This window comes from Arthrobacter sp. FW306-1B-F12A (genome assembly GCF_058781865.1).
In genome coordinates this window covers 1-55,175 of sequence record NZ_JBYSXD010000027.1, presented here as the reverse complement: position 1 = coordinate 55,175, position 55,175 = coordinate 1, and the positions used below count along the sequence as shown (strand labels likewise).

56 protein-coding genes and 2 pseudogenes (1 of these 58 running past the window's edge) are annotated in these 55,175 nt (G+C 64.3%); 22 read left to right on the top strand and 36 right to left on the bottom strand.

The genetic code is table 11. The features are described 5' to 3' along the window. Positions 1–721, bottom strand: the 5' portion of a protein-coding gene (locus AC3WJU_RS14030; protein WP_441433207.1) for a sulfite exporter TauE/SafE family protein. The gene continues 77 nt to the left of window position 1, outside the view; only the first 721 of its 798 coding nucleotides appear in the window; its start codon is at positions 719–721; its stop codon lies beyond the left edge, outside the window. Then, positions 718–2,529 (bottom strand): proline--tRNA ligase, encoded by a 1,812-nt coding sequence (locus AC3WJU_RS14025; RefSeq protein ID WP_441433206.1) that lies wholly within the window; start codon positions 2,527–2,529, stop codon positions 718–720. Before AC3WJU_RS14025 ends, AC3WJU_RS14030 begins: the two co-directional genes overlap by 4 nt. Before the next feature lie 600 nt (positions 2,530–3,129). Here AC3WJU_RS14025 and AC3WJU_RS14020 point away from each other — a divergent pair. From AC3WJU_RS14020 to AC3WJU_RS14010, 3 genes are read left to right on the top strand one after another with little or no spacing between them, the layout of a single operon-like run. Beyond that, positions 3,130–3,891 (top strand): ABC transporter ATP-binding protein, encoded by a 762-nt coding sequence (locus tag AC3WJU_RS14020; RefSeq protein WP_492260126.1) that lies wholly within the window; start codon positions 3,130–3,132, stop codon positions 3,889–3,891. An 11-nt stretch (positions 3,892–3,902) separates the two neighbouring features. Further along, positions 3,903–4,646 carry an ABC transporter permease gene (locus tag AC3WJU_RS14015; RefSeq protein ID WP_307053541.1) on the top strand — a complete coding sequence of 248 codons (744 nt, stop codon included), beginning with the start codon at positions 3,903–3,905 and terminating at the stop codon, positions 4,644–4,646. Beyond that, positions 4,643–5,260: a TetR/AcrR family transcriptional regulator gene (locus AC3WJU_RS14010; protein ID WP_307053516.1), complete on the top strand. Its 618-nt coding sequence runs from the start codon at positions 4,643–4,645 to the stop codon at positions 5,258–5,260. The genes AC3WJU_RS14015 and AC3WJU_RS14010 overlap by 4 nt, the downstream gene beginning before the upstream one ends. A 66-nt stretch (positions 5,261–5,326) precedes the next feature. Here AC3WJU_RS14010 and AC3WJU_RS14005 read toward each other — a convergent pair whose 3' ends face one another. From AC3WJU_RS14005 to dxr, 5 genes are read right to left on the bottom strand one after another with little or no spacing between them, the layout of a single operon-like run. After that, a complete protein-coding gene (locus tag AC3WJU_RS14005; RefSeq protein ID WP_284989397.1) occupies positions 5,327–6,214 on the bottom strand; it encodes a GNAT family N-acetyltransferase in 888 nt (295 codons plus the stop codon). Beyond that, on the bottom strand, positions 6,177–7,343 hold the full coding sequence (gene ispG / locus AC3WJU_RS14000; protein WP_013600504.1) for a flavodoxin-dependent (E)-4-hydroxy-3-methylbut-2-enyl-diphosphate synthase: 1,167 nt from the start codon (positions 7,341–7,343) through the stop codon (positions 6,177–6,179). The genes AC3WJU_RS14005 and ispG overlap by 38 nt, the downstream gene beginning before the upstream one ends. Before the next feature lie 60 nt (positions 7,344–7,403). Further along, on the bottom strand, positions 7,404–7,697 hold the full coding sequence (locus AC3WJU_RS13995) for a YciI family protein (protein ID WP_284989364.1): 294 nt from the start codon (positions 7,695–7,697) through the stop codon (positions 7,404–7,406). 32 nt (positions 7,698–7,729) lie between these two features. Beyond that, positions 7,730–9,061 carry a M50 family metallopeptidase gene (locus tag AC3WJU_RS13990; RefSeq protein ID WP_059387828.1) on the bottom strand — a complete coding sequence of 444 codons (1,332 nt, stop codon included), beginning with the start codon at positions 9,059–9,061 and terminating at the stop codon, positions 7,730–7,732. Positions 9,062–9,078: 17 nt separating this feature from the next. Then, the gene (dxr, locus tag AC3WJU_RS13985) at positions 9,079–10,263 is read right to left on the bottom strand and encodes a 1-deoxy-D-xylulose-5-phosphate reductoisomerase (RefSeq protein WP_332603275.1); all 1,185 of its coding nucleotides are present in this window, start codon (positions 10,261–10,263) and stop codon (positions 9,079–9,081) included. Between the two features lie 38 nt (positions 10,264–10,301). On the opposite strand from dxr, the gene AC3WJU_RS13980 reads away from it, so the two are divergent. Then, positions 10,302–11,768, top strand: a complete 1,467-nt coding sequence (locus AC3WJU_RS13980) for a lipase maturation factor family protein (RefSeq protein ID WP_492260121.1) — start codon at positions 10,302–10,304, stop codon at positions 11,766–11,768. Positions 11,769–11,783: 15 nt separating this feature from the next. On the opposite strand, the gene AC3WJU_RS13975 is transcribed toward AC3WJU_RS13980, so the two are convergent. Genes AC3WJU_RS13975 through AC3WJU_RS13945 form a run of 7 tightly spaced genes read right to left on the bottom strand, consistent with a single transcriptional unit; the run spans position 11,784 to position 19,545 of the window. Then, positions 11,784–12,620, bottom strand: a complete 837-nt coding sequence (locus AC3WJU_RS13975; protein ID WP_284989368.1) for an HpcH/HpaI aldolase/citrate lyase family protein — start codon at positions 12,618–12,620, stop codon at positions 11,784–11,786. After that, complete coding sequence (locus AC3WJU_RS13970; RefSeq protein ID WP_059387831.1) at positions 12,617–13,135, bottom strand: MaoC family dehydratase; 519 nt, start codon at positions 13,133–13,135, stop codon at positions 12,617–12,619. Before AC3WJU_RS13970 ends, AC3WJU_RS13975 begins: the two co-directional genes overlap by 4 nt. Beyond that, positions 13,132–13,884, bottom strand: a complete 753-nt coding sequence (locus AC3WJU_RS13965) for a CoA transferase subunit B (protein ID WP_492260120.1) — start codon at positions 13,882–13,884, stop codon at positions 13,132–13,134. The genes AC3WJU_RS13970 and AC3WJU_RS13965 overlap by 4 nt, the downstream gene beginning before the upstream one ends. A 2-nt stretch (positions 13,885–13,886) precedes the next feature. Further along, positions 13,887–14,654 carry a CoA transferase subunit A gene (locus tag AC3WJU_RS13960; RefSeq protein WP_284989370.1) on the bottom strand — a complete coding sequence of 256 codons (768 nt, stop codon included), beginning with the start codon at positions 14,652–14,654 and terminating at the stop codon, positions 13,887–13,889. Positions 14,655–14,673: 19 nt separating this feature from the next. Then, positions 14,674–15,837 carry an acyl-CoA dehydrogenase family protein gene (locus AC3WJU_RS13955; RefSeq protein ID WP_234753077.1) on the bottom strand — a complete coding sequence of 388 codons (1,164 nt, stop codon included), beginning with the start codon at positions 15,835–15,837 and terminating at the stop codon, positions 14,674–14,676. A 2-nt stretch (positions 15,838–15,839) separates the two neighbouring features. Beyond that, positions 15,840–17,933: an acetyl/propionyl/methylcrotonyl-CoA carboxylase subunit alpha gene (locus AC3WJU_RS13950; protein WP_492260119.1), complete on the bottom strand. Its 2,094-nt coding sequence runs from the start codon at positions 17,931–17,933 to the stop codon at positions 15,840–15,842. Between the two features lie 4 nt (positions 17,934–17,937). Next, positions 17,938–19,545: a carboxyl transferase domain-containing protein gene (locus tag AC3WJU_RS13945; RefSeq protein ID WP_284989372.1), complete on the bottom strand. Its 1,608-nt coding sequence runs from the start codon at positions 19,543–19,545 to the stop codon at positions 17,938–17,940. A 150-nt stretch (positions 19,546–19,695) separates the two neighbouring features. On the opposite strand from AC3WJU_RS13945, the gene AC3WJU_RS13940 reads away from it, so the two are divergent. Continuing rightward, positions 19,696–20,325, top strand: coding sequence for an SACE_7040 family transcriptional regulator (locus tag AC3WJU_RS13940; protein ID WP_492260118.1), 630 nt, complete (start codon positions 19,696–19,698; stop codon positions 20,323–20,325). 168 nt (positions 20,326–20,493) lie between these two features. On the opposite strand, the gene AC3WJU_RS13935 is transcribed toward AC3WJU_RS13940, so the two are convergent. From AC3WJU_RS13935 to pdhA, 3 genes are read right to left on the bottom strand one after another with little or no spacing between them, the layout of a single operon-like run. Further along, complete coding sequence (locus AC3WJU_RS13935) at positions 20,494–21,903, bottom strand: dihydrolipoamide acetyltransferase family protein (protein WP_492260117.1); 1,410 nt, start codon at positions 21,901–21,903, stop codon at positions 20,494–20,496. Beyond that, positions 21,900–22,910 carry an alpha-ketoacid dehydrogenase subunit beta gene (locus tag AC3WJU_RS13930; RefSeq protein ID WP_059387835.1) on the bottom strand — a complete coding sequence of 337 codons (1,011 nt, stop codon included), beginning with the start codon at positions 22,908–22,910 and terminating at the stop codon, positions 21,900–21,902. Before AC3WJU_RS13930 ends, AC3WJU_RS13935 begins: the two co-directional genes overlap by 4 nt. Next, positions 22,910–24,076 carry a pyruvate dehydrogenase (acetyl-transferring) E1 component subunit alpha gene (gene pdhA / locus AC3WJU_RS13925; protein ID WP_370872189.1) on the bottom strand — a complete coding sequence of 389 codons (1,167 nt, stop codon included), beginning with the start codon at positions 24,074–24,076 and terminating at the stop codon, positions 22,910–22,912. Before pdhA ends, AC3WJU_RS13930 begins: the two co-directional genes overlap by 1 nt. A gap of 195 nt (positions 24,077–24,271) precedes the next feature. Between pdhA and AC3WJU_RS13920 the strand changes: the two genes are divergently transcribed. The 4 genes from AC3WJU_RS13920 to AC3WJU_RS13905 all read left to right on the top strand — a co-directional run bounded on the left by AC3WJU_RS13920 (position 24,272) and on the right by AC3WJU_RS13905 (position 26,667). After that, a complete protein-coding gene (locus AC3WJU_RS13920; protein ID WP_059387836.1) occupies positions 24,272–24,757 on the top strand; it encodes an Lrp/AsnC family transcriptional regulator in 486 nt (161 codons plus the stop codon). A 146-nt stretch (positions 24,758–24,903) separates the two neighbouring features. Beyond that, a complete protein-coding gene (locus tag AC3WJU_RS13915; RefSeq protein ID WP_284989375.1) occupies positions 24,904–25,533 on the top strand; it encodes a hypothetical protein in 630 nt (209 codons plus the stop codon). 127 nt (positions 25,534–25,660) lie between these two features. Further along, complete coding sequence (locus tag AC3WJU_RS13910; RefSeq protein WP_059387837.1) at positions 25,661–26,074, top strand: DUF4383 domain-containing protein; 414 nt, start codon at positions 25,661–25,663, stop codon at positions 26,072–26,074. A 29-nt stretch (positions 26,075–26,103) separates the two neighbouring features. After that, the gene (locus AC3WJU_RS13905) at positions 26,104–26,667 is read left to right on the top strand and encodes a hypothetical protein (RefSeq protein WP_492260116.1); all 564 of its coding nucleotides are present in this window, start codon (positions 26,104–26,106) and stop codon (positions 26,665–26,667) included. A 143-nt stretch (positions 26,668–26,810) separates the two neighbouring features. On the opposite strand, the gene AC3WJU_RS13900 is transcribed toward AC3WJU_RS13905, so the two are convergent. Next, positions 26,811–28,427, bottom strand: a complete 1,617-nt coding sequence (locus tag AC3WJU_RS13900; protein ID WP_492260115.1) for a monocarboxylic acid transporter — start codon at positions 28,425–28,427, stop codon at positions 26,811–26,813. After that, the gene (locus AC3WJU_RS13895) at positions 28,424–28,801 is read right to left on the bottom strand and encodes a DUF485 domain-containing protein (RefSeq protein ID WP_492260125.1); all 378 of its coding nucleotides are present in this window, start codon (positions 28,799–28,801) and stop codon (positions 28,424–28,426) included. The genes AC3WJU_RS13900 and AC3WJU_RS13895 overlap by 4 nt, the downstream gene beginning before the upstream one ends. Here AC3WJU_RS13895 and AC3WJU_RS13890 point away from each other — a divergent pair. Genes AC3WJU_RS13890 through AC3WJU_RS13870 form a run of 5 tightly spaced genes read left to right on the top strand, consistent with a single transcriptional unit; the run spans position 28,706 to position 32,695 of the window. Further along, positions 28,706–28,909, top strand: a complete 204-nt coding sequence (locus AC3WJU_RS13890; RefSeq protein WP_172465497.1) for a hypothetical protein — start codon at positions 28,706–28,708, stop codon at positions 28,907–28,909. The two genes, AC3WJU_RS13895 and AC3WJU_RS13890, sit on opposite strands and share 96 nt — an antisense overlap. Positions 28,910–28,965: 56 nt before the next feature. Beyond that, entirely contained in the window at positions 28,966–30,132 is a 1,167-nt protein-coding gene (locus tag AC3WJU_RS13885; RefSeq protein WP_492260114.1) for a histidine kinase, read from the top strand. 15 nt (positions 30,133–30,147) lie between these two features. Next, positions 30,148–30,867: a LytR/AlgR family response regulator transcription factor gene (locus AC3WJU_RS13880; protein WP_284989378.1), complete on the top strand. Its 720-nt coding sequence runs from the start codon at positions 30,148–30,150 to the stop codon at positions 30,865–30,867. Further along, a complete protein-coding gene (locus AC3WJU_RS13875; protein ID WP_059387842.1) occupies positions 30,864–31,226 on the top strand; it encodes a DUF485 domain-containing protein in 363 nt (120 codons plus the stop codon). The genes AC3WJU_RS13880 and AC3WJU_RS13875 overlap by 4 nt, the downstream gene beginning before the upstream one ends. Beyond that, positions 31,223–32,695 carry a sodium/solute symporter gene (locus tag AC3WJU_RS13870; RefSeq protein WP_492260113.1) on the top strand — a complete coding sequence of 491 codons (1,473 nt, stop codon included), beginning with the start codon at positions 31,223–31,225 and terminating at the stop codon, positions 32,693–32,695. The genes AC3WJU_RS13875 and AC3WJU_RS13870 overlap by 4 nt, the downstream gene beginning before the upstream one ends. On the opposite strand, the gene AC3WJU_RS13865 is transcribed toward AC3WJU_RS13870, so the two are convergent. The 6 genes from AC3WJU_RS13865 to rpsB form a co-directional block, all read right to left on the bottom strand. After that, complete coding sequence (locus AC3WJU_RS13865) at positions 32,692–33,276, bottom strand: DivIVA domain-containing protein (protein WP_059387844.1); 585 nt, start codon at positions 33,274–33,276, stop codon at positions 32,692–32,694. The genes AC3WJU_RS13870 and AC3WJU_RS13865 overlap by 4 nt on opposite strands. 21 nt (positions 33,277–33,297) lie before the next feature. Beyond that, a complete protein-coding gene (locus AC3WJU_RS13860; protein ID WP_307053528.1) occupies positions 33,298–34,221 on the bottom strand; it encodes a phosphatidate cytidylyltransferase in 924 nt (307 codons plus the stop codon). Beyond that, positions 34,221–34,778, bottom strand: a complete 558-nt coding sequence (frr, locus tag AC3WJU_RS13855) for a ribosome recycling factor (protein ID WP_078105729.1) — start codon at positions 34,776–34,778, stop codon at positions 34,221–34,223. The genes AC3WJU_RS13860 and frr overlap by 1 nt, the downstream gene beginning before the upstream one ends. Positions 34,779–34,880: 102 nt before the next feature. Then, positions 34,881–35,618: a UMP kinase gene (gene pyrH / locus AC3WJU_RS13850; RefSeq protein ID WP_059387847.1), complete on the bottom strand. Its 738-nt coding sequence runs from the start codon at positions 35,616–35,618 to the stop codon at positions 34,881–34,883. Between the two features lie 146 nt (positions 35,619–35,764). Next, on the bottom strand, positions 35,765–36,601 hold the full coding sequence (gene tsf, locus AC3WJU_RS13845) for a translation elongation factor Ts (RefSeq protein ID WP_184735951.1): 837 nt from the start codon (positions 36,599–36,601) through the stop codon (positions 35,765–35,767). A gap of 120 nt (positions 36,602–36,721) precedes the next feature. Then, positions 36,722–37,600, bottom strand: a complete 879-nt coding sequence (rpsB, locus tag AC3WJU_RS13840; protein WP_078105731.1) for a 30S ribosomal protein S2 — start codon at positions 37,598–37,600, stop codon at positions 36,722–36,724. 435 nt (positions 37,601–38,035) lie between these two features. Between rpsB and AC3WJU_RS13835 the strand changes: the two are divergent. Continuing rightward, a pseudogene (locus tag AC3WJU_RS13835) lies at positions 38,036–38,443 on the top strand (peptidoglycan DD-metalloendopeptidase family protein); the annotation flags it as partial. A gap of 138 nt (positions 38,444–38,581) precedes the next feature. Here the strand turns inward: AC3WJU_RS13835 and AC3WJU_RS13830 are convergent. Beyond that, positions 38,582–39,772, bottom strand: a complete 1,191-nt coding sequence (locus tag AC3WJU_RS13830; RefSeq protein ID WP_492260112.1) for an acyl-CoA dehydrogenase family protein — start codon at positions 39,770–39,772, stop codon at positions 38,582–38,584. Between the two features lie 138 nt (positions 39,773–39,910). Between AC3WJU_RS13830 and AC3WJU_RS13825 the strand changes: the two genes are divergently transcribed. The 3 genes from AC3WJU_RS13825 to AC3WJU_RS13815 all read left to right on the top strand — a co-directional run bounded on the left by AC3WJU_RS13825 (position 39,911) and on the right by AC3WJU_RS13815 (position 43,395). After that, positions 39,911–40,783: an SGNH/GDSL hydrolase family protein gene (locus tag AC3WJU_RS13825; RefSeq protein ID WP_059387851.1), complete on the top strand. Its 873-nt coding sequence runs from the start codon at positions 39,911–39,913 to the stop codon at positions 40,781–40,783. 104 nt (positions 40,784–40,887) lie between these two features. Beyond that, complete coding sequence (locus tag AC3WJU_RS13820; RefSeq protein WP_492260111.1) at positions 40,888–42,432, top strand: polysaccharide deacetylase family protein; 1,545 nt, start codon at positions 40,888–40,890, stop codon at positions 42,430–42,432. 114 nt (positions 42,433–42,546) lie between these two features. Further along, a complete protein-coding gene (locus AC3WJU_RS13815; protein ID WP_492260110.1) occupies positions 42,547–43,395 on the top strand; it encodes a DUF427 domain-containing protein in 849 nt (282 codons plus the stop codon). A gap of 93 nt (positions 43,396–43,488) precedes the next feature. Here AC3WJU_RS13815 and AC3WJU_RS13810 read toward each other — a convergent pair whose 3' ends face one another. The 3 genes from AC3WJU_RS13810 to AC3WJU_RS13800 are packed head-to-tail and all read right to left on the bottom strand — an operon-like array spanning position 43,489 to position 45,927. After that, positions 43,489–43,827, bottom strand: a complete 339-nt coding sequence (locus AC3WJU_RS13810; RefSeq protein WP_306962763.1) for a putative quinol monooxygenase — start codon at positions 43,825–43,827, stop codon at positions 43,489–43,491. Positions 43,828–43,864: 37 nt separating this feature from the next. Then, the gene (locus AC3WJU_RS13805) at positions 43,865–44,866 is read right to left on the bottom strand and encodes an aldo/keto reductase family protein (protein WP_492260109.1); all 1,002 of its coding nucleotides are present in this window, start codon (positions 44,864–44,866) and stop codon (positions 43,865–43,867) included. A 35-nt stretch (positions 44,867–44,901) separates the two neighbouring features. Beyond that, a complete protein-coding gene (locus AC3WJU_RS13800) occupies positions 44,902–45,927 on the bottom strand; it encodes a LacI family DNA-binding transcriptional regulator (protein WP_492260108.1) in 1,026 nt (341 codons plus the stop codon). Positions 45,928–46,066: 139 nt separating this feature from the next. Here AC3WJU_RS13800 and AC3WJU_RS13795 point away from each other — a divergent pair. Continuing rightward, a pseudogene (locus tag AC3WJU_RS13795) lies at positions 46,067–46,272 on the top strand (SDR family oxidoreductase); the annotation flags it as partial. 264 nt (positions 46,273–46,536) lie between these two features. Here AC3WJU_RS13795 and AC3WJU_RS13790 read toward each other — a convergent pair. Further along, the gene (locus tag AC3WJU_RS13790; protein ID WP_059387857.1) at positions 46,537–46,962 is read right to left on the bottom strand and encodes a YybH family protein; all 426 of its coding nucleotides are present in this window, start codon (positions 46,960–46,962) and stop codon (positions 46,537–46,539) included. A 514-nt stretch (positions 46,963–47,476) separates the two neighbouring features. Here AC3WJU_RS13790 and AC3WJU_RS13785 point away from each other — a divergent pair. After that, on the top strand, positions 47,477–47,692 hold the full coding sequence (locus AC3WJU_RS13785; RefSeq protein WP_284989387.1) for a helix-turn-helix domain-containing protein: 216 nt from the start codon (positions 47,477–47,479) through the stop codon (positions 47,690–47,692). Between the two features lie 143 nt (positions 47,693–47,835). Here the strand turns inward: AC3WJU_RS13785 and AC3WJU_RS13780 are convergent, their stop codons facing one another. The 4 genes from AC3WJU_RS13780 to AC3WJU_RS13765 are packed head-to-tail and all read right to left on the bottom strand — an operon-like array spanning position 47,836 to position 51,266. Next, positions 47,836–49,338: an aminotransferase class I/II-fold pyridoxal phosphate-dependent enzyme gene (locus tag AC3WJU_RS13780; protein WP_492260107.1), complete on the bottom strand. Its 1,503-nt coding sequence runs from the start codon at positions 49,336–49,338 to the stop codon at positions 47,836–47,838. Continuing rightward, positions 49,280–49,600: an aminotransferase class I/II-fold pyridoxal phosphate-dependent enzyme gene (locus tag AC3WJU_RS13775; RefSeq protein WP_306962753.1), complete on the bottom strand. Its 321-nt coding sequence runs from the start codon at positions 49,598–49,600 to the stop codon at positions 49,280–49,282. Before AC3WJU_RS13775 ends, AC3WJU_RS13780 begins: the two co-directional genes overlap by 59 nt. A 12-nt stretch (positions 49,601–49,612) precedes the next feature. Next, positions 49,613–50,524: an NAD(P)H-hydrate dehydratase gene (locus AC3WJU_RS13770; RefSeq protein WP_306962751.1), complete on the bottom strand. Its 912-nt coding sequence runs from the start codon at positions 50,522–50,524 to the stop codon at positions 49,613–49,615. Further along, positions 50,508–51,266 carry a histidine phosphatase family protein gene (locus AC3WJU_RS13765; protein ID WP_284989400.1) on the bottom strand — a complete coding sequence of 253 codons (759 nt, stop codon included), beginning with the start codon at positions 51,264–51,266 and terminating at the stop codon, positions 50,508–50,510. Before AC3WJU_RS13765 ends, AC3WJU_RS13770 begins: the two co-directional genes overlap by 17 nt. A 596-nt stretch (positions 51,267–51,862) precedes the next feature. Between AC3WJU_RS13765 and AC3WJU_RS13760 the strand changes: the two genes are divergently transcribed. Both AC3WJU_RS13760 and AC3WJU_RS13755 read left to right on the top strand, forming a co-directional pair. Further along, the gene (locus AC3WJU_RS13760) at positions 51,863–52,108 is read left to right on the top strand and encodes a DUF6480 family protein (RefSeq protein WP_492260106.1); all 246 of its coding nucleotides are present in this window, start codon (positions 51,863–51,865) and stop codon (positions 52,106–52,108) included. Between the two features lie 173 nt (positions 52,109–52,281). Further along, a complete protein-coding gene (locus tag AC3WJU_RS13755) occupies positions 52,282–52,494 on the top strand; it encodes a hypothetical protein (protein ID WP_284989390.1) in 213 nt (70 codons plus the stop codon). 121 nt (positions 52,495–52,615) lie between these two features. Here AC3WJU_RS13755 and AC3WJU_RS13750 read toward each other — a convergent pair whose 3' ends face one another. Next, a complete protein-coding gene (locus AC3WJU_RS13750) occupies positions 52,616–52,855 on the bottom strand; it encodes a hypothetical protein (RefSeq protein ID WP_306962748.1) in 240 nt (79 codons plus the stop codon). 401 nt (positions 52,856–53,256) lie between these two features. After that, positions 53,257–54,318 (bottom strand): glycosyltransferase family 4 protein, encoded by a 1,062-nt coding sequence (locus AC3WJU_RS13745; protein ID WP_492260105.1) that lies wholly within the window; start codon positions 54,316–54,318, stop codon positions 53,257–53,259. Positions 54,319–55,175 lie beyond the last annotated feature (857 nt).

The following is a 55,175-nucleotide window of genomic DNA, read 5'->3' as shown; positions in this document are numbered from 1 at the left end:
TCCGCACAAACCCGCTGCCCTGTTTCACGGCTGTCCGGGCGCCCAGGTAGCCGCCGGCCATGTTGGACAAGCCCAGCACGGCGCCGACGCCCCACAGCAGTGATCCGTGCGGCAGGAAGAACAACAGGGCACCGGCGTTCGTGGCCATATTGACGATCTTCGCCTTGGCGCTGGCCTCAAGGAAGGCATAGCCCATCGCGGAGACGAGGGCGATCACCAGGAAGGAGCCTGTACCAGGACCTATCAGGCCGTCGTAGAACCCGATCACGCCGCCTATGGCGCAGGCCACCACGTAGTGCGTGTGGCCGTCATGACGCAGCGCGGTCAGCTCGCCTGCATTGGGCCGCAGCGCAGTGAAGAGCGCGACGGCGATGAGGGCCACCACGATGATGGGTTTGAAGACGCTCGCGGGAAGGTTGGCCGCCAGGACGGCTCCGCCGAAACTGCCCGCGAGGGCAATCACCGCCATGGGTATGGCCGTCTTGAGGTCAGGGCCAACCCGGCGGTAGTAGGTGACAGCGCTAGTTGTCGTCCCGAAAATAGAGCCCATCTTGTTGGTGGCCAGCGCCTGGACCGGGGTGATCCCCGGAACCAGGAGCAAGGCGGGGAGCTGGATCAGTCCCCCGCCGCCCACCACGGCATCGATCCAACCGGCCGCGAATCCAGCCACCACGATCATGACGAGCGTGGTGAGCTGGACCGACTCGAAGCCGGAGATCACTTCTGGCGTACGGCGTTGACCACGTAGTCGGCAGCCTTCTCGACTGCCACGTTCTCTGCCTGGCCGGTGCGACGGTCCTTGATCTCCACAACGCCGTCCACCAAGCCACGGCCCACCGCCACGATGGTGGGGACGCCCACGAGCTCGGCGTCGCCGAACTTCACGCCGGGGGAAACCTTGGGGCGGTCGTCGTAGATCACGTCGAGGCCGGCGGCCTCGAGTTCGGCGGAGAGCTTCTCGGCCGCCGCGAAAATTTCCTCGCCACGTCCGACGGCGACCACGTGGACGTCCGCGGGGGCCACGGAGCGCGGCCAGATCAAGCCCCGGTCGTCGTTGTTGGCCTCGGCCAGGGCGGCCACGGCACGTGTCACGCCGACACCGTAGGAGCCCATGGTGACCACAACCTGCTTGCCGTTCTGGTCAAGGACCTTCAGGTCGAGGGCCTCGGCATATTTGCGGCCGAGCTGGAAGATGTGTCCCATTTCGATGCCGCGGGCAGTCTCCAAGGGGCCGGAGCCGTCCGGGGCTTCGTCTCCCGCGCGGACCTCGGTGCATTCGATGACGCCATCCCAGGCGAAGTCGCGCCCGGCTACGAGACCGAACACGTGCTTTCCGTCTTCGTTCGCCCCGGTAACCCAGCTGGTACCCGAGACAACCCGGGGGTCGACAAGGAAGAGCAACTTGGACGTTCCTTCGAGCCCGAGAACGGCCTCGCCGAGGACAAGTCCGGGGCCGATGTAGCCCTTGACGAGTTCAGGAATCTTCTTGAGGTCGTCCTCGTTCGCCGCTTCGAGCCCGATTTCGCCGGCAATGGGCAGGAATGAACCGATGTTGGCTTCGACGCGCTTGAGGTCCACGGCGCGGTCACCGGGAACGCCGATGACCACGATCTGGCGTTCGCCCGTGGGCAGCGTGACGGCGAGGACCACGTTCTTGAGGGTGTCGGCGGCAGTCCAGGCGCCGCCGTCGGAATCGCTGCGCGCGGCGAGCTGGTTGGCAGCCGTCACGAGGGTGTCGATCGTGGGCGTGTCCGGGGTGTCCAGGACGCGTGCGGGAGGCGCGTTGCTGAAGTCGATCTCGGCCGGGGCCACGGTGGTCACGGCTTCGACGTTGGCGGCATAGCCGCCCGCCGAGCGCACGAAGGTGTCCTCGCCGATCTCGGTGGGGTGCAGGAACTCCTCGCTCTTGGATCCACCCATGGCGCCTGCCGTGGCGGCAACGGGGATGACCTCAAGGCCAAGTCGCTCGAAGATTTTCAGGTACGCGGCACGGTGGGCCGCGTAGCTCGCGTCCAGGCCGGCGTCGTCGACGTCGAACGAGTAGGAATCCTTCATGATGAATTCGCGGCCGCGGAGGAGGCCTGCCCGGGGGCGTGCTTCGTCGCGGTACTTGTTCTGGATCTGGTACAGGCTCAGCGGCAGGTCCTTGTACGAGGAGTACAGGTCCTTGACCAGGAGGGTGAACATTTCCTCGTGCGTGGGGGCGAGGAGGTAATCGGCACCCTTGCGGTCCTGGAGGCGGAACAGCCCTTCGCCGTATTCGGTCCAGCGGTTGGTCGCCTCGTACGGTTCGCGGGGCAGCAGTGCCGGGAAGTGGACTTCCTGGGCGCCGATGGCGGCCATTTCCTCGCGGATGATCTGCTCGACCTTGCGCAGGACGCTCAATCCCAAAGGCAGCCACGTGTAGATGCCCGGTGCGGCACGGCGGATATAGCCCGCACGGACCAGGAGTCTGTGGCTTGCGACTTCGGCGTCGACGGGATCTTCACGCAAGGTGCGCAGGAACAGCTGGGAGAGGCGAAGGACCACGGGTCAGAATCCGTTTCTATGGCAAGAGCTGGCAAAAACTACTGTGTACCAATCTACCGGCTTGCGGCCGGGGAACCTGCCGGGGCCGTCCCCCCGGATTCCTTCCCCGGGTTCTTCGGAAAGCAAAGCCGCCCCGAACGAACATGAGCCACGCCATGGTGCGAGGAAGCCCCTGGCCGCCGGGCGGCTGGTCATCCTGCCATGGCGTGGCTCAGCGGCTGGTCGGCCGCGGGCGTTGTCCTGGAGGCTTAGTCGGACTCGTCGAATGCCTTCGAAAGATCAACGCCTACAGCCATTTGGTTTTGTGTTTCCTCTCTGAAACCGTCCGCGCCCCAGCGACACGGCTGGTTCTGAATTTATGTGATGGTGGACACTTTTTTCAAGGGCTTGGACTAATCAATTCTGGCAACGAACAACGCGGGGTCAGTTAGCGCCCATCCGGAGGTCCGACATGGGCCGTAAGTGACCCCGCGTTGCAGATCCGTCCCCGAAGCTCACAGTTGACGCGCTTGTGTATCGGATTTACCTTTTATTCATCACCTGATGAATAAATCGGAGGCCGCGATGTCCCACAGTCCAGCGGGAAGTCCTGCACCAGGCATGTCCCCTGCGTCCCCTGCGGTCACGGTGGAGGGCCTGCACGTCACGCGCGGCCGCAAGAAGATTCTCCGTGGCGTGGACTTCGCCATGGAACCCGGACGGATCACGGGCCTGCTTGGACCCTCGGGGAGCGGCAAGACAACCCTCATGCGCTGCATCGTCGGCGTCCAGCGGCTGACAGCCGGCAGCGTGGACGTATTGGGCCGTCCGGCAGGTACTCCGTCATTGCGGCACGACGTCGGATACGTCACCCAGGCACCGAGCGTCTACACGGACCTCAACGTCGAGGCGAACGTGAGGTATTTCGGAGCCATGCACGGCGTCTCGGCGGCCGACACCGCGGAGGCGATTGCCGCCGTCGGGCTCGAATCACTGGCACGGCGGAAGACGGCAGACCTTTCCGGCGGTGAATTCAGCCGGGTCTCGCTGGCCTGCGCGCTCGTCTCGCATCCGAAGCTGCTGGTCCTCGACGAACCGACGGTTGGCTTGGATCCGGTACTGCGTGCCGAGCTGTGGGAACGGTTCGCCGCCTTGGCCAAAGCGGGCACCACCTTGCTGGTGTCCAGCCATGTCATGGAGGAGGCCTCGCACTGTTCCTCGTTGCTCCTGCTCCGCGATGGATTGCTGCTGGCGCAGCTCAGTCCGGCGGAACTGAGCGAGCGGGGACACAGCAACGACCTGGAACAGGCCTTTCTGCACATCATCCAGGAAGCGGGCGCCGCTTCGAGCCACCGGAGTGCCAATGAAAGCCAGGTGGCGTGATGAATCCACGGATGATGTTTGCCACCACCAGGCGGGTCCTGGAACAACTGCGGCACGACCACCGGAGCGTCGCGCTCATCATGGTGGTTCCGGCCCTGCTGCTCACGGGCGTCTACTATCTGTTCGAGAACGAAACCCTGCCTCCCGGATTCCCCCGGACCTTTGACCGCGTGGGACTCATGATGCTGGCCATTTTCCCGTTTGTGGTGATGTTCCTGGTCACGTCGATCACTATGTTGCGCGAAAGGACGTCGGGGACGTTGGAACGGCTCCTGACGACGCCCATCCACAAAGCCGATCTCCTGTTCGGCTACGCGTTGGCGTTCTCTATCATGGCGGCCCTGCAGTCCCTTGTCGCAACCGCTGTGGCCTACTGGATCTTCAATCTGGATATCAAGGGCGGTCCCGGTTACGTCGTGATGATTGCCGTCATCAACGCAGTACTCGGTGTTGCGCTCGGCCTGTTGTGCTCGGCCTTTGCGAGGACCGAATTCCAGGCGGTGCAATTCATGCCGGTGGTGGTGATACCGCAGATCCTCTTGTGCGGACTCTTCGTGGCCAGGGACCACATGAACAGCCTCTTGGAGGGCATTTCCAATGTGCTGCCGTTGACGTTTTCGGTCGATGCGCTCCAGCAGATCGCCGACAACACCGAGGCGACGCAGGCCATGTGGCAGGATGCCGGGGTCATGGCGGCGATCGTTGTGGGGGTCTTGGTCCTGGCTTCGTTCACCCTCCGACGGCGGACCTCATGAGCGGCGGCGTGCCTCCACTGCGGCGGGGACGCCGCAGCGGCGGGAGCGACTCCCGCGAGCTGATCCTCGCTACAGCGCGCCGGCTCTTCGCCGAACACGGCTTCGACGGCACGAGCCTGCGGCAAGTGGCCCGCGAAGCAGAGATGGACCCGGCCATGGTCCACCACTTCTTCAAGGGCAAGGACGAACTCTTCGCCCAGAGCATCGAACTCCCGGCTGATCCCGACGAGGTCCTGGCCGGCGTCGAATCGTTGGCCCCGGCACAGCGCTCCGAAGCAATCGTCCGTGCCGTGTTGCGTCTGTGGGAAAGCCCGGCACAACACGGGCTTGTCGCGTTTGTCAGGGGAACGATCGGCTCCAAGGCCAAGACCGCCTTGCTGCGGGAGATGGTGGCGAGGACCATCCTGTCCAGGATTACAGCAGGTCTTCCCGGTTCCCCTGAGGAAGCGAAGATGCGCGGCACCCTCGTTGCCACGCAGGTGGTGGGGCTCATGCTGATGCGCTACGTGGTCAGGCTGGAGCCCCTGGCTTCGGCCTCCCAGGACGAGGTAGTGCGGCTCGTGGCCCCGAACGTCCAGCACTACCTCACCGGCGCGCTCACCCCTCCCAACTGACTCGCATTAGACGTCGTTATGAGCCCTCAAAACGACATCTATTGCGAGTTAGTTGGGTTGGGTTGATCAGTACAGCACCGTGGCGAAGGTTCCCAGGCGTTTGAACCCGACCCGCTCGTACGTGGCGCGCGCCCTGGTGTTGTACTCGTTGACGTAAAGGCTGGTGATCGGCGCGAACTGCTGGGCCAGGACAACCACTCCCGCCATGTACCCGGCACTGAGTCCTTGGCCGCGGAACTCGGGGTTCATCCAGACGCCCTGCACTTGGGTGGCCTGCGCGGTGACCGCCCCGAGTTCGGCTTTGAACTTCACTTTCCCGCCGGCGTCGATGTGCACCAGGGAATGGCCTTGCCGGATCAGTCCGGCCACCCGGCGGCTGTAGAAGTCCTCGCTCCCGAGGAAGGGAGAATACCCCACTTCCTCTTCGAACATGGCTGCGCACGCGGGCAGGATACGGTCGAAATCCGCGATGTTTCCGAAGCCGAGCTGCGGATTGGCTTCGATGGCGGGTGGCCCCGAGATGGCCAGAAGTGGCTGGTCGGCACGTACCTCGTGGGCGAAATGGCCCAGCTGCTCCAAGCGGGAATGCAGCGCCAGTACGGTCTCCGCCGGCCCGAAGATCGAGGCGTACCGGCGTCCTGCCCGGTGTGCAACCGCCGCAACGCGGGAAGCCAGCCCGGGGTCCAGCTGCACCGGAACCAGATTGGCGCCGGCCCAGCAGGCACCCACCAGGGCATCGCCGTCGAACACTCCAAAGACGCTCGCCCCACCGGACGTGGGTGCGGCGCTCCCCGACGAATCGAGATGCGCCAGAATGAAGACGTTCGCTACAGGGTCTTCCATCGCGAGCACGCGAAGGGCCCGGGTGTCGGCAGCGCCGAGCACCCGGACGGAAATCCCATCGGCGGCTGTCTCGCTACGAGACGCTAACCACGGGGCTACCCTTGACAGCATCTTCGCCATCGGCCTCCCCCATCTCTTCGGCGATACGCATGGCCTCTTCGATCAGTGTCTCAACAATCTGGCTCTCGGGGACAGTCTTAATGACTTCGCCCTTCACGAAGATCTGGCCCTTGCCGTTTCCGGAGGCCACACCGAGATCGGCTTCACGTGCCTCGCCCGGGCCGTTCACCACGCAACCCATGACGGCGACGCGCAACGGAATCTCCATTCCCTCAAGCCCGGCCGTGACCTGCTCAGCCAGCGTGTAGACGTCCACCTGGGCGCGTCCGCATGAAGGGCAGGAGACGATTTCGAGCTTGCGGGGGCGCAGGTTGAGGGACTGCAGGATCTGGTTGCCGACCTTGATTTCCTCGACAGGCGGGGCGGAGAGGGACACGCGGATGGTGTCGCCGATACCCCTGGACAGGAGCGCTCCGAAGGCCGTCGCGGACTTGATGGTGCCCTGGAAGGCGGGCCCGGCCTCTGTCACGCCGAGGTGCAGGGGCCAGTCGCCCTTTTCGGCAAGCATCTCGTAGGCCGCCACCATGATGACGGGATCGTTGTGCTTGACGGAGATCTTGAAATCGTGGAAGCCATGTTCCTCGAACAACGACGCTTCCCACACAGCGGACTCGACGAGGGCCTCCGGGGTGGCCTTGCCGTACTTCTTCAGGATGCCGGGCTCCAGGGACCCGGCGTTGACGCCGATCCGGATGGACGTACCGTGATCGCGAGCTGCCGCCGCGATTTCCTTCACTTGGTCATCGAACTTGCGGATGTTGCCCGGATTGACGCGCACCGCAGCGCAACCGGCCTCGATCGCGGCGAAGACATACTTCGGCTGGAAGTGGATGTCCGCGATCACGGGAATCTGGGACTTGCGGGCGATGATCGGCAGTGCCTCGGCGTCGTCCGCGGAGGGGCAAGCGACACGCACGATGTCGCAGCCGGACGCCGTCAGCTCGGCGATCTGCTGCAGGGTGGCGTTGATGTCCGTGGTGGGGGTGGTGGTCATCGATTGCACGCTGATGGGTGAATCGGAGCCGACGCCGACCGAACCCACCTTGATCTGGCGGGTCTTGCGGCGGGGCGCGAGAACGGGGGGCGGGGCTGACGGCATTCCCAGGCTGACCGAGGTCACGTGGACTCCTTGGGTTGAAATGGGTGGATCGTAGGGCCGGGAACCCGGCCGGTCATGCTGCTAGGAAGCGTGGGCGGAGAGCATTCCGATGACGGGGTTCCACTCCGACGTCCGGATGCCTGCAATCCCCCGGACGGCGGCGAACGGATCCTCCTTCAGCGTGGCGTTCAGCTCGGCCTCGTCGGCGGCCTCGAGCAGGAGTAGCGCACCCGCTCCGTCGGTGTAAGGGCCGCTCGCCAGCAGGGTTCCCTGCTCGGCGAGGCTGGCGAGCCAGGCGCGGTGGGCGGGGCGGTTCGCGTCGCGCACCTCGGCGGACTCGGCGTCGTAAACGTACTCAACAGCGAAAACAGTCATATGGATAGCCTATCCCCCCAGCCCAATCCGGATCAGCCGAAGAGGTTGACGGGCTTGACGATGTCCGCGTAGATCAGCAGCGCGCTCATGGCCATGAGGACGCTCGCCACGACGTAGGTGAGCGGCAGGAGCTTGGCGATGTCGAAAGCGCCGGGATCCGGTTTGCCGAACAGCTTGGCGATTCGACGCCGGGCTCCCTCGTAGAGCGCGCCCGCCACGTGTCCGCCGTCGAGCGGCAGGAGCGGAACCAGGTTGAAGACGGCGAGGGCGAAGTTCAGTCCGGCGAGGAGCCCCACGAGGGCGCTGACGCGCGATTGCAGCGGAACCTGATCCATTGCAGCCACTTCACCGGCCACCCGGCCGACGCCGACGACGCTGATGGGGCCATTGGGATCGCGCGGTTCGGAGCCGAAAGCCGCTTGTGCTACTCCGACTACCCTGGCGGGGAGGTTGAGGATGACTCCGGCGATCTGCTTGATGTTCTCTCCGGCCATCGGAAGAACGGTCGACGCCGGTTGGGGCACCATGGCGGTTTGCGCACCGATGCCGAGGAACCCGACCTCCTCGTACAGCGGCTTGCCGTCCGAGCCCTTGGCCTGCTGGCCGTTGTCGGCGATGACGGGGCGTGCGGACAGCACCGGGGTAACCTGCGTGGTGACGCTCTTGCCGCCACGGTCCACGGTGATTTGCACGGACTTGCCGGCGGATGCCCGGATCCAGCCGCTCATCTCGGCCCAGCTCGTCACAGGCTTGCCGTCAAAGCTGGTGACAACGTCGTTCGGCTGGAGCTTGGCCACCGCGGCCGGGGTCAGTTGGCAGTTCGGCGAGTTTGGATCGACGGTTTCGCCGGCCTTGACTTGGCACTTTGACACCTCGGCGATGGTGGTGGTGGCGGTGGACACTCCGAAGCCCATGAGCAGCACCGCTGTCAGCACCAGGCCGATGAGCAGGTTCATGGCCGGCCCACCCAGCATAATGATGACCTTTTTCCAGACCGGCAGCCTGTAGAAGACCCTGTTCTCGTCGCCGGGGCCCACTTCCTCGTGCGCCGCGGACCGGGCTTCGGTGGCGAGTGTCTGGAACATGCCGGTGCTGGACGGCCTGACGCTGCCATCCTCCTTGTTGGGCGGGTACATGCCGATCATGGCGACGTAGCCTCCCAGCGGGATCGCTTTGACGCCGTATTCGGTCTCGCCTCTCCGAGTGGACCACAGGGTAGGACCGAACCCGATCATGTACTTCGTGACGCGCACCTTGAAGAGCTTGGCGGGAAGCAAGTGCCCCACCTCGTGCAGCGCAATGGAGACGGCCACGCCGATCGCGACGAAGACGACTCCGAGAATGAACAGAATGACGGGATTCATGCCTTAAGTACTGCTTCCTAAAGGGTGCTGTTGGCTAAACGATCGTGGGTGCGCGTGCGTGCCCACCTCTCAGCATCCAACACCGAGTCCACCGTCAGCTCCAAGGATCCTGAATGTTCGCTGAGGACGGACTCCACCGTGTCCACGATGTCGGTGAAGCGGATCCTCCCGGCGTGGAAGGCTTCCACCGCTTCCTCGTTGGCCGCGTTGAAGACCGCTGGAAACGTGCTCCCCTGCTTCGCGGCGTCCTTGGCCAGTTCCACGGCCGGGAAAGCCACCGAGTCGAGGGGCTCGAACGTCCAACTGGTGGCCTTGGTCCAGTCGCAGGCCTTGGCGGCGCCGGGCACGCGGTCCGGCCACCCGAGGCCGAGGGCAATGGGCAGTCGCATGTCCGGCGGAGAGGCCTGGGCAATGATGGAGCCGTCCACGAACTCCACCATCGAGTGCACTACGGATTGCGGGTGCACCACAACGTCGATCCTGTCCAACGGGACGTCGAACAGCAGGTGCGCTTCGATGACCTCCAGGCCTTTGTTGACGAGGCTGGCCGAGTTGGTGGTGACCATGAGGCCCATGTCCCACGTGGGGTGCGCAAGGGCCTCGGCCGGGGTGACGTTGCGGAGTTGCTCCCGGCTGCGGCCCCGGAAAGGTCCGCCGGACGCCGTCAGGATGAGTTTCCCAACCTCTTTGTCGGTTCCTGCGCGGAGGCATTGGGCGATGGCCGAGTGCTCGGAATCCACGGGCACGATCTGGTCAACGGCGGCAGCGGCCTTCACCAGGGCACCGCCCACGATGAGGGATTCCTTGTTCGCCAAGGCCAGGATGGCGCCCGACTTGAGTGCTGCCAGCGTGGGCGCCAGCCCGATGGACCCCGTGATGCCGTTGAGTACGACGTCCGCTTCGATCGCGGCAATCTTGGTGGACGCATCCGGCCCCGTGATGATCGCCGGATCGTAGTTCCGGAGTCCGGCGGCGGAGGCGGCAGCGCCGATGAGTCTGTGGAGTTCGTGGGCGTCGCCGTAGGCGATGCCGACTGCCTGTGCCTTGGTGTGGACTGCCTGCTGCGCGATGAGTTCCAGGTTCCCGCCACCCGCGCTCAGCGCCACGACCTCAAACAGGTGGGGGGCGGCGTCGACGACGTCAATCGCTTGAGTGCCGATTGAACCAGTGGACCCGAGGAGGATGATCTTGCGCGGCTGCATTGCTTAAGTATCCCGCACCCCAGGCGTAGCGTTGGTTTGTGGACTGGGTCTCGTGGTTCGAGGCGCCGGACTATGAATTCGCCCGGCAGGTGCTCCAGCGCGGCACGGCCGCGCTCTATTTCATCGCGTTCCTGTCCAGCCTCAACCAGTTTCCCGCACTCCTTGGCGAACATGGGCTCCTGCCTGTCCCGAGGTATGTGGACGGCCACAGGGTCTTGCGCAGGCCCAGCCTGTTCCGCTGGAAGTACTCGGACACGTTGCTCCGCGCCGTGTGCGCCGCAGGACTTGCCGTGTCCCTGACACTCGTGGGCGGGCTGCCGCAGCTTGGCCCGCCGTGGCTTCCCTTGGCCGCGTTCCTGGCCTTGTGGTTGCTCTACATGTCGATCGTCAACGTCGGCCAGACCTTCTACGGCTTCGGTTGGGAGATGCTGCTGCTGGAAATGGGCTTCACCGTCGGCTTCCTCGGTTCGGACCAGGTCCCCCCGCCCAGGACCATCCTCGTCCTGCTCGTGTGGTTGCTCTTCAGGCTGGAATTCGGCGCCGGCATGATCAAGATCCATGGCGGAAGCGAGTGGCGTGATTTAACCGCCCTGTACTACCACCACGAAACCCAGCCCATGCCCGGACCGTTGAGCCGCCAGGCGCATCTCCTGCCCAAAGCGATGCACCGCATGGAGGTGCTCGGCAACCACTTCGCCCAGCTGGTGGTGCCGTTCTTCCTGTTCGCCCCGCAGCCGCTGGCCACCATCGCCGCAGGAATTGTGGTCTTCACGCAGCTTTGGCTGGTGGGGAGCGGAAACTTCGCGTGGCTCAATTGGTCCGCGATCGTGCTCGCCTTCGCTGCGGTGAGCGACCCGGTTGCCCACGCTGTGCTGCCTTTCATCCCGCAACGGACCAACCCGGCAGCGGCGGTTCCGCAGACCCCGGTGTGGTGGCTCGCCGTCGTGCTCGCGGTGACGGTGCTCCTCCTGGTGCTCAGCTATTGGCCCATCCGCAACCTGCTCTCGCGCGGGCAGCTCATGAACGCGAGCTTCAACCGATGGCAGTTGGTCAACACGTACGGGGCGTTCGGCACGGTGACGCGGCACCGCGTGGAAATCGTGGTGGAAGGCACCCAGGCAGACGTTCCCGTCGACGAGGCAGATTGGCGCGAATACGGCTTCAAGGGCAAGCCCGGCGACGTCCGCCGGCTCCCCCGGCAATGGGCGCCCTACCACTTGCGCCTCGACTGGCTGATGTGGTTCCTGCCCTTGCGCACTGTGCACGAGGAATGGTTCTACGCGTTCCTGGGCAAGCTGCTCGACGCCGATCCGCCCACCTTGCGCTTGTTGCGCCAGGACCCGTTCGACGGCGACCGGCCGCGTTGGGTGCGGGCCCGCAGCTTCCTGTACCGCTTCGCCACGAGGGCCGAGTTCCGGGAAACGGGTCAGCGCTGGATCCGGATGGAGCTCTACGAGGTCATCGCCCCGTTGTCGCTGCCGAAGCCACGACGGCGCGGTCAATAGACCCGAGGCGACCCATCAGGAAAGCCGGGCCCTGCGCAGCGTGGATTCGGCGTGTTTCAGGATGGGACCGTCCACCATTTTGCCCTTGTGCTGGAACACACCGGTTCCGGCCGCAGCCGCAGCGTCAAGCAGTTCCCTCGCCACTGCGACGGCTTCGGGCGACGGTGCATACGCTTCGCGGACAACGGCTACCTGGTTCGGGTGGATGCAGGCCTTGGCACCGAATCCGCTGGCCACGGCGTCGGCGGATTCCACGGCCAGCCCCGCAAGATCGGGAATGTCGACGTAGACCGAGTCGATGGCCTCCTTGCCTGCGGCTTTGGCCGCCAGCAGCACGGTGGACCGGGAGTGCGTTGCGACGGCTCGGTAGCCGCCATCGTCCTTGCGGCTGGAGGTGCCGCCCATCGAGGCGATCAAATCCTCGGCGCCCCACATGAGCCCGACGACGTTGGGAGCCTGGGCGATCTCAGCCGCGTTGACGATTCCCTTGGCCGTCTCGCACAGGGCGATGACGTGGTATCCGTCGAGTGCTTTCAACTGTTCGGCGGTCTCGGCCTTGGCCAGCATGATGGTGCGGTAAGGAGTATGCGCCAGGCAGTGCAGATCCTTCTCGAAGTCCGGGGTGCCCACCGGATTGACGCGCACAATCGTGCGGCTGGGGTCGAGTTCGGCGGTCTCGCCGCCTGAGCCGAGCTGGGCGAGGATCGCGCCCCGGGCCCGCTTCTTATCTGCAGGCGCGACAGCATCCTCGAGGTCCACGATGACGGCGTCGGAACGCTCAGCGGCCTTTTGGAACCGTTCCGGCCGGTCGGCGGGGCAGAAAAGCAAAGCGGGGCCCATGGTGAAGGTCATGTATTGATTGTCCCCTGTTGCGCCTCCAGATGCGCTGTCCGGCTCCACATGAGGCAGGCCCGCGTCGCCAGCGCCACCACAGTGCCGTCCTGGTTGCGGCCGGTATGTTTCATGGTCACCACGCCTTGCCCGGGACGCGACGACGACTCCCGTTTCCCGATGATGACCGTCTCCGTGTAGAGGGTGTCGCCGTGGTAGAGGGGGTGCGGGAATGAGACGTCCGTGAGGCCCAGTTGGGCAATGATGGTGCCCTGGGTCAGCTGGGTGACGGACTGTCCCACCATGGTGGACAGCGTGAACATCGAGTTCATGAGCCTCTGCCCGAAGGGCTGTTTGGCGCTCCACGCCGCGTCCAGGTGGAGGGCCTGGGTGTTCATGGTCAAAGTGGTGAACAGGACGTTGTCCGTTTCGGTGACGGTCCGCCCGGGCCGGTGGGCGTACACAACGCCTTCCTCGAGTTCGTCGAAGTACATCCCCCGCTGCTCGACCACGCGGGGTTCAGCGTCCGCCGTCATACAGTCAGCTCCTGGTCCTCTTCGAAGAGCTCGACGCCGGTCGCCGCGGCCACGTCCTCGGCCGAGACATTCGGTGCCAACTCGCGCAGGACGAGCCTCGATGCCCCGCCTTCGGAGACGACGTCGATCACGGCGAGGTCGGTGATGATCCGATCCACGCAGCCTTTCCCCGTAACGGGCAACGAGCAATCCTTGACGATCTTGGGCTTGCCGTTGCGGTCCACGTGCTCCATCATCACGATCACCCGCTTGGCGCCGAAGACCAGGTCCATGGCGCCGCCCATGCCCTTGACCATTTTGCCGGGAATCATCCAATTGGCCAGGTCCCCGTTGGCCGCGACCTCCATGGCTCCCAGCACGGCGACATCCACATGGCCCCCGCGGATCATGCCGAACGAGGTAGCCGAGTCAAAGAACGCGGCGCCCGCGTTGACTGTGACCGTTTCCTTGCCGGCGTTGATCAGGTCCGGGTCCACCGCGTCCTCGGCCGGGTAGGGGCCGACGCCCAGTATCCCGTTCTCGGAATGCAGGATCACCTCGACGCCCTCGGGGATGTAGTTGGGGATCAGGGTGGGCATGCCGATCCCGAGGTTGACGTATTGCCCGTTGGTGAGTTCACGGGCTACCCGGGCAGCGAGTTCGTTCCGCGTCCAGCCCTTGCCCTCGTGGTGCTCGGCGCCGGCGCGGCGGTACTCGTGCCTGACGGCCTCGGGACGCGGCGGCACATCCTGGGTGATGTTCGATTCCATGGCTACGCTCCTGCCTGCCGGGTCAACGCGACGGTCCGCTTTTCGATGCGTTTCTCCGTGTCCGGTGCAACCACGACCCGCTGGACGAAGATGCCCGGGGTGTGGATATGTTGCGGATCGAGTTCGCCGGGTTCCACAAGCTCTTCGACCTCGGCGATGGTGATCCGGGCCGCCATGGCACACAGTGGATTGAAGTTCATAGCCGTCGCGTGGAAGACGAGGTTCCCGTGACGGTCCCCCTTCCAGGCGTGGACCAGTCCGAAATCGGGTGTCAGGGATTCCTCCAGGACATAGTCCGCCCCGTTGAAGGTGCGCACTTCCTTAGGTGAGGATGCGATCGCCACGTTGCCGTCGGCGTCGTACTTTTGCGGCAGACCGCCTTCCGAAACCTGCGTCCCGACGCCGGCCGCCGTGAAGAACGCGGGGATTCCGGCCCCGCCGGCGCGCAGTTTCTCGGCGAGGGTACCTTGCGGGGTGAGGACCACCTCGAGTTCACCGGCGAGGTACTGCCGCGCGAACTCCTTGTTCTCACCAACATAGGAACTGATGGTCCGGCGGATCCGTCCGTCCTTCAGCAGGATGCCCAGGCCCCAGTCGTCCACGCCGCAGTTGTTGCTGACTGTTTCAAGGTCCTTGGTGCCTTGATGGTGGAGCGCATCGATCAGCGCCACCGGGATACCGCACAGGCCGAACCCACCGACGGCGAGAGAGGCACCGTCGTGGATGTCCTTCACCGCTTCCGCGGCGCTGGCAACAACTTTGTCGATCATCGTTTACCTTCCCTGACGGTTAAAGGCCCAGCTCGCGGGCGATGAGCATCAACTGGACCTCGGTGGTGCCTTCCCCGACTTCCAGGATCTTGGAGTCGCGGTAGTGCCGTGCCACCGTGAATTCGTTGATGAAGCCATAGCCACCGAACACCTGGGTGGCGTCCCGTGCGTTGTCCATGGCTGCCTCGCCTGCGACCATCTTAGCGATGGCCGCTTCGGTCTTGAACGGCTTGCCGGCCAGCATCCTCGCGGCCGCATCGTAGTAGGCCAGGCGGGCTGTGTGGGCCCGTGCCTGCATGCGGGCAATCTTGAACTGGATGGCCTGGTACTTGCCGATGTTCTGTCCGAAGGCCACGCGTTCCTTGGCATATTTCACGGACAAGTCGACGCAGCCCTGGGCCGCGCCGGTGGCAAGCGCGGCGATGGCGATGCGGCCTTCGTCCAGGATGGACAGGAAGTTGGCGTAGCCCCGTCCCCGGACACCGAGCAGGTTCTCTTCGGGAACCCGCACGTTGTTCAGTGTCAGCGGGTGGGTGTCGGAGGCGTTCCAGCCCACCTTGTTGTAGGCCTTTTCGGCGGTGAAACCGGGTGTGTCCGTGGGGACCAGGATGGTGGAGATTTCCTTCTTGATGCTCCCGTCCTTGCGTTCGTGCTGCCCGGTGACGGCGGTGACGGTGACGAGCCGGGTGATGTCGGTCCCGGAGTTGGTGATGAATTCCTTGTTGCCGTTGATGACCCAGCGGCCGTCCTCGAGGTGCGCATTCGTCTTGGTGCCACCGGCGTCCGAGCCGGCTTCCGGCTCGGTCAGACCGAAGCCTGCGAGCGCTTCGGCCGAGGTCAGCTGGGGCAGCCAGTGTTCCTTTTGCTCCTGGGTGCCGAAGCGGTACACGGGCATGGCGCCGAGCGAGACACCCGCCTCGAGGGTGATGGCCACGGACTGGTCCACCCGGCCCAGCTGTTCCAGCGCGAGCGCCAGGGCGAAGTAGTCCCCGCCCATTCCGCCGAACTCTTCAGGGAAGGGCAGGCCGAAAAGGCCCATCTCACCCATCTGCTTGACTACCTCGTACGGGAAGCTGTGTTCCTCGTCGTGCTTCGTGGACACCGGCGCCACTACCTCGTCGGCGAATTCCCGGACGGAGTCGCTCAGGTCCTGGTATTCCTCGGTGAGTTCAAAACTTGCCATGGCTAGACTTCCTCGTCTTTCTGGTTTTCTGCTGAGACTTCGGGCGCGGGTTCTGCCGCCACGTGGATGGTGGCGAGGACTTGGTCAGCCTTGACGAGGTCCCCGGTCTTGCTGCTGAGGTGCACGGTGCCGGACACAGAGGCCACGAGCTGGTGTTCCATCTTCATGGCCTCCACCGCGAGGAGGACGTCGCCCGCTTCCACGTGGTCGCCGTTGTGCACCGAAACGGAGACGACGGTTCCCGGCATGGGAGACCGGACTTCGGGATCCGCGGCGCCTTCTTCGCGCTGGATGCCCGCGAGGATTCGTTGGAGCCGGGCTTCGCGGTCCAGGATCTCCAGCCGGCAGGACCAGCCGTCGCTGCCCAGCCAGAGTTCGCGTGTCCCAAGCCCCGAAGATGGTGAGCCGTGCGCGAAAGGGTGCTCGACGCCGTCGAGCACCAGCACCGCATGTCCCGCGGATCCCGGCCGCAGGGAGGCAGAGTGCTCGGCGCCGCTGTCCACGCGCGCCGTGAAGCCCTGCCCGTCCACCGTCAGCCCCACGGTGGCCAGTCCGCCGTCGGGGCGTCCGACTGTGGTCTTCCACGGTGCGGGCGCGCCGACGCGCCAGCCGTCGGCGGTGTTCCAGGGTGCTGCCGTTCCGGCCGTTGCCAGTTCCGAGCGGTTCAGCATCGCGGCGGCAACCAACTCGACGTCGGACACTTGGCGGAATTCCATCCCGTCAAGTTTGCGCTCGATCAAGCCGGTGTCGAGGCGGCCGGCGCGGACGTCGTCGTCGTTGACCAGGAGCCGCAAGTACTCGACGTTCGTGTGCACGCCCAGCAGCGTGTAGTCCCCCAGCGCGTGGTCAAGGGTGTCCAGCGCCGCTTTGCGGTCCGGGCCCCAGGCTATGACCTTCGCGAGCATGGGGTCGTAGTCCCCGCTGACGGACAGGCCCGTCAGCATGGCCGAATCGACGCGGACGTGCGGATCGTTGCTTGCCCGTTCCCGGAGCATCATGATCTCGCCGATGGATGGCATGAACCCGCGTTCGGGTACCTCCGCGTAGACTCGCGCCTCTACCGCGTGGCCCTCAAGCACGACGTCGGACTGCGCCACCGTGAGGACCTCACCTGCGGCGATGCGCACTTGCCATTCGACAAGGTCGACGCCCGTCACCATTTCCGTGACAGGGTGCTCCACCTGGAGGCGGGTGTTCATCTCCATGAAGAAGAAGTGCTCCGGATCCTGGTCCGAGACGAGGAACTCCACCGTACCGGCACCGCTGTACCTGACGCTTCGGGCAGCCTGGCAGGCGGCCTCACCGATCCGCGCCCGGACCTCGGCCCCATTCGCGAGGGACTCCAGCAGGGGGGACGGTGCTTCCTCGATGACCTTCTGGTGGCGGCGCTGCAGGGAACATTCGCGCTCGCCGAGGTGGATCACGTTGCCGTGGTTGTCGGCGAGGACCTGGACTTCGATGTGCCGGGGCGACTGGATAAGACGTTCCAGGAACAGGGTGTCGTCGCCGAAGGCGCTCGCCGCCACCCGTCGGGCCGTGAGCAGCGTTGCCGCCATATCCTCGAGCCGCTCCACGATGTGCATGCCCTTGCCACCGCCACCAGCCGAGGGCTTGATGAGCAGGGGGAAGCCGACGCCGGGCGCCGCCTCGATGAGCGCCTCGTCGCTCAATCCCGGTTCGGCGATACCCGGGACGCAGGGGACGCCGTACGACATGACATGGTTCTTGGAGCGGATCTTGTCGCCCATGATCTCGATGGCGTCAATGCCGGGGCCGATGAACGCGATGCCTGCCGCGTCCAGGGCCTTGGCAAACTCAACGTTTTCGGCCAGGAATCCATACCCCGGGTGGACCGCCTGGGCACCGCTTTGCAGGCAGGCCTCGATGATGGCGTCGATCCGCAGGTAGCTGTCCGCCGCCGCGGCTGTGCCGATCCGGACGGCCGTGTCTGCTTCGTGCACGTGGCGGGCCCCGGCGTCGGCGTCTGAATAGACCGCAACGGAACGGATGCCCATGGCCTTGAGGGTGCGGATGACGCGGCAGGCGATCTCGCCGCGGTTGGCGACAAGGACGGTTTCGAAGGAGTTGATGGTCATGGGGTCACATCCGGAAGAGGCCGAAGGAGGTTTCCGGCAGGGGTTGGCGGGAGACGGTATCCAAGGCCATGCCCAGGACGCGCCGGGTGTCAGCGGGGTCGATGATGCCGTCGTCCCAGAGCCGGGCGGTGGAGTAGTAGGGACTGCCTTGGTCCTCGTATTGCTGCCTGATGGGGGCCTTGAAGGCTTCCTCGTCCTCGGCGGACCATTCCTCGCCGCGGGCCTCGTACTGGTCACGCTTGACGGTTGCCAGCACGCTCGAGGCCTGGTTCCCGCCCATCACCGAGATCCGGGACGCCGGCCACATCCAGAGGAAGCGCGGCGAGTAGGCGCGGCCGCACATCGAGTAGTTTCCGGCACCGAAGGAACCGCCGATCACCACCGTCAGCTTGGGCACGCGGGCGGTGGCGACGGCGGTGACCATCTTGGCGCCGTTCTTGGCGATGCCGCCCTGCTCGACGTCCTTGCCGACCATGAAGCCGGAGAGGTTCTGCAGGAAAACCAAGGGGATGCCGCGCTGGTCGCACAACTCGATGAAGTGCGCGCCCTTGAGGGAGGACTCGCTGAACAACACACCGTTGTTCGCCACGATGCCCACAGGGTGGCCGTGCAGCTTCGCGAACCCCGTCACCAAGGTGGTGCCGTAGTTCTTCTTGAACTCGTGGAACCTCGAGCCGTCCACGAGCCGGGCGATGACTTCCCGGACATCGTACTGGGCGTTGACGTCCGTTGGAACGGCACCATAGATCTCGCCCGGGTCCACCACGGGCTCGACGGCGGTGTCCACGTCCCAGGCAGGGGCCTCAGGCTTGGGCAGGGTGGAGACGATGTCGCGGACGATCTGCAGTGCGTGCTCGTCGTTTTCGGCGAGGTGGTCCGTCACACCGGAAATCCGCGAGTGCACGTCGCCGCCGCCGAGTTCCTCCGCGGTGACGATTTCACCGATGGCGGCCTTCACGAGGGGCGGTCCGCCCAGGAAAATGGTGCCCTGGTTGCGGACAATGACGGTTTCGTCGCTCATGGCGGGAACGTAAGCGCCACCGGCCGTGCAGGACCCCATGACCGAGGCGATCTGCGGGATCTTCGCCGCTGACATCCTCGCCTGGTTGAAGAAGATCCGGCCAAAGTGCTCCTTGTCCGGGAACACCTCGTCCTGCTTGGGCAGGAACGCTCCCCCGGAGTCCACGAGGTAGACGCACGGCAGCCTGTTCTCCAGCGCGATTTCCTGCGCCCGGAGATGCTTCTTCACCGTCATCGGGTAATACGTTCCGCCCTTGACCGTGGCGTCGTTGGACACCACCATCACCTGGCGGCCATGGACCAAGCCGATCCCCGCGATCACTCCGGCACCCGGGGAGTCGTCGTTGTACATCCCGTTGGCCGCCAGCGGGGCGATCTCAAGGAACGGGCTTCCCTCGTCCAGCAAGTAGTTGATGCGCTCGCGCGGCAACAGCTTGCCCCGGGAGATGTGCCGCTCGCGCGACTTCTCCGGGCCACCCAGGGCGGCCACGGCAAGGCGCTTCTTCAGCTCGTAAACCAGGGACAGCTGCGCTTCCGCGTTGGCCGCGAACTGATCGCTGCTGGTATCCAGCTGGCTGGCGAGTGTCTCCATCGACTGTGTCCCATCCCGGCCAATGGCCATCTCAGTTAGTACCGCATAACTGGAATTTAGGTTAGTCTCTATTAACTGTGTTGTCCATCACCCCGACACCGGGCCCGCCCGGTACCGGCGCTGAAGTGGACGCGTGCAAAAGGAGGAATTGTGGTCACCTTCCAGCGGAGCTCCCAGCAGGACGGCCCAGCACCGACCCAGCGGAGCCAAGCCAAGGAAACACGGCGCAAGGCCCTCCTGAGCGCCGCAGCCGGATTGTTCGCCGCCGACGGTTTCAACCGCGTGTCCCTTGAGGACCTGGGGGCCGCGGCAGGAGTCAGCGGACCTGCGGTGTACCGGCACTTCCCAGGAAAACAAGCCGTGCTCGCCGAGCTGCTGTTGAGTGTGAGCCGGAATCTTCTCGACGGCGGCCGCACCGTGGTGTCCGAAGCCGCCGACGCTGAAGCTGCGTTGCGCGGACTGGTGGAGTTCCACGTGGACTTCGCCCTCAGCAATCCCGATGTCATCCGGGTCCAGGACCGCGACTTCAGCAACCTCAGCGACGCCGACCAGGCCGAAGTCCGCACACTGCAGCGCAACTATGTGGAACTGTGGGTGGGGGTGCTCGGCGAATTGCATCCGGACACGGATCCCGCCGAGCTACGGGTCCGCGCGCACGCAGCCTTCGGCCTCATCAACTCGACGCCGCACTCGGTCCGGCACCATGGTCGACGCATGGCGGTCAAAAGCGCGCGGCCCATCCTCGAACGCATGGCACTCGCCGCCCTGACGGTGCGCTAGCCTTCTGCTAGCAAGGCCCAACTAACCCCCCACCGCCACCCTTGCCTCGCAAGCTCGGCCAGGGAACCCTGACGGCGTGGGCCCAGCAGTTGTTGTCGTTTTGAGCCTCCAAAGCGACAACAACTGCGAGCTAGTTGGGCCTGAACGCGCGGCTGGATGAACGCGCGGCTAGATCATGGTCATGACGGTTGCAGGATCGGACAGGATCGCGCCCAGGTCGGCCAGGAACTTCGAGCCCTGTTCGCCGTCCACCAGTCGATGGTCGAAGGACAGGCTCAACGACATCACCTGGCGCACCGCGAGTTCGTCGTTGTGCACCCAAGGAGCTTTGCGCACCGATCCCAGCGCCACGATGGCAGCCTCGCCCGGGTTCAGGATGGGGGTTCCGGCGTCGATCCCGAACACGCCGATGTTCGTGATCGAAATGGTCCCGCCCGTCAGATCTGCCGGGGAAGTCTTGCCTGAACGTGCCGTGTCCGTCAGCTCGGACAGCGCCGTGGACAGTTCCAGCAGCGTCATCTTGTCCGCGTCTTTGATGTTGGGAACAGTCAGACCCCGCGGAGTGGCGGCGGCGATACCCAGGTTCACGTAGTTGAACTGCACGATCTCCTGTGCGCCTTCGTCCCAGCGGGAGTTCAGCGTCGGGTTCCTGCGCAAGGCGATCAACACCGCCTTGGCCGCGATGGTCAACGGCGTGAGCTTGTACCCGGCAAATTCGCGACTCGCCTTGAGCCGCGTCAGCAGTTCCATGGTGGACGTGACGTCAACGGTCAGGAACTCGGTCACATGCGGCGCCGTGAACGCACTTTGCACCATGGCAGCGGCCGTGAACTTCCGGACTCCCTTGATAGGTGTGCGGGTCTCGCGTTCAGTGGAAACCCCGACGGCGGACGCGGCGGCCTCGGGAGCGATGAGCTGCGGCTGGGACCCGGCCGCGAAGTCCTGGACATCCGAACGGGTGATCAGGCCTCCCGGCCCGGTTCCCCTGACCAACTCGAGGTCGATTCCAAGATCCCTCGCCAACTTGCGGACCGGAGGCGTGGACCGCGGACGCTCTTGCTCCGCTGCTGGCCCGCTTGGCACGGCGAGCGGTGCGGGCTGTTCAACCACTGGAACGGGCTCGACGGCGGGAACGGCTTCCCGGGCGGCCTCGCGTTCGCCGGTGCTTCCGTCAAAGGACCGCTGGCGGCGGGCCGGCCGTCCGGACTTTTCGACGACGGCGCCGTAGCCTACGAGGTTCGGCTCGCGCTTCGCCGCGGTCTCCGCGGGGCCTTCCACCGATGGGCCCGCAGCGGAACCGGCAACAGCGGAAGGCGAGGCTCCGGCGTCGTCGACTTCGAAGGAGACGATCGGCTTGCCGACCTCCACAACCGAACCGGCCTGCTCGTGCAGGGCGGCCACGGTTCCGGCGAAGGGCGAAGGCAACTCGACCACGGCCTTGGCCGTCTCCACCTCGGCAATGACCTGGTTCAGGGTCACGGTGTCCCCCACCGCAACCTTCCAGCTGAGAATTTCCGACTCCGTGAGTCCCTCGCCGAGGTCGGGCAGCCTGAATTCCTTGATCATGGTGGCGCTCATCCTTCCAGCCCGCTCAGGGAGTTGCCGCGGCCGAGTGCGCGGTCCACGCCGTCAAGGATCCTGTCCAGATCCGGCAAGTGGTGCATCTCGAGCTTTGAATACGGGTACGGAATGTCGAATCCCGTGATCCGGACCGGCGCCGATTCAAGGTAGTTGAAGCAACGCTCGGTGATGCTGGCGGCGATTTCGGCGCCGAGCCCGCCGGACTGCGCAGCCTCGTGGGTGATGACGAGCCTGCCGGTCTTGCGGACGGACGCCTCCACTGCCGGGAAATCGATCGGAGCCAGCGAGCGCAGGTCGATAACCTCCACCGAGACCCCTTCGTCGGCGGCGGCCATGGCGGCGTCGTTCGCGGTTTTCACGAGCGGTCCGTACGTCACCAAAGTGACGTCGCTGCCCGCGGTGACCACCCTTGCCTTCTCCATGGACAGTGCCGTGGAGAGATCTGCGGTCTCGTCCACTTCGCCCTTGTCGTGGTAGCGGCGCTTGGGCTCGAAGTACAGCACCGGATCGTCCGAGGCGATGGCCTGCTGGATCATGGTGTAGGCATCCTGCGGGTTGGAGACGCTGATGACGCGGAGGCCCGAGGTGTGGGTGAAGTACGCCTCCGGGGACTCGGAGTGGTGCTCGGGTGACCCGATCCCTCCACCGAAGGGAACGCGGATGGTGATGGGCATCTTGACGCGGCCCTGGGTACGGTAATGCATCTTGGCTACCTGGCTGACGATCTGGTCGAATGCCGGGTAGATGAAGCCGTCGAATTGGATTTCGCAGACCGGGCGGTAGCCGCGGTAGGCCAGTCCGACGGCGGTGCCGATGATCGCGGATTCCGCCAAGGGGGTGTCAACCACCCGGTGTTTGCCGAAGTCTTTCTGGAGGCCGTCGGTGACCCGGAAAACGCCACCGAGCGCACCGATGTCCTCACCCATGAGGACAACTTTGGGATCGTTTTCGAGGGACTTGCGCAGGCCGGCGTTGATGGCGCGGGCGAAAGTCAACTTGCTCATCAGAGTGCACCTTCCTGGGTTGATCCGCTGAAGCTTTCCAGATAGCGGGAGTAGTGGTCCTTCTGGCGTTCGATCCAGGAGTTGGGCGTGCTGTAGACGTGCTTGAAGAGGTCAAGGGGCGCGGGATCCGGCATGTTGATGACGCCTGACCGCAGGCTCCTTGCCACCTCGTCTGCTTTGGCCTGGGTCCTGGCTTCGACCTCTTCCGTCAGGAGGCCCTTGGTGCGAAGCAGCGCCTTGAGGCGGGCAATCGGGTCCTTGGCCGCCCAGTCCTCAAGCTCGTTGGCGTCGCGGTAACGGGTGGGATCATCCGCCGTCGTGTGCGGGCCCATGCGATAGGTCACCGCTTCGATGAACGTCGGTCCGCCGCCCTTGCGGGCCCGGTCCAGCGCGATACGGGTGACGGCCAAAACAGCCAGGACGTCGTTCCCGTCGACGCGCATGCTGGGGATTCCGAAGCCCGAAGCACGGTCGGCGATCTGGATGTGGGACTGAATCCGGACGGGTTCGGAGATGGCCCAGTGGTTGTTCTGGCAGATGAAGACCACGGGTACCTGGAAGCTTGCCGCGAAGACCATTGCCTCGTTGACGTCGCCCTCGCTCGTGGCACCGTCTCCGAAGAGTGCGACCGCTACCGAGTCGGCGCCGTCGTGCTGGATACCCATGGCGTAGCCGGTTGCGTGCAGCGATTGCGAGCCGATGATGATCTGTTGGGTGGCAATGTTGTGCCGGTACGGGTCCCAGCCGGAGGAGGCATTGCCGCGCCAGGCACGGACCAAGTCCGTGGGCTCCACACCGCGGCAGTAGGCAACGCCGTTGTCCCGGTAGCTGGGGAAGACAAAGTCGTCGTCCCGCAGGGCCCGGCCGGAACCGATCTGCGATGCTTCCTGGCCCAGCAGGGGCGGCCACAAGGCCAGCTCTCCCTGACGCTGCAAGGCGGTGGCCTCGGCGTCGATGCGGCGGATGACCACCATGTCTTCGTACAGCGAGCACAGTTGCTCGTCCGTGACATCGCTGACCCAGAGATCGAACTCCGGGTGGCTGATGCGTTCCCCTTCCGGGGAAATCAGTTGGACCAGATCCCCGCCGGTCCGACGCGGGCTTGCTGCACTGATTCCGGGATTCGAAGCCTTGTAGGCGTCCTGGCCGGGTTCGTCCGTCAACACAGTTGATCGCACCTTTCAGCTCGTGCTCGCAGGCCTTAGGAGGGACTTGTGATCCACCCGCGGGCCAGCATCCGGGCGTCGTCGCCTGGATTAATTGTGACCCTACTCACAATGCTCATTGGGTACAACCACCGTTGGAAATTCTGCGCATTTTGCCCTATCTCGGGCAGGCGCACCGTGCTAACGTTGCGCATTATGCAAGCTTTAGATGGCACCGACACACGCCTGCTTTCGGCCATGGCGAAGGATCCACGCGGCACGGTTGTCGCCTTGGCGCAGAAGCTGGGACTATCGCGGAATACGGTCCAGGCACGCATGGCCCTACTGGAAAAGAAGCATGCGTTCCTCTCCTTCGAACGGCGCATCAACCCCGCCGCCCTTGGCTACCCCCTCATGGCGTTCATCTCGGTGCATGTGCAGCAGCAAAAGCTTGGACAGCTTGCCTTGGACCTCGCCGAAATCCCGGAAATCCTCGAGGGGTACGGCCTGACCGGTTCTGCAGACCTCCTGCTGCGGGTGGTGGCTCTCGACGCCGAGGATCTGTTCCGGATCAACGGCAAGATTCTTGCGTGCGACGGGGTGGAACGAACGGACACGGCCATGTCCATGGGGGAATTGATTCCCTTCCGGGTGCAGCCGCTTTTGAACCGGAATACCAAGAAGGCGCTCCGCACCGGCTGAGCGCGTTAAAGGGAGCCAGCCAAGCTCGATGATGCCCTTGCTCCGCGCCGGAATGTGCGATTTGATGCAGGTGGACGCTTTGGGGCCGGGTGGCGGCTTCCGTCCGGTTGGCGACGCAGGCCTGGCCGCCGGGAAGGGGAACCACCGTGAGCACCCCGCAGGTACCGCCGCAGCCGAACCAGGAACCGCAAGCCTTCCCGCCGGCGTGGGGCGGTGGAGCGCCACAGTACGGCAGCACCCCGCCTTACGGTCCACCCGGGCAATACCCTGGCCCCTATGCGCAGCCAAACCTCTACGGCCCGCCGGGCCAATACCCCGGCCCGTACGGAATGCCCGTCCCGCCGCCAGCGAAGAAGCGAAAGCTCCTCTGGATCCTCCTTGGAGCGGGCGGCGCGGTCCTGGTGCTGATCATTGTGGGGATCGTCGTGCTGGTCAATCTGTTGGGAAATGCAACGAACAGGGCCATGGCCGTCTCTGATGATTTCACCCGCCTGATCGTGAACGGCCAAAGCTCGCAAGCCTACGACCAGTACATGGACCCTGTCCTCACCCAAAGCTTGACGAAAGAGGAGTTCGTTTCCGGCGTCGCGGGCCTCGGTCTGGACAACAGCTGCAAGCCCCACTATGACTCGGTGAACGTCAGTTCGGTCAACGGAACCAATACGGCCAACCTTGCTGGAACCCTGCAGTGCCAGGGCAAAATCCTCAATTTCAGGTACAGCTTCGAAGGCAATGATTTGAAGATGGACGCCATCCGTCTCCAGCCACAAGGTTGACGTCGAAAAAATTCGTCCGATCCCACCCATCCATAGCGCCGGCTGGTCCGAATCTCTGGTTGAGAGCCCCGTCCGGGGTTTCGAACACAGGCCGGATACAAACCGGCCATACCGGAAGGTTTGGACCATGCGCACTTCGCCCAACCGCCTGATCGCCACCATCTTTGGAGCCGTCTACCTGCTCGTGGGTGTCGTTGGATTCTTCGTCACCTCGGGAATTGGATTCTTCGCTACCGAGGGTGCCAATCTGATCATCTTTGCGGTAAACCCCCTGCACAACATCATCCACCTCGCTATCGGCGCCGCCCTGCTCTACGCGGGCATGAACAGCACCGTGCTGTCCAAGACCATCAACACCACAGTCGGTGCGGTCTACTTGCTTGTCGGCATCCTCGGACTGTTCCTCGTGGGCTCCGCGCTGAACATCATTGCCCTTAACGGCGCAGACAACGTCCTGCACTTGGCCAGCGCTGTGGTCCTCCTCGGCATCGGCCTCTCGCAGGACAAGGTTCCGGCCACCACCGCCAGGGCCCACGTCTAGAAAACCCGGAAATCCGGAAGGAGCCGTCCGTGTCAGCTCAAGCAGCGACGTCCGTAGGACCCACCGCCGGGGCATCCCTCACCCTGTTTTCGTGTTTCGCGGGAATGGGGGCCGGCCTCGTGGAGCTTTCCATCGCATCCAGCTACATTTCGGGCCGGGGACCCCTTGTGTGGGCGGGCGGCATCTTCGCGGCCTGGGGCCTGGCGCTTCTCGCCAGCTCGATTGGCAGCCTCCAACGGGGGCGGCTCCGGTTCCGTAAACCAACAACCCTGGGCCTCCTCGCGGCCGTGCTGGTCCACGTCGGATTCCTGGTTGCCGGTCTGGCCCAAAGAGTGCTCGACGGCGGGCATCTGGCAGCTCTGTTCCTGGTCCTGATGGCACTGGGATCCTCTGCCTGGCTAGCCCGAAGGTTCCGCGACGACGTCGGCGGAGTAGCGCAGGCTCCCCCGCGGGCCGGCGCGCTTTTGGGCGCAGCCTTTGCCGCCGCCGTCGTGGTCGCAGCAATTACGACGCCGGGGCTCGCCGCCTCGGTAGCCGGAGCGCACGCCGTCCCCCACGGTGAGCACTCCCTGCCGGGCGGCCACAACCACTAAGCGGATGCCCGCTCACCTTTTGTTGAAAAATGTGAATCCCTCCTGCAGATCTTTCTGCAGGAGGGATCCGCCATTTGGCCTTGTTTGTGAGCGAGCGTCACTCCGAAGGGCCTTGTTTGTGAGCGAGCGTCGGACGGGTACTCCTAGTGGTTCACCGCTTTCTCGGCTCCGACGCCGGTCAGGGAGCGGACTTCCATCTCGGCATGTTTCGCCGTGTCTTCGCGCCGCTTGTCCACCATGGTTCCGAGCCAGCCGAGCAGGAAGGCGAGTGGGATGGACACGATTCCCGGGTTGCTCAGCGGGAAGACAGCGAAGTTGGCACCCGGGATCATGGACGTCTTGGCGCCGGAAACAACCGGCGACAAGGCAATCAGGATGATGGCCGCCGCAAGTCCGCCGTACATGCTCCAGGTGGCGCCCTGGGTGGTGAACTTCTTCCAGAACAGGGAGTAGAGGATGGTCGGCAAATTCGCGGACGCCGCCACTGCGAAAGCGAGGGCAACGAGGAACGCTACGTTCTGCCCATTGGCGAAAATACCGCCAATGATCGCAAGGACCCCGATGACCACCACAGTCCGCCGGGCCACTTTTACCTCGGTTCCGGCGCCGGCTTTGCCCTTGGAAATGACGTTCGCATAGATATCGTGGGCGAACGACGCCGCTGCCGTGATGGTCAAACCCGCCACCACCGCCAGGATCGTGGCGAACGCGACGGCCGAGATGAAGCCCAGCAGCAACGGCCCGCCCAGGTGGAACGCCAGGAGCGGCGCCGCGGAGTTCACCCCGCCCGGGGCCGATTTGATGGTGTCGGCTCCAACGAGGGCTGCCGCGCCGTAGCCGAGGACCAGGGTAAACAGGTAGAACAACCCGATCAGCCAGATGGACCAGACCACCGATTTGCGGGCTTCCTTGGCCGTTGGCACGGTGTAGAAGCGCATCAGCACGTGTGGCAGGGCGGCTGTGCCAAGGACGAGCGCCATCCCAAGGGACAGGAAATCGAGCTTGGAAGTGTCGGTCTTGCCGTACTGCAGGCCGGGGTTCAGCACGTTGGGGTTCTTGGCGGTATCCGCTGCGGCACCCAACAGGTTGGACAGGTTGAAGCCGTAGATGGACAGCACCCAGAGCGTCATGACTGCCGCACCGCAGATGAGCAGCACGGCCTTGATGATCTGGACCCAGGTGGTGCCCTTCATTCCGCCGATCAGCACGTACATGATCATGAGGGCGCCGACGACGACGATCACCAGGGCTTGCCCGCCCCAGTCGCCGATGCCCAGGAGCAAGGAAATGAGGCTTCCGGCGCCGGCCATCTGCGCCAGCAGGTAGAAAAAGCAGACGACCAAAGTCGTGAGGGCCGCGGCGATCCGCACCGGGCGCTGGCGCAGCCGGAAGGAAAGCACATCGGCCATGGTGAACTTACCCGTGTTGCGCATGAGTTCGGCGACAAGCAGCAACGCGACAAGCCATGCGACGAGGAACCCGATCGAATACAGGAAGCCGTCGTAGCCGTTGACGGCGATCGCCCCGGTGATCCCGAGGAAGGAGGCCGCGGAGAGGTAGTCGCCGGCGATGGCGGTGCCGTTCTGCGAACCGGTGAACGAGCGCCCGGCGGCATAGTAGTCGGCAGCCGTTTTGTTGTTCCGGCTGGCCCGGAAGACGATCACCATCGTGACCAGGACGAACAGGGCGAAGATGCCCATGTTCAACAGCGTGGTGTCCTTCAGAGCGGCAACGTTGACCATCGGGACCATGGCACTCATTTCGTTGCCCCCCTCACGGTGCTGCCCTTGTCGAACTCATGGCCCTCGATCTCATTCCGGATTTCCGTGGCTATCGGGTCCAGCTTCCGGTTGGAGTAGTGAACGTACCAGCCCGTAATTCCGAAAGTTGAGACGAACTGCAGCAGGCCCAAGACCAGGCCGACGTTGATGTTGCCCCACAGCTTGGTGGACATGAAGCCCACCGCGTAGTCAGCCAGCAGGACGTAAGCGAAGTACCAAAGCAGGAATGCGATGGCCATTGGAAAGACAAAACTGCGGTGGCGCTTGCGAAGCTCCTGAAACTGCCCCGTTTGCTGGACTTCCTGGAAATCAACGGACGCCGCTGCGTCCGGTGTCTGGGCCTCGTTACCCATGGCTTCCTCCTGGTTGTGGACGTCTACATCGACCACACACTCCTGGCCGATGTGACTGGAATCACTATCCGCCGGGCAACTGCGCCACTTCCAGATTTCCCGGCATAGGCGTCGCCCAGCGGACACGTTGCTGCGCCGAACGGCGGGTTCGCTAGTCTTGCTCCATGCCGGATTCCCCGCTCGTCACCGCCGCCGCCATTGCGGTCATTGTGCTCGCCGTGGCGATCGTCGTCGGGGTCGGCCTCAAGGTGATCCGTTCCTTCCGCGAGCTGGGAACAGACGCCGAGAGGGCCACCTACCAAACCCTGCACGCGGCGTCGCGCGCTGGACAGCACCTGCGCACCGGGCTCCACGCGGCGGGAGCTGCCAAGGCAAGCAAGCAATTGCGTTCCCTGCTTGGCTGCGACGCCCTGGCGATCACCGACACCGAGTCAGTCCTGGCGTGGGATGGCGCGGCGGAAGAACTCAAAGCCTCCCTGATGGAGCTCGCCTCCGGGGTTCTCTCCGACGGACGGACCGTGGTTGTCCCGGCGTCGCACGAGCTGAACGCCGTCGTGGCGCCGATCAGGGCCGGAAACCGCGTCGTGGGGGCGGTCGCCGCCTTCGCGCCGCAAACCGGTGCGGGGTTGGTCCGGGCGACAGGCGAGCTGGCCGACTGGGTGGCGGTGCAAGTGGAGTTAGCGGAACTCGACGCTTCCCGCACCTTGCTCATGGAGGCCGAAGTCCGGGCCTTGCGCGCACAAATCAGCCCCCACTTCATCTACAACTCGCTCAACGCCATTGCGTCGTTCATCAACACCGATCCCGCCAGGGCACGCGAGTTGGTGGTCGAGTTCGCGGATTTCACTCGGTACTCCTTCCGCCGCCACGGGGATTTCACCACCTTGGCGGAAGAACTCCGGAGCATCGACCGCTACTTGCTGTTGGAGAAGGCACGCTTCGGAGACCGGGTACAAGTGAGCCTCAGGATCGCGCCCGAAGTCCTGAGCACGGTGATTCCCTTCCTGAGCCTGCAACCGCTCGTGGAAAACGCCGTGCGCCATGGGCTTGAAGCGAAGGAAGGACCCGGGCACATCACCATCTGCGCCAACGACTCCGGCGCTTTCGCGGAGGTCACCATCGAGGACGACGGCGTGGGCATTGATCCGGAACACCTGCGCTCGGTCCTGGCGGGACACTCAGACGGCGACCATGTTGGACTGCGAAACGTCGATGCCCGCCTTCGGCAGGTCTACGGGGACGAACACGGCCTCGTCATCGAAACCGCACCGGGCGAGGGCACCTTGATCACCATCCGCGTGCCAAAGTCCCAGCCGAGCCATGATGCCTGAGGCTAATCTATAACCATGATCAACGTACTCGTCGCCGACGACGAGCTCCCGGCGGTTGAAGAGCTCGCCTTCCTGCTGGGCCGGGACGAGCGTATCGGCGCAATCCACCGCGCAATCTCGGGCGCCGAAGCCCTCAGCGCCCTCGAAACGGAATCCGTGGACGCGGTCTTCCTGGACATCCACATGCCCGCGCTTTCCGGTTTGGACATCGCCCGCGCCATCTCGCGCAGCCCCCGCCCTCCCGCCGTCGTCTTCGTGACCGCCGACGAAGACTGCGCGCTGGAGGCATTCGAACTGGCTGCCGTCGACTACCTGCTCAAGCCGGTACGTGCCGAACGCCTGGCGAGGTCCGTCAGCCGCATCAGCGAGCTCATCAAGGACGGCAGCAAGGTACCGGAGATGATCACGGTTGACCAAGGCGGAACAACCCGGATGATCCGGAGGGACGACGTCAGCTATGTCCAGGCCCAGGGAGACTACGCCCGGCTGCACACCGCGGAGGCAAGCTACCTGATCCGGGTACCCCTGAGCGACCTCGAACAGCAATGGGCGGAAGCCGGATTCATCCGCATCCACCGCTCATACCTGATGTCGCTGAACCACGTGGGGCACATGAAACTTGCCGCCGCACGCCCCAGCGTCACGGTGGCCGGAGCCGAACTGCCGATCAGCCGCAGGCACCTTCCGGCCGTGCGGGACAAACTCGAGGCCACCCGGATCCGGCCCCAAGGATGACGCGGGTGAGGGTTACGGCCCCGCAATCAGTTGCCAGGGTAGCCCCCAAGCGTCCGTACAATTCGCGCGAGGCCGCCGAAGACTCCGACGTCGGGCAGGTCTTCGTCCGGTCACTCATCCGTTCGCAGTTGCGCCTTGCCGTAGTTGTGGCTTCCGGATTCCTGCTGGTGCTGGCCGCCTACGGTGCCATGGTGGCGCTGGTCCCCCAGCTCGCGCAGATGCGGATTCTGGGCGTCCCGGTAAATTGGATCATCCTTGGAGTAGCGCTCTATCCGGTGATCGGCCTGAGCGCATGGCTCTACAACCGCTCCGCGGCACGGAACGAAGCCCGCTACCGCGATCTTGTGGAGGAGAAGTGAATCCCGCCGTCGGGCTCGCGGCTTTTCTGGGCGTGGCGCTTGCGACTGCGGGGATCGGCTTCTACGGCCTGCGCATTTCGCGCACCACGAGCGACTTCTACGTAGCATCCCGCACTGTCCGGCCGTGGTGGAATGCCTCGGCGATCGGCGGCGAGTACTTGTCGGCAGCGAGTTTCCTGGGCGTCGCGGGGCTGATCCTGTTGACGGGGACGGATGCTCTGTGGTTCCCCGTGGGCTACACGGCCGGCTACCTGATGCTCTTGCTGTTCGTGGCTGCCCCCTTGCGCCGATCGGGTGCCTACACGATTCCGGATTTCACGGAGGCCAGGCTCCAGTCGAAAGCCGTCCGCCGCGTCACGAGCCTTGTGGTTGTTGCTGTCGGATGGCTCTACATCGTGCCGCAGCTTCAGGGTGCCGGGCTCACCATCCGGATCAGCACGGGATTGCCTTCCTGGGTGGGCTCCATCGCCGTCGTCGCGGTGGTCTGCGTCACGGTAGTGGCCGGTGGCATGCGTTCCATCACCTTCGTACAGGCTTTCCAATATTGGCTCAAGCTCACAGCGTTGGCCGTTCCTGTGGTGTACCTGCTGCTGAACCAGTCGGGCGGCGGCTCACCGGTCCTGGCGGAAGCGTCGAGCAATCCCACGGGCCTTCCCGCGGCCGGGCTCTACCAAACTGTTTCGCTCCTGGTGGCGCTGCTTTTCGGAACGCTGGGACTCCCCCACGTCCTCGTCCGCTTCTACACCAACCCGGACGGCCAATCGGCGCGGCGGACCACCCTCATCGTATTGGGCCTGTTGTCGGTCTTCTATCTGTTCCCGACGGCGTCCGGCCTGCTTGGTCGGGTCTTCGCTCCTGAGCTTGCACGCAGCGGACGGCCCGACGCCTTGGTCCTGCTGCTGCCTGGAAAGCTGCTGGGTGGAGTGCCGGGCGATCTCCTGTCGGCATTGGTGGTTGCCGGCGCGTTTGCCGCATTCCTCTCGACGACGTCGGGATTGGTGGTTTCGCTGGCCGGCGTCATCAGCCAGGACCTTCTTGGCGGGAGCGTGCGCGGATTCCGGGTGGCCGCCCTCCTGGCCGCCCTCGTCCCCTTGGCCTTTGCATTCACGACGGATTCAATGGCCTTGGCCGGCAGCGTAGGGCTGGTGTTCGCCTTCACGGCGTCCACCATTTGTCCTGTCCTGCTGCTCGGCATTTGGTGGCGCGGCCTGAGCGACGCAGGCGCGATTGCCGGCATGCTGACGGGAGCCGTCCTCTGCGGGGGTGCGCTGGTATCGAGTACGGTCATCGGTTCCGCTGCGCCCGGATGGATCGCCCAGCCCGCGGCGTGGACGGTGCCTGCCGCGTTTGCCGTGATGGTGCTCGTCTCACGGGCCACGAAACACCGGGTCCCCGGGAGTGTCACCCGGCTGATGACCAGGCTTCACGTCCCGGAACGGCCGGTGGCCACGGAGCGCCAGCTCCGCTAGTCGATCGCCGCCATGAGCTCGACAACCCGGTCGAGGAAGGCATCAACCTGCGCCTCTTCGTAGCCGTCGCGCCCGCGGGCCTCGGAGAAAGCGGCTCGGCGGACGTTGTCGACGCTCAGCGGTTTGTCGTTTTCGAGGTAACCGATCAGGGAGACGCACAAGGCATCGACCTCGGCGATGTTGTAGCTGCGCGCACGCTTCTTGTCCGGCCGGCGGAAACGCTCGCCATCAGGCCGGTGCAAGCGGCCGCGCAACACTCCTGAGAGTTTGCCGATCTTCAGCAACCAGGCTTCCTCGCCTTCGGCCGCTATCAGCTCGTCGCGTTCACGCCGGGCGAAGGCATCTTCGAGGCGGTCCAACGCGGCGTCCACAGCGGTAGCGTCGTAGCCGCCCTTGACAGGATCAAACGAAACCGCCCGGACATCGCTGCTGACGATTTTCTCCGACGCCTCGGCCCGGTTTTCGAACGACAACCGGGCGCGCTGGAAAAACTGGTCAACTTGCTTTGCGTTGTAGCCATACTTGCTGTGCGCCACGCGCTCAAATGCTGCGGGGATCTGGCGACGAATGTCCACTGCCACTGCTTTCCTTCTGGGTGGTTATCAGGCGCCGCTCAACAGCGCGAAAAGAATATATGCTGCCGGGGCCGCGAAGACGATCGAGTCGAGGCGGTCCATGACCCCGCCGTGTCCGGGCAGGATACTGCTCATGTCTTTGACGCCAAGTTCCCGTTTGACCATGGATTCCGCGAGGTCACCGGCAGTAGCGGCGGCCACCATGCCCACGGCAAGCACCACCCCGACCCACCAGGGCCTGCCCAGGACGAAAACGCTGGCGAGGATCCCGATGACCATGGCACCTGCCACTGAGCCCGCGAACCCTTCCCAGGTCTTTTTGGGGCTGATCTTGGGGGCCATCGGGTGCTTCCCGAAGAGTGCCCCTACGAGGTACCCGAAAGTGTCGTTGGACACCACCAGCAGCAGCATCACGGCAATCTGCCAGGCACCCGCGGGAACCTGCCCGCCGGGCCAGGGACCCGCCGTCGTCGCTCCCCCGCCTGCATGGAGGGGCACAATGGCAAAGCTGATCAGGAAAGGCACCCAGGCAAGCGTGAAGATTCCGGAGAAGACGCTGCGTGGAGCTCCCGCGGCGCTTTCGAGGGAACGCCAGAGCAGGACCGCCGTGCTGCTCAGCACCATCGCGAAGAGCAGGCTTTCGGTGCCACCGAAGTAAGCCGCAAGCGGCATCGCCACGGTACCTGTCAACACGGGGATGATCGGCATCCTGGTGCCCTGGCCTTCGAGCGCACGGAAAATTTCCCACACGCCGAGGACCGCAAACGCAGTGGTCAGGAGAACGAACCCCAACGGCAGGAACAGCAGCCCGCCGAGGACGGCGAAGAGCATGGCGAGTCCGACGCCGATGGCGGCCGGAAGATTCCGGCCCGCCTTGGGCGTCGGGTTGCCTCGTTGGCGTCTGGCGCGTGTGGGAATCCCCTGCGCGGGCGCCGGCTCAGCCTCGCTCATCAGACCTCGAGCAGCTCGGCTTCCTTGCGCTTGAGGAGCTCGTCGATACCGTCGACGTGTGCCTTGGTGATAGCGTCGAGTTCCTTTTCACCGCGGGCACCCTCGTCTTCGCCGGCTTCGCCGTCCTTGACGAGCTTGTCCAGGGCGTCCTTGGCCTTGCGCCGGATGCTTCGGATGGAAACCTTTGCGTCCTCACCCTTGCCTTTGACGATCTTGACGTATTCCTTGCGGCGTTCCTGGGTGAGCTCCGGGATGGTGATCCGGATGACGTTGCCGTCGTTGGACGGATTGGCGCCGACCTCGGAGTCGCTCAGGGCCCTTTCGATATCGCGCATTGAGGTCTTGTCAAAGGGCGTGATCAGGATGGTCCTGGCGTCCGGGATAGCGAAGGAAGCCAGCTGCTGCAGCGGTGTGGGGGTGCCGTAGTATTCCACGATCACCTTGTTGTAGAGTCCGGGGTTCGCGCGACCGGTACGGATCGACGCGAAATCCTCCTTGGCTACCTCGACCGCCTTGTCCATCTTTTCCCCGGCTTCGAGCAAGGTTTCTTCGATCACGGTTTCTCCTCAGAAATAGTCGCGCCCCGGTCCACGGGCCGCAATGCACAATAAATTTCCGCCCCTGCGGGCGGAAGAGTCCTAGAAATATCCTAGCCCTTGCTAGGGGGTGACCAGGGTGCCCAGCTTTTCGCCGAGGATGGCCCGGGTGACGTTCCCTTCGCCTTCCATGCCGAAGACAACCATGGACAAATTGTTGTCCTTGCACATGGTCATGGCGGTCTGGTCCATGACGCGGATGTCGCGGCGCAGGGCCTCGTCGTAGCTGAGCTTTTCGAGCTTCTCTGCCGTGGGATCCTTCTTGGGATCCGCGGTGTACACGCCGTCCACACCGCTCTTTGCCATGAGGACGACGTCGGCATGCACTTCGAGTGCACGCTGGGCGGCCACGGTGTCGGTGGAGAAGTACGGAAGGCCTGCGCCTGCCCCGAAGATGACGACGCGGCCCTTCTCCATGTGGCGGATGGCACGGCGCGGAATGTAGGCCTCGGCCACCTGGCCCATGGTGATGGCGCTCTGGACGCGGGTCTCGACGCCCGCTTGCTCCAGGAAGTCCTGCAGGGCCAGGCAGTTCATAACTGTGCCGAGCATGCCCATGTAGTCGGCGCGGGAGCGATCCATGCCGCTTTGGGACAGTTCGGCGCCGCGGAAGAAGTTACCGCCGCCGACGACGATTGCCACCTCGACCTCGGACACGGCGGCGGCGATTTGCTTGGCGATGGCGCGGACGGTTTCCGGGTCAACACCAAGCTTTCCGCCGCCGATGACCTCGCCGGACAGCTTCAGCAGTACACGACGACGGGTCTTCTCCGGATGGATTGCAGTGTTCTCGGTTTCCATGGTGCCTTCCCGTTTGTGGACTCTGGCTAGATTATCTTGCTGGGGGCCGGGCAGAAAGCTGCCGGCTCTGGATGCACTCGGTGCGGGCCTGCCGTTGCATGCAAAAGGGGCGGCCACCGAAGTGACCACCCCTTTTGTATGTCTAACTAGTTTCCGACGCGGAAACGGGCAACGGCAGTTGCCTTGACGCCGGCCTCTTCGAGGACCTGCGCAACGGTCTTCTTGGAGTCCTTGGCGAATGCCTGGTCCAAGAGAACTTCGCCCTTGTAGAAGCCCGTCACGCGGCCTTCGACGATCTTGGTGAGAGCGGCTTCCGGCTTGCCTTCGGCCTTGGCGGTCTCTTCGGCGATGCGGCGCTCGGACTCGACCAGCTCGGCCGGGACATCTTCGCGGCTGAGGTAGTTCGGGGCCATGGCTGCAACGTGGACAGCAACATCGTGGGCTGCGGTAGCAGCGGCGTCGCCCTCGCCTTCAACGGCGAACAGGACGCCGACCTGGGCCGGGAGGTCCTTGGAGGTCTTGTGCAGGTAAGCGTCAACCGTGCCGCCTTCAATGCGGGCGATGCGGCGGACAACAACCTTCTCACCGAGAACGGCGCCCTCTTCGACGACAACCTCGGAAAGGGGCTTGCCGTCGACGTCGATGGCCAGCAGGGTCTCGAGGTCGGCAGCGCCGGACTCGACGGCGACGGCCAGGACCTTGTCGGCCAGCTGGATGAACTTGTCAGCCTTGGCGACGAAGTCGGTTTCGCAGTTGACCTCGATCATTACGCCCACGCCGTCGGTGACCTTGGCTGCAACCAGGCCTTCGGCGGTGGAGCGGCCTTCACGCTTCGTAGCGCCCTTGAGGCCCTTGATGCGGATGATTTCGATGGCCTTCTCGGCGTCGCCGTTGGCCTCGTCAAGAGCCTTCTTGACGTCCATCATGCCGGCGCCGGTGCGCTCGCGCAGGGCCTTGATGTCAGCAGCAGTGTAGTTCGCCATGTGAACCCCTCTGTCTAGAAATTTATGTGTTTACGGACTGACAGGACGGCAGCCCACCTGGTGGGCCGCCATCCTGTCAGTAGCTCCCCGCACCGAAATCGGCGCGGGAAAGGTCCGGATTTACTTGTCTGCTTCGGCTTCGCCGGCAGCAGCTTCGGTAGCCTCGGCGGCCGGTGCTTCGGCAGCTTCCGCAGCCGGAGCTTCGGCGGCCGGTGCTTCAGCAGCTTCGGCCTTGCTGCCTTCGAGGAGCTCGCGCTCCCACTCAGCCAGCGGCTCTTCGGGGGCCTCTGCAGCACCGGTTGCGCGCTGGTTACGGGCGATGAGGCCCTCAGCAACGGCGTCGGCAACCACGCGGGTCAGCAGGTTTACGGAGCGGATGGCGTCGTCGTTGCCCGGGATCGGGAAGTCGACTTCGTCGGGGTCGCAGTTGGTGTCCAGGATGGCAACAACCGGGATGTTCAACTTCTTGGCTTCGTCAACAGCCAGGTGTTCCTTCTTCGTGTCAACAACCCACAGAACAGAAGGAGCCTTGGTCAGGTTGCGGATACCACCGAGGTTGGTTTCCAGCTTGGTGAGTTCACGCTTGAGGAGCAGGAGCTCCTTCTTGGTGTAACCCGAGCCTGCGACGTCCTCGAAGTTGATCTCTTCGAGTTCCTTCATGCGCTGGATACGCTTGGCAACGGTCTGGAAGTTGGTGAGCATACCGCCCAACCAACGCTGGTTGACGTACGGCTGGCCAACACGGGTAGCCTGCTCAGCAATTGCTTCCTGGGCCTGCTTCTTGGTGCCGACGAACAGGACGGTGCCGCCGTGGGCGACAGTAGCCTTGACGAACTCGAAAGCGCGGTCGATGTAGGACAGCGACTGCTGAAGGTCAATGATGTAGATGCCGTTGCGCTCCGTGAAGATAAATCGCTTCATCTTCGGGTTCCAACGACGGGTCTGGTGTCCAAAGTGGACGCCGCTGTCAAGCAGCTGGCGCATAGTTACGACGGGCATGCCGACGCTCCTTCCGGCAGGTCATTCATGAGAGAGCCACACGGGCCGCTCTTACCCTGCCAATAGTTGACGGTTAATTAGCCGGACCCGAACGGGCCTTGGCTCCTGGCATCCATTGCACTTCTCATCCGGCCAATGACTCGCCGGACCGCAAGAGGCACAATCCTCCGCAGCATTGAATCCGCGAGGATTCGCAATTGGAGGGTTGGATACGCGTAGTCAGCCTGGGACCCCCGCGCAACTGAATGAGAAGCGCTTCTGAACAAGCTTGAGGGCACAGCAAACTGCTCCACCAAGTGTACTACAGCGCCTTCGGCCTCTTGACCGCAAAAGCCCCGGGTGCGGCCTCTTTCCTTCGGCAGATTTCCCCCACCGTTTTCCACATAGCCGAACTTGCGGCTTTCGGACCCTGGACGGCCAACGAAGGCTTGTTCCATGAGCACCGCACATCTTCCAGCCTACGTTCTTTTGCTCGTTGCCCTCGGCGCGGTGCCCGCCGTGGCGTCGCCGTCGCCGGACACAACCGCCTCGCCCGGCGTCCGTCCGGACTGGGCGTGGCCTCTCTCCCCCAAGCCTGCCGTCCTGCGTGGCTTCGACCCTCCGGACAAGCCGTGGCTGAGCGGGCACCGCGGCGTGGATCTGCAAGCAGTCGACGACGGCGTCTCGGTCGCCGCCCCCGCCGACGGCACCGTGCGCTTCGTGGGCGTCGTGGTGGATCGTCCGGTGATCACCATCGACCACGGGGACGGATTGCGGAGCAGCTTTGAACCAGTGGACAGCGAACTCGTAGAGGGCGCACCCGTGAGCAAGGGCCAAGCCATCGGAGTAGTGAAAACCGGCCACTGCCCGGGATCACCGTGCCTTCACTGGGGAGTGCGGAAGGGGGAGGACTACGTCAACCCGCTCGCCTTCGTCACGGATCTCCGGCCGTCTGTGTTGCTGCCCCTGGATGATGTGCTGTCGCTGGACGATGTGCTGTCGCTAGACGATCGCGGAAATCCCCGTGATCGCCCTCCCCGTCACAAGAGTATTGATTTCGTGGGTTCCCTCGTAGGAGTAGATCGCCTCGGCGTCGGCGAAGATCTTGGCCATCTCGTAGTCCGTGACAATGCCGTTTCCGCCCAGGATGCCGCGGCCCAGGGCAACACTTTCGCGCATGCGGGCCGTGGTGAAGGCTTTCGCCAGCGCGGATTGCTCATCCTTGGCTACCCCGGCATCCTCAAGCTGGGCGAGGCGGACCATCATGCCCATGGAGCTGACTGTGTTGCCCAGAATCTGAACGAGTTGTTGCTGCACCAATTGGAACGATGCCAAGGGCCTCCCGAACTGCATCCGTTCAACCGCGTAGCGGCGGGCAACGTCGAACGTGGCAAGCTGCTGGCCCACAGCCTGCCACGCGACCGAAAGCCGTGTGACTTTGAGGACTTTGTTGGTGTCCCTGAAACTGTTGGCATTGGCCAGCTTGAAGAAGTCCGGGACCACCACGTTTTCGAGGGTGATGTCAGCATTCTGGACGGTCCGCAGCGAGATCTTGTTCTCGATCTTGCTGGCCTTGAATCCAGGGAGGCTCGTATCCACCAGGAAGCCCTTGACCTGATTGTCGTCGAGGTCGCGGGCGAAGATCACAACCCAGTCCGAGAAGGTGGCGTTGCCGATCCAGCGCTTGGCCCCGTTGAGGATCCAGTTGTCGCCGTCGCGGCGCGCGGTGGTCCGCGTGCCGCCTGCGACGTCCGAGCCACCCAATGGCTCGGTCAGCCCAAAGGCTCCGATTTTCTTGAGGGAGTATATGTCCGGCAGCCAGGCGTCCTGTTGCTCCTGAGATGCCAACGCCTCGATGGAACCGGTGAACAAGCCGTCGTGGACGCCCATGAACGTGGCAATTGAAGCATCGGCGCGGGTTGCCTCTGCGTGGACAAGGCCGGCGAATACGTTGGAATAGCCTTGCCGCCTCACCGGACTGACCAGGTCAATCTCAGCAAGCTTGGGAATCAGGGCCATGGGGAATTCCCCGCGGTTCCAGCAATCGACGGCAATCGGCTTGACCTCACGGGAAAGGAAGGTGCGGATCTCCGCCAGCCGGTCCTGCTCCTTGCCCGTGAGCAATTGCTCAAAGCCATAGAAGTCACCGTCGGCGTACGGGAGATTCTCTAGGTCGATTGCTGCCTTGGACATGGCACTCCTTCACGTAAGTTACTGGTGAGTAACTTACAGCAATGACGGTCCCGCCACAAGCAACGGGTGCACCCCTCTTGACGGTGTGCGTCTTGCATAGCCGTGGCGCGTTAGGCCCGGTAGGAGCAGTATGGAGGGATGAACGCTCCCAGCGCCGAAAGTCCGGCGCAGGGAGGCTCCGTTGGTTCCGGGGCCCGCCTGCACCCGTGGAGCCGTTACGTGGCCTTGGGTGATTCGTTCACCGAAGGGGTAGGAGATCCGGAGCCTCGCAGCCCGGGGGGCTTGCGAGGCTGGGCGGACCGGGTCGCGGAAGAACTGAGTGCCGGCCACGACGACTTCGCTTACGCGAATCTGGCAGTCCGAGGACGGCTGCTCCATCAGATCCTGGATGAGCAGATCGTCCCCGCCCTGGCCCTGCAACCGGATCTGATCACTCTCAATGCCGGGGGCAATGACCTGATCTTCCGCAGAAGCGATCCCGACAAACTCGCCGCCCGGATGGACGCCGGCGTGCAACTCCTCGCCTCTACCGGTGCAACGGTTGTGCTGTTCGCCGGACCGGACTGGGGCGATACGCCCGTGCTGGGACACACGCGCGCCAAGGTAGCCATCTTCAACGAGAACCTGCGCACCATCGCCGCGCGCCACGACGCGGTAATCGCTGATCTTTGGGCCCTGCGTCAACTCACCCACCCTCGAATGTGGGATCCGGACCGGCTGCACTTTTCTCCCCTGGGCCAGCACACCATCGCCATCATGGTGCTCGATACCCTCAACGTCCCCCACACTTTGGAACCGATGACACCGAAAGACCTACCCGGGCGCACGTGGCGTGAAGCACGGACCGATGACATTATCTGGGCACGCGAGCACCTTTTCCCATGGGTCCTGCAACGACTCAAGCAAAGAGTCTCCGACGACGGGCGGCACGCAAAGCGGCCGGATCCAGGCCCCGTGTTCGGCGCCTGGATGCCGCCCGGAACGTTCGTGGAAAACGAGCCACAGAGCTAATTAGCTACATCAGGCCCGATACCTAAGGGAGCGGCAAAAAGAACGAGTGTTGACCACTCGTTTTTGCGGCTACCTGTTGGCCGTAGCCTCGAAAGTACGCGTGTGTGAGCAAATCACAACCGGGTGCCGCCCGCCGGAACCCAGATCGGACTCCCTCTTCGAGCGGCACCTTCTTGGAAATCAACGAAGGATCACTCGGCGTCTGGTGCATTGCCCAGGCTGGGGAGGAGTTGACCATGGGTGCCACGGATAAGCAACAGGGGGCAACTGTATCGCCGCTCAAGAGCCGCGCAGGGCCCGGCGTCTCCGGAATCCGGATCGTTAACCACTTTCGCAAACGCTGGACCGCTTTTGGCAGCACGGCGCTGATTGTTGCCGGCCTGCTGGCCGGAGTGGGGTTCGCCGCACCGGCGCATGCCGCGGCAAACACGGTGGTCTCGCTGACGTTCGATGACGGCAACGCGGACCAGTTGACGGCCGAAGCCACGCTCAGGAGCCTGGGCCTGGTCGGCACGTTTTTCATCACCACCGGGTGGATCGACCAGCCCACCTACCTGACCACTGCCAACCTCCAGCAGATCGCCGCCGACGGCAATGAAATCGGCGGCCACACCGTCACCCACCCGGATCTTGTGTCCCTGACCCCCGCCGAGTCGACACGGCAGATCTGCAACGGGCGCGTGGCACTGATGAACATGGGCTTCAAAGTCACCAGCTTCGCCTATCCCTTCGCTTCCGAAGATCCCGCCACGGAGGCCCTGGTGAAACAGTGCGGATTCAACAGCGCCCGCGGCCTGGGCGACACTTCCAGCAAGGACCCGGCCTCGGCGACGCTTCCCGCGGCAGACACCATCCCGCCGGCGAATCCCTACGTCACTGCGGCACCGGATGAGGTGGACAGCACCTGGACCCTGCAGAATCTGGAGAACCAGGTGACACACGCCCAAACGACCGGCGGCGGATGGGTCCAACTGACCTTCCACCACATCGCCGTCGGCACGGACCCCACGCTGACGATCACCCCGGCCTTGTTCAACCAGTTCGCCACCTGGCTGGCACAGCAAAAGACCGCCGGTACCGTCGCCGTTAAGACTGTGGACCAGGTCATCGGCGGGACCCAGCAGCCCGCTGTTCAGGGTCCTGCCGTACCTCCGCCACCCCCTCCGGGGACGAACATGATTCAAAACCCCGGCTTGGAGACCCTGGTCAACACGATTCCGCTGTGCTGGGCCGCAGGCGGGTACGGGACCAACACCCCCGCCTTCGCCGTCGTCTCGCCCGGCCACACCGGCGCCTACGCCGAACAACTCACGCTGACCGGGCGTTCGTCAGGGGACGCGAAACTTCTTCCCGCCCTGGACCTGGGCGGTTGCTCGCCGACCGGGACACCCGGACATCGATATCAGCTGAAGGCCTGGTTCAAATCCACCGCGCCAACCCAGTTTGAACTCTATTACCGCGTCGGTAACGGGTATTGGAAGTACTGGACCGCGAGCCCGTTGGTCCTGGCCGCGGCGAACTGGACCCAAATCACCTGGACCACGCCTCCCCTGCCGGCCGGCGCCTCGGGGATCAGTTGGGGCCTGAACATCCAGGCCAATGGCACCATCACCACCGACGACTACGAAATGTACGATGTCGGCCCCTGATTTTCGGCGTCCCGGCTTAGCTTGACGGCGGCGTGAACTGGCTGGCAGTGAACTCCTCTACCATCGGCTCACGAGGACATTGACCCCGCATGGCCCTGCGCTCACGCTTGAAGCATGGCCACCAAACTATCCGGAGTGATCCTCGGGACCTTCCCGGAGCTGCGCTACGAACCCACCGCCAAACGAATCCGCGCGACCCTGGGCGGGAACACTGTCGTCGACACCCTGCACGCGTGGCTGGTCTGGGAGCCGAAGCGCATTACCCCGATTTATGCGGTGCCGCAGGCCGAACTGCTGGCAGAGCTCAGAGCCGGCGGCCCTGCGGCCGATGTCCCGGAGCTCGGCGTCAGGCTGTCGGCAGGCTCACCGACGTCGCTGGATCCGCGCACCGGGTTCGGCCGGCACACCACCCCCGGCGAACAACTCGACGTCGTGACAGGGACGACGACGGCGCCAGGGGCAGCGTTCCGTCCGGACGACCCCGACCTTGCCGGGTATGTCGTGTTGGATTTCGCCTCCTTTCAATGGCGCGAAGACGACGAGGAGATCATCGGCCACCCCCGCGACCCCTTCCACCGCGTGGACATCCGGGCCTCCTCCCTGACCGTGGAGGTCTCCCTCGACGGCGTCACGCTCGCCAAAACGAACGGTGCGCAACTCCTGTACGAGACACTGCTTCCCGTCCGCTACTACATCCCGCCCGGGGACGTGCGGCTCGACCTCATGGAGGAGAGCCCCAAGAGGACCGTGTGCCCCTACAAGGGCGAAGCCCGTTACTGGAGCTACCCCGGCAGCGAGGACGGCAGGAATGTGGCCTGGAGCTACGACACGCGTTTCCGCGACGCCGCGCAGATCCACGGACTGCTGAGCTTCTTCAATGAAAGGGTGGACCTGACCGTCGACGGCCTCCTGCAGGCCCGGCCGGTGACGCCGTGGTCCCGGCCGCAGGACCGGCGGGAATGACGGAGAGGATATTTTCCGGACGGCCCTCGATCGACATAGGCATGGCGCCCAGACCGATGGCGCTGACCGGAACGGCGCCGATAGCGCGCCGGTTCACAGCCCTGCGCCGACCGTGTCGACCCGGAGTTCGCCCATGCTGTCCCAGCCGGCGCCGTCGAGCTGGCGGCTGATGATCTTCGGGGTCTCGGCGAGGGCGGGCTGCATGGCCGTCAGGCCCGCGGCGAAGTGCGGGGCGTTGACGTGCGCTTCGGCGGCGCCGTCCTGGAAGGCTTCGACCAGCACGTACGTGGAGGGGTCATCGAGGGAGCGAGACCACTCGAACCAGAGGTTGCCCTCCTCGGCACGTGTCGCGGCGGTGAAGTCGGCCACGATCTCCGGCCATTGCGCGGTGAATTCGGGCTTGGTCTTGAATTTGACGACGATGAAGATCACTGGGGATTCCTTGAAGAAGTCGATGCGGGGCGTTGATTCAGGGGCGTTCGAGGAAGGACTCGACCTTGGCCGGGTCGCGCTCGATGAGGTCGCCGAGGACCTCGTCGGCCTTGGCGAGAAGCCCGGGGTCCAGGACGACGCCGGCGGCGGTCGCGTTGTCCTTGAGCTGCTCGGGCCGGGAGGCTCCCACGATGGCGGCGGAGACGTTCGTGTTCTGCAGGACCCAGGCCACAGCGAACGCGGCCATTGACAGGCCAGCCTGGTTCGCGAGCGGGCGCAAGGCCTGGACAGCTTCGAGCACACGTTGCTGCATGTAGCGGTGCTCGGTCTTGAACGCGCCGCCGTCGGAGGTGAAGCGCGACGCCGTGGGAGCCGCGGCGCCCGGGGCGTACTTGCCGGTCAGGACGCCCTGGGCGAGCGGGGACCAGACGATCTGGCTCAGGCCGAGTTCTTCGCTCAGCGGAACGACTTCCGGCTCGATAACGCGCCAGAGCATGTTGTACTGGGGCTGGTTCGAGACGAGGTGGATACCGAGCTCCTTGGCGAGGGCGGCGCCCCTGCGGATCTCCTCCGGGGTCCATTCGGAGACGCCGATGTAGTGCGCCTTGCCGGCACGCACGATGTCCGCGAACGCCTGCATGGTCTCTTCGAGCGGGGTTTCGTAGTCGTAGCGGTGGGCCTGGTACAGGTCCACGTAGTCGGTCCGGAGGCGGCGCAGGGAGCCGTTGATGGACTCCATGATGTGCTTGCGGGACAGGCCCCGATCGTTCTTGCCGGGCTGGCCGATCGGGAAGTAGACCTTGGTAAAGATCTCCAGGCCTTCACGCCGGACACCGTCGAGGGCCTCGCCGAGGGCGGTCTCGGCGCGCGTGCCCGCGTAAGCGTCGGCGGTGTCGAAGGTCGTGATCCCGAGCTCCAGGGCCGTCCGGACGCAGGCCGTGGCCGCTTCCTGGTCGATCTGTTCGCCGTGCGTGGTCCAGTTGCCGTACGCGATCTCGCTGACGTACATGCCGGAGTTTCCGAGCTTGCGGTATTCCATGGGATTCCTTGTTCGTTTGGGTGGATTGTGAAAGGTCAGCGGGAGCCCGCCCGGAGGCGGCGGGGCGGTGCGGTCGAGCCGCGCACCACGAGACGGGGCTCGATGCGCCCGACGGCGGCCGGGGCCCCCGCCAGGGCCGCAACCAGCGCTTCGGCTGCGAGGCGACCTTGCTCGGCGACGCCGTGGTCCATCGTCGTGAGACCCACGACGCCCGCGAGCTCGTGGTTGTCGTAGCCGACGATGGAGAAATCGTCCGGGACGCTGAGCCCGGCCCCGCGGAGCGTGGCCATTGCCCCGAAGGCGATCTCGTCCGACGCCGCGACGAGCGCCGTCGGCGGTTCCTCCGCGGTGAGCAGTGCGGCCATGGCGGCCGCACCGGCGTCGACCGTGTTCTCTACGACGTGCTCAAGGCCCGGATCCGGGGGAAAGCCCGCCTCGGCCAGTGCCTCTCGGTAGCCGAGGAGCCGCTCGGCCGGCGGCACGCCCCCGAGGGTCGAACCTGGACCGGCACGCAGGCCGACGAAGGCGATGCGCTCATGACCGAGATTGATCAGATGACGCGCCGCGGCGCGTCCGCCGATCCGGTCCTCCACCCGGACGGAGGACGCGCCTGCACTCTCCGAACCGACAAGCGCGAGGACCTGCCCCTGCGCCTCGAGCGACGCGAGCTCCTCCGACCCGAGTTGAATGGCTACGACGAGCGCACCATCGGAGCGCCCGTGCAGGCGCGGGCTCGCGAAGAAGCCGGCCCGCAGCTCGACGGTGGACAGCTCAGTCAACAGGACGTCATAGCCTTCGCGGCTCAGCACCCGCCCGGCGGCAGCAATAACCTCGGCGAAAAACCACTTCGTGAGAAGAGGGACGACGACGGCGACGGTGCGCGTGCGCCCCGTCGCGAGGCGGGACGCACTCGGCGACGCGACATACCCCAACTCCACGGCGGCATCCCGCACACGCTTGCGCGTTGTCTCCGAAATGCCGGGGACCCCGCGCAGGGCTCGGGACACCGTGGAAATCGAGACGCCAGCGCGGTCGGCGACAGCCTGGACGGAAACAGTCATGTGATCAGCCTAACGTCCGCAAAGATTGGTTCGCAAGCGCTTGCGAACGATAAGTCAACGGTAAGTCAACAGAGGGCGGCAGAGGGCGGCATGCCACCTCATCCGGCCTGGAGGACCAAACTGTTGCCCAATTTCCACTATTGACCCCGGACCTGCGCCCATTCTGACATCATGGGCGGCACCCTCACCGAGGAACGCAAATCGGAAATGTCCCAGGGGATCATGATGGGCCGCGTGGGCACCCGCGAAGAAGTAGCCGCACTGATGAGTTTCCTCCTCGGTGCGGACGCGGGCTACATCACCGCAGCAACGTACGACATCAACGGCGGCCTCCAGGTCTCCTGATCGTTCACAGACACCAAAAGGTGGGCCCCCCGGCTTTTCAGCTGCGGGGGCACGCCGACGGCCGTGTGGCCGGGGCCGAGCTATCGCCCTGGTGCTGCATCGTTGGTCCAGCCGTATCGGTCCCGGAAACCGAAGGTCCCTTAGCCTCGTCAACGAAAGTCGGATTCGTTGGTCGCGTCCTGGCCCGCGAATCAAAGCATCGGCGGGAACAGTCCGATCAGATCCTCACGCGCGGCGCGGCTGCGCCTTCGTGGATCGCAAAACTCACTTCGTGGGGCGGATCGGTCCGTCGGGATGCCGTGCCATCAACGGGTCGGCGTGGCGACTGACCACTTGCCATCCGTCGCCTTCCAACCGAAAAGTGGTCGTAACGCGCAAGTCGAAGGGCGACGGTTCGTCGCGACCGCCCACCTTGGTCTCCCAGTGCTCGTGCTCGAACAGCGTGACAAGATCTGCGCCGACGTAACGCGAAACTTCCTCAAACCGAACTGGCCTGCCATCGCGGAAGTTTGATGAAGCGAAGTCCAGCGCCTGTGAAACCGCATCCCAGCCGCGCGAAGAGCCGCCGAAGGGATTCGCTAGAAGCACGTCCTCGCTCCGCGCGTACATTGCCTTGATGGGCTCCGGATCGCCCTCGGCAAATACGTGTAGTCCCGAGTGGTATTGCTCGATTACCCGCCCAATGTCCATGACTGCCCTCCGATCTGATAGATACACCAGCGTCGCTAGTCACACAAGGGCTGGATTCAAGGATGACCCACGTCCCTGTTGGAGGCTTTCGGTCGGAGTCGGGAGTGATTCCGACCGGATGGCTACCTGAGAACTCCAAAACGAGAGTGCCCCTTCCCAGCGTTTCCGCAGGTCAGGGGCACTTTTCAGGTAGGGCTACTCGGACTTGAACCGAGGACCTTAGGAGAATAATTTCGCGTTTTTCATCAGTATTCGGTGGATGCTAAAAATGCCTAGATTCCGCGGCAGAATGGGCCAAATGGGCAATTTGAGGGCTCAACATTTTCCGTTGCGCTTCGTTGTTTCCGGTGGGTAAACGGTGGGCGAATCGGCTTTTCCAGGCGGCGTGCTACAGGATTCTCTTGCGACGAGCTTCACCCGCCCGGTCATGCGGTCTCCTTCTCGCGCCTCCATGAAGTAGGAACACAGCTGGCGCTTCCGCCGGCGACCAACCGTGGACACGACGGGGACACTCATGACAACGACGCCAGAACGCAGCGAAACACTGGAAGCTGCCGAAGAACAGTGGCTGAGCCCGAGGGACATTTGTGCCGAGTTGCACATACCCGAGCGGACGTTCTACCAGTGGCGGGTGAAGCACCTCGGTCCCCGCGCCTATCGGATCGGCCGACATCTACGGATCAGCCGGAGCGACTTCAACTCGTGGTTGTCCTCGCACCTGGAAGACTAGACCCTGCATCTTTCCTGTTTGTCGTTCTGACACCACATCATCGCTGGGCGGCGCCTGCGCGCAACCAGGGCGCGATGCGCCGCACGTGACTCGAAATTTCGTTCGGCGCTCCTACGTCGCTTATTTCCTCGCGAATTTTTGAATCACGCCCGGTTCCCCAAGTTGCGCTCCAGCCCCTCATGCCCAGCGTAGGTCCCCGTATCAGAACGACGCCGACATCCAATGGCAGCGGGAGGGAAGACGAACATCCTTAGGGCCTTCGAGGTGAGCCGTCGGCCGCCGCATGCGTCCTGGTGCCGCCACCCTACGCCTGTGCCTGGGTCAGGCCCCATCATCCCTGTCGCCGTTCTCCTTGCGCAGTTCCTCGGCGAGGGATTCATCTCCGCGGTTCTTGTCTGTTCCCATGTAGCGGTGCAGTCTGGGACGTCCGGCGCCTTGGTCAATAGTCGAGGGTGTGTCCGGTTTGGCCGGATCTCTGTCGCCGTCCCCGTCAACAGCCTCAGCGTAAGTACGCATCCTTTCTGTGCGGTAGTACTTGTATAGGCGAGCCTCGTCCGTTCGCCGGGGACGATCGCGGGAATCCCAGGCGGGTAGGGCGTGATCTGCTCGGCCGCCACGCGCCCGATTGCGTCGCGGGTGGGGATATCCTCGGCCGGCCCGAAAAACGCGTCCCACGGCAGGACAACGGTCTCCAGTTCGAGTTCGTGCGGGGCGGGCAGGTCCACAGGCGCTGCAGGAGCAATTGTGGGCGCGGCGCCGATGAGTGGCCCAAGGGCGTCCATCAGCCTTGACGCCGCGACGTCGTCGTCGGCCATTGAAAGCGTGGCCATGATCCGCCGGTGGTCGCTGAGCCCCATATCGATCCGGCAGTTTTCCCGGAGCCAGTCCGCCGCCTGGTATCCGCTGATGCCGGGCCCGGAAAGGTCCATAAGGATCTGCATCCTGTCAAGGTCGTGGGAGGACTCCACGGCCAGCAATTCGTCTTCCAACACATGGATTCCAGCGAGTGCGTCGATGTCGGCACGGAGCTTGCGGGCAAGTGCCAGGGCGTTTCCGAGCAGCTCGCTTCCGTGCTGGACCATTTGGCGGCGCCATCCGTCGATCGCTGAATACAGGATCGCGTTCGGGCTGGTTGTCATCAGAAGGTCCGCGCAAGCGGACAGATGCGCCGGGTCCACACGGTCGCCCTGCAGGTGGTGCACCGAACCCTGCTCGAACCCGGCACCCATCTTGTGCACGCTGACGACGTAGATATCCGCGCGGGGATTCATCGCCCACGTGGGCAGGTCATCATGGAAAGGCAAATGCGCACCCCAAGCCTCAGCGACGACCAAGGGCTTGCCGCGGGCGTGGCAGATTTTCGCAATGGCAGCAATATCCGCACATGTTCCATACGGGGTCGGGCTAACAATCAGGCAGCCCGCCGCCTCCGGGTAGCGGTCCCACATCTCCTCCACATCGGCAGGGGAAGGAGGGTGCGCCAGATGCAACTTTGGATCCCAGCGGGGCCGGATCCAACGCGACTGGATACCGGAGAAGATCAGGCCGGCGACAATCGACTTGTGGGCGTCCCGACTGATGAGAAGTTCACCCTTTTCCGGCTGCGACGGCGAGGATTGCCGCCTTGACGGAAAGGGAGCTGCCACAGGTGGAAAAGAACGCCTGTTCCGCTCCTACAGCCTCCGCCATGAGCTGTTCGGCCTTCTTCAGGTAACCGCCCGACGACGAGCGGTCATCCAATCCTGCGGAGTCCAACACGTCTGAACGGAAAGCCTGCGCTCCCAGAACCTCCAGCACCCGCGGATCGGCGCCCCGGCCTTGGCGATGAACCGGCGGAGTGAAACTGTAGCGATCCAAGCGGTGATACTCGGCCAAAGCATTTACTAAGGGTGCTTCGTTTTGGTCCATGGTCCCGTTCTATCACGTGTTCAGTTCCATCATGAGGGGCGGTAGTTCGTCGGCAAGTTCACGGGCGAGGTATCCGGGGCTTCCTTTCCGGCTGGCCAGTCTGTCGCCGGCTGCCGCGTGCAGGTGCGATCCCCAGCAGGCTGCCTGCGCATCCGTTGTTCCGCGGGCCCGGAGTCCGGCGATGGTTCCGGCCAGGACGTCTCCGCTGCCGGAAGTGCCAAGTCCTCCGGAACCGGTGGTGATCTCCCAGCAAGTAGTGGATCCGGTTTCCGGCGGGTCGGTGTTCCGGGATTGGGCAATGACGCCCTGGCAGCTGACCACCGCATGATACATGCCGGAGACTTCGGCGACGTCGTTGCGGATGTCTTCAGGATCCCGCCCGAGGAGAAGACCCAATTCGGTCGGGTTCGGAGTCAGAATGAGGTGCCCGGCCCAAGGCTGGATATCGGGCAAGAGTTGCTTCAGGATCCCCAGTGCGTAAGCGTCGAGGACGATGGCCTGGTCCTCGCGTATCCGCCCCTTGCCGGAAAGGTTCCGCAGTAGTTGGGCCGTTTCGTCCGGGTCATCAAGGCCCGGCCCGATCAGCACTGCGTCGGCTGCCTCCAGTTCCGGCTGCAACGCCTCGTGGGCGGTCGAGCGGACGGAGCCGGAGGATGTTTCGGGCAGGCCGATGACTCCCGCCTCAGGCACGGCCACCGCCAACGCCACGGCCGTGGATTCAGCAACGGCAAGGGTGAGGCGGCCCGCGCCGGCACGAAGCGCCGCGGTGCCGGCGAGGAGGACGGCCCCGGGTGTTTTGCGGCTACCGCCGATGACCAACACGGTTCCTCGCTCGAGCTTGCCCGAACCCGTCGGCGGCAGGGGCCAGTTCCGCAGAAGGGTGGGGGTCACCGGGATAGCTGGAAGATCACCGCGGACGGACATCGGCGTCGCTTCCGTGCTCGGTGAGGGTAACTCCTTGCTCCGTAAGATGGTCTGCGACGTTGAAGCTCTCCAGCATCCAGGGGCCGTGACCATCGACGCGGACATACCGCGTGAGGGAAGCGTTTAAAATGGTGGTTGTGCCGGCAAGATCCAGGAGCTCCTTTTCGGAAAGGCCTTCGAGAAGGTAACGGAACAGCAGGATCACGGCGTCATGGCCGACCACGAGGACCCGCTCTCCGCCGGAAAGTCGTTCAAGATCAGAAAGAAAGCTCCGAAGCCTCAGCACGACGTCGGTCCAGGACTCGCCACCAGGAGGCCTGTAGTAGAACTTCCCTAACCATCTGCGACGACGGGCCTCCTCGGGCAGCCTGAGCTCCACGCCCTTGGTGGTCAGCATGTCCAGAATGCCGAGCTCGCGGTCTCTGAGCCGCTCATCCACGAGGAGCGGCACAGTCCAGCCCGCCGTCCCAACGATAATTTCGGCGGTACGGCGCGCCCTAGCGTACGGGGAGCACCAGACCACGTCCGGGCACCGCGACGATGGCAGCCTGTTGAACGAATCACCTAAGGCACTGGCCTGCTCGTAACCGAGCGGGGATAGGTCGACGTCGGCATCCCGAGCCGGGACCTCAATCACTTCCGCGCCGGACACCCCGGCCGCCGATGCGGCCACGTTCCCCAGGCTCTCACCGTGACGCACCAGCATCAGCTCGACCGCTCCATGGCCGGATGGGGCCCGCATGCTTTCGCTCACAAGAATCTCCTTCGTCGAGACAGGGCCCGGACTGCTTCGATGTCGCCCCGATCGCCACACGATACCGACCACTCGCAGGAATGGCCATAGACGGTCCGTCCGGCGAGAATCCAGGCCGAGCTCACCTAAAGATAAGCATGCTGATGGTCTCGTGCTCTCCGCCTGCTGGTTTTAGTTTTAGAGACCCAGCACACTTCAACTGTCCCGGCTATGCACAGGGAACCGGGTGATTCCCCCGACAACCCGATGGAGGAACAGAGATGGCACAAAGCACCTTCCCCGTCGGTGACCAGCAGACCGACCGGCTCTTCCGCAGCGCGGAATCGAGCGCAACGTATCTTGACGAAGATCTTGCGCCGGCCCTTGGAAATCAGATGGTCGGCCGCCCGGACTTTCCTGGATCCCAGGACCTTGTATCCGGGTGGCCGGCTCGAACCTCAACCGCAGGACTACTCCGGCCGAAACAGACACGGTGCCCCCTCCCGGACCACGGCGAAAGCACGTACATCGGCCACCACCGCATGGAGGGGTTCAAGAACCCTGATCACCGAAAATACCGAAGATGCTAACGAAAGGGACAAGTCATGACCAGCCATGACCCAGAAGACGACCTGGGGACGTTCCGAGCGCCCAGCGCTGACCGGCCAGCCGGCACGGACCAGCCAAGGCACGCCAGGGATGATGACACGGACCGGAACCCCGCCGCGTCGGCCAACCCGGATCCCCGCGAGGGAAACACCACGGGACTGGAGCCCGGCAGCGGGGTGCCGCCAGGCGAGACCCCGCCTGCAGAGGACCAGATGAGCGGCGACCAGGGGCACGACGAATAGAAATCCGGGGATCGTTCAACCGGCAGTGGATTTCACCCGGTTCGAAGCCGACTTCGTTAGTAAGTATGCTGATTGAGCAGGCCTGAGGCTGGCGGCGTTCCCGCTGACCATCAGTAACGGGAAGCAGTCGGCGTAGTGTTCTTGAAAACGCCCCAGTGAGTGAGGAGCCCGCAATGGCCATCCCCGTTCAGTCCCGACTTAAGGGAACGGCGCCCTTGAAGCGGATACGGCAGGGAGACCGCGTGGAGCTTAACGGTTCGCCGTTCATGGTTATCTCCGTGTCCAGGAAGGGCAAGACAGTGACACTGGAGCTCGAAGACGACCACAGCCAGCGCACGAGCGTCGGCGGAGTGGCCAGGGCCAGGTTTCTGGTTCGCCGCCCGTAATCGTCCCGCCGGCCGTTTTCATGCCTGCGGAAAATCCGGAGCCGGGGAATCGTCCCGTGCCGGCCGGCTCTTACGGTCCGCCGACTGATTCGACCATCGCCCGAGCGAGGCGCGCAATTTTCTACGAGCTTCTCGGCGTGGGGACTTCGGCGGCGTCATCATCAGCTTCTTCGCCACCAACCCCATCAGGCTGCTGATCCTCAGTGCGATCATCAACGGAATCGCGACCACCCGGTTCCTCATCGTCACCGTGCTCATCGCCAGGGACAAAAGAAATCATGGCCAAGCACCGCAACGACAAACCCGCCGCCACACCACCACCATCATGGTCGTCGCCAGCGCCGTCGGCGATCTGGACCACGTCGCCGGATCATCGTGAACCTTGAGGCGATGACCCGGTTTGGCGTCAATCGATCTTCGGGGTGGCTGGCCAGGACATAGCCGGCCGCGGCGGGCCCGGTCATCGCCAGGTCGCGTCCACGACAGCTCGATGGTGCAGTCCACGGGTTCCGCGGGAAAAATTCTCCAGCGTAATGTCGTCCGGGAGGCTGGGGCCGATATGACGTAACTGCCGGACCACCAGCGGGCTGTCGTCCGGCCATTTGGCCCGGTCCACGGACGTAGCCTCGAAAGCATCGGGACGCTGGGGCGCGGTGTCGGCGTTCCAAGGCGTCGTGGGGAAGGACTCCTTAGCTCACGGCGCGACGGCGGCGCCAGGGACAAGTACGGCAAAGGATTATCATAGCCGGAGAACCGGTTGACTTATAGACTTTGGCTCGATGGGACCGACTCCGGAACCCGGCCCCCGCTCTGCTCCTCGATGAGCTCGGCGAACAGCCGCAAATGGTCAGCCACCATACGCTCCGCGCTGAATTGCTGCTCCACCTGGGCTCGGCACTGCGCACGGCTCAGGCCGGCTGCCGCCGGGATCATGGCCGCGAGATCCTCGATGGAGGCAAGGTAACCGGTTACTCCATGGGCTACGATCTCCGGCGCCGAACCGAACGGCGTTCCCAACACCGGTGTCCCGGTGGCGAGAGCTTCAATCATGACCAGACCGAAGGGCTCGGCCCAATGGATCGGGTTGAGGAACGCGAGCGCTTCGCCCATGAGGTGGTATTTCTCGGCGTCGTCAGCTTCGCCCATGAAGTCCTCGTTGGAACCGAGGATCGGTTTGATGACTTCCTCGAAGTACTTGATCTCCTCCGGTGCGCGCATCTTGGCCGCGATACGAAGCGGCACCCCCGCCTGACGGGCGATCTTGATGGCTTCGAGGACCCCCTTGTCCGGGCTCATCCGCCCCACGAAACAAAGGTAGCCGCCTTGGCCGGTGCCTACGGGCACGGAGGAGAGATCGATGCCGTGGTGGATCACTGCACAGACCGGCACACCGGGCGACCGCGAAGCCTGATCCCGGGAGATCGCGATGATTGAGGCGCTTCTTCCGATCGCCCGGTAAACCTCCTGGGCCGCCGGGGTGAGTAGGCCGTGGATCGTCGTCACCACGGGCACACCCGGCGGTCGCCCGCGGTACAGGGTGCCGGCCAGCGTGTGGTCATGGATGATGTCCACCTCCCCGAGCCCCTCGTAAGCCCTGACCACGTGGCTGAGCTCGGAGAGCGTGAAGCCAAGTTCCTTCGGGTTCGAGGTTCTCATCCCCGGCACCCGGCGGACGGGGCACCGGCTGTCCGAGGACGCTGCCAACAACACCTCATGCCCAGCCTCGGCAAACCCCCGCGCCAGCAGGTCCACGACCCGTTCGGTGCCGCCATAGGTCACCGGGGGAACGGGAATCCATGGTCCTGCAACCAGTCCTATCCGCATTTCTTGCCAGCCTTCCAGGAAAGCACGGCCCGGACTCTCTCTCCGCACCGGCACGCCAAACTATCCGAAGGCCTCTGCCTAACCTCTGCACTGACTATTACCTCGGAGATACACATAGGACAAGTGCTACTGCGGAGTAGGCAGCCATAATTGCTTCTCATTTCCGGTGGGCTCATAGAGCGTCCGTCACCGCCAGCAGGATCATCGGCCAGACCGGTCCATCCGTCGATTGGGGAGGACTGTCCTGTCTTTCGGGCGGGATGTTCCAGACCGTCTTTCTTCGGCTTCAATGACCGAGACCGGCCGAGGGACCACCATCGGCCATCAGGGCAACGAGGCGGCCGAGCCTCGCTGTCTTCGCCCGACGGGGCCGTGGCATTCGTCCCCAAGTGACCAGACCTGGGCGAGAGTCGGCCGGCTGGCCCCCTCCTTGATGGAAGAAAAGGCAGTGATGGCCACCATGCGGGAATCCGTCGACGGGAACCCCTACGCTTGGGCCGCGTCTGTCTCGCGCGAGGTTTTGATCGCATCGTCCTTCACGGCGGGCCGCGGTCGAGCAAACAGGCCTGTTTCCGGTTCACCGGTAGCCACGGGCTGACCGCCCAACCGCGGCGGTGTCCGACCCCCGTTCTTCACCGTTTAGCGTTCACCGTTCACCGTTCGTACCCTTATCACGTTCCCGGAACCGGACCGGGTCCTTTTGCTCCCGAGGTTCAGCGAGGGACCACCATGGAGACAGCATGGGGCGCGACGCCCTCTCCGTTATTGCATGCTCATCATGACCGGGGCCGGGCGGTGTCCCGGGTAGCGTTCGCGGACCTGAGTTCCGCCTCGAGGCGCCGGTTGTCGGCTTCGAG

Bases quoted from the DNA above. Each gene is read 5' to 3' on its own strand.
- AC3WJU_RS13860 (WP_307053528.1), bottom strand. From the start codon at position 34,221: ATGAGCGAGGCTGAGCCGGCGCCCGCGCAGGGGATTCCCACACGCGCC.
- AC3WJU_RS14005 (WP_284989397.1), bottom strand. From the start codon at position 6,214: ATGCTGTCAAGGGTAGCCCCGTGGTTAGCGTCTCGTAGCGAGACAGCC.
- AC3WJU_RS13950 (WP_492260119.1), bottom strand. From the start codon at position 17,933: ATGACCATCAACTCCTTCGAAACCGTCCTTGTCGCCAACCGCGGCGAG.
- AC3WJU_RS13790 (WP_059387857.1), bottom strand. From the start codon at position 46,962: ATGGACATTGGGCGGGTAATCGAGCAATACCACTCGGGACTACACGTA.
- AC3WJU_RS13930 (WP_059387835.1), bottom strand. From the start codon at position 22,910: ATGAGCAAGTTGACTTTCGCCCGCGCCATCAACGCCGGCCTGCGCAAG.
- AC3WJU_RS13830 (WP_492260112.1), bottom strand. From the start codon at position 39,772: ATGTCCAAGGCAGCAATCGACCTAGAGAATCTCCCGTACGCCGACGGT.
- AC3WJU_RS13880 (WP_284989378.1), top strand. From the start codon at position 30,148: ATGATCAACGTACTCGTCGCCGACGACGAGCTCCCGGCGGTTGAAGAG.
- AC3WJU_RS13920 (WP_059387836.1), top strand. From the start codon at position 24,272: ATGCAAGCTTTAGATGGCACCGACACACGCCTGCTTTCGGCCATGGCG.
- pyrH (WP_059387847.1), bottom strand. From the start codon at position 35,618: ATGGAAACCGAGAACACTGCAATCCATCCGGAGAAGACCCGTCGTCGT.
- AC3WJU_RS13975 (WP_284989368.1), bottom strand. From the start codon at position 12,620: ATGACCTTCACCATGGGCCCCGCTTTGCTTTTCTGCCCCGCCGACCGG.
- AC3WJU_RS13970 (WP_059387831.1), bottom strand. From the start codon at position 13,135: ATGACGGCGGACGCTGAACCCCGCGTGGTCGAGCAGCGGGGGATGTAC.
- AC3WJU_RS13900 (WP_492260115.1), bottom strand. From the start codon at position 28,427: ATGAGTGCCATGGTCCCGATGGTCAACGTTGCCGCTCTGAAGGACACC.
- dxr (WP_332603275.1), bottom strand. From the start codon at position 10,263: ATGCAGCCGCGCAAGATCATCCTCCTCGGGTCCACTGGTTCAATCGGC.
- AC3WJU_RS13745 (WP_492260105.1), bottom strand. From the start codon at position 54,318: ATGCGGATAGGACTGGTTGCAGGACCATGGATTCCCGTTCCCCCGGTG.
- AC3WJU_RS13770 (WP_306962751.1), bottom strand. From the start codon at position 50,524: ATGTCCGTCCGCGGTGATCTTCCAGCTATCCCGGTGACCCCCACCCTT.
- AC3WJU_RS13910 (WP_059387837.1), top strand. From the start codon at position 25,661: ATGCGCACTTCGCCCAACCGCCTGATCGCCACCATCTTTGGAGCCGTC.
- AC3WJU_RS13960 (WP_284989370.1), bottom strand. From the start codon at position 14,654: ATGATCGACAAAGTTGTTGCCAGCGCCGCGGAAGCGGTGAAGGACATC.
- AC3WJU_RS13945 (WP_284989372.1), bottom strand. From the start codon at position 19,545: ATGGAGACACTCGCCAGCCAGCTGGATACCAGCAGCGATCAGTTCGCG.
- AC3WJU_RS13875 (WP_059387842.1), top strand. From the start codon at position 30,864: ATGACGCGGGTGAGGGTTACGGCCCCGCAATCAGTTGCCAGGGTAGCC.
- AC3WJU_RS13760 (WP_492260106.1), top strand. From the start codon at position 51,863: ATGACCAGCCATGACCCAGAAGACGACCTGGGGACGTTCCGAGCGCCC.
- AC3WJU_RS13965 (WP_492260120.1), bottom strand. From the start codon at position 13,884: ATGGAATCGAACATCACCCAGGATGTGCCGCCGCGTCCCGAGGCCGTC.
- AC3WJU_RS13765 (WP_284989400.1), bottom strand. From the start codon at position 51,266: ATGCGGGCCCCATCCGGCCATGGAGCGGTCGAGCTGATGCTGGTGCGT.
- rpsB (WP_078105731.1), bottom strand. From the start codon at position 37,600: ATGCCCGTCGTAACTATGCGCCAGCTGCTTGACAGCGGCGTCCACTTT.
- AC3WJU_RS13805 (WP_492260109.1), bottom strand. From the start codon at position 44,866: ATGGAATACCGCAAGCTCGGAAACTCCGGCATGTACGTCAGCGAGATC.
- AC3WJU_RS13755 (WP_284989390.1), top strand. From the start codon at position 52,282: ATGGCCATCCCCGTTCAGTCCCGACTTAAGGGAACGGCGCCCTTGAAG.
- tsf (WP_184735951.1), bottom strand. From the start codon at position 36,601: ATGGCGAACTACACTGCTGCTGACATCAAGGCCCTGCGCGAGCGCACC.
- AC3WJU_RS13785 (WP_284989387.1), top strand. From the start codon at position 47,477: ATGACAACGACGCCAGAACGCAGCGAAACACTGGAAGCTGCCGAAGAA.
- AC3WJU_RS13955 (WP_234753077.1), bottom strand. From the start codon at position 15,837: ATGGCAAGTTTTGAACTCACCGAGGAATACCAGGACCTGAGCGACTCC.
- AC3WJU_RS13885 (WP_492260114.1), top strand. From the start codon at position 28,966: ATGCCGGATTCCCCGCTCGTCACCGCCGCCGCCATTGCGGTCATTGTG.
- AC3WJU_RS13800 (WP_492260108.1), bottom strand. From the start codon at position 45,927: ATGACTGTTTCCGTCCAGGCTGTCGCCGACCGCGCTGGCGTCTCGATT.
- AC3WJU_RS13990 (WP_059387828.1), bottom strand. From the start codon at position 9,061: ATGAATCCCGTCATTCTGTTCATTCTCGGAGTCGTCTTCGTCGCGATC.
- AC3WJU_RS13825 (WP_059387851.1), top strand. From the start codon at position 39,911: ATGAACGCTCCCAGCGCCGAAAGTCCGGCGCAGGGAGGCTCCGTTGGT.
- AC3WJU_RS13815 (WP_492260110.1), top strand. From the start codon at position 42,547: ATGGCCACCAAACTATCCGGAGTGATCCTCGGGACCTTCCCGGAGCTG.
- AC3WJU_RS14010 (WP_307053516.1), top strand. From the start codon at position 4,643: ATGAGCGGCGGCGTGCCTCCACTGCGGCGGGGACGCCGCAGCGGCGGG.
- AC3WJU_RS13895 (WP_492260125.1), bottom strand. From the start codon at position 28,801: ATGGGTAACGAGGCCCAGACACCGGACGCAGCGGCGTCCGTTGATTTC.
- AC3WJU_RS13935 (WP_492260117.1), bottom strand. From the start codon at position 21,903: ATGAGCGCCACCATGATCAAGGAATTCAGGCTGCCCGACCTCGGCGAG.
- AC3WJU_RS13775 (WP_306962753.1), bottom strand. From the start codon at position 49,600: ATGGACCAAAACGAAGCACCCTTAGTAAATGCTTTGGCCGAGTATCAC.
- AC3WJU_RS14020 (WP_492260126.1), top strand. From the start codon at position 3,130: ATGTCCCCTGCGTCCCCTGCGGTCACGGTGGAGGGCCTGCACGTCACG.
- AC3WJU_RS14015 (WP_307053541.1), top strand. From the start codon at position 3,903: ATGATGTTTGCCACCACCAGGCGGGTCCTGGAACAACTGCGGCACGAC.
- AC3WJU_RS13995 (WP_284989364.1), bottom strand. From the start codon at position 7,697: ATGACTGTTTTCGCTGTTGAGTACGTTTACGACGCCGAGTCCGCCGAG.